59 protein-coding genes, 7 pseudogenes and 1 riboswitch (1 of these 67 cut by a window edge) are annotated in these 57,671 nt (G+C 36.8%); of the genes and pseudogenes, 51 read left to right on the top strand and 15 right to left on the bottom strand.

The window, feature by feature from the left end:
- The 3 genes in view from BN1243_RS09200 to BN1243_RS09190 are tightly spaced (at most 6 nt apart) and all read right to left on the bottom strand, a layout consistent with a single transcriptional unit that may run on beyond the window.
- A protein-coding gene (locus BN1243_RS09200) for a glycine betaine ABC transporter substrate-binding protein (protein ID WP_062110529.1) crosses the window boundary here: on the bottom strand, window positions 1–321 show its 5' end (the start). Its footprint begins 591 nt before the window's first position; only the first 321 of its 912 coding nucleotides appear in the window; its start codon is at window positions 319–321; its stop codon lies off the left edge, out of view.
- Between the two features lie 6 nt (window positions 322–327).
- Window positions 328–1,176: an ABC transporter permease gene (locus BN1243_RS09195; protein ID WP_062106143.1), complete on the bottom strand. Its 849-nt coding sequence runs from the start codon at window positions 1,174–1,176 to the stop codon at window positions 328–330.
- Window position 1,177: 1 nt separating this feature from the next.
- Window positions 1,178–2,431, bottom strand: coding sequence for a quaternary amine ABC transporter ATP-binding protein (locus BN1243_RS09190; RefSeq protein ID WP_062106141.1), 1,254 nt, complete (start codon window positions 2,429–2,431; stop codon window positions 1,178–1,180).
- A gap of 242 nt (window positions 2,432–2,673) precedes the next feature.
- On the opposite strand from BN1243_RS09190, the gene BN1243_RS09185 reads away from it, so the two are divergent.
- From BN1243_RS09185 to BN1243_RS22850, 11 genes and pseudogenes are all read left to right on the top strand, one after another.
- Window positions 2,674–3,210: a GbsR/MarR family transcriptional regulator gene (locus tag BN1243_RS09185; RefSeq protein ID WP_062106139.1), complete on the top strand. Its 537-nt coding sequence runs from the start codon at window positions 2,674–2,676 to the stop codon at window positions 3,208–3,210.
- An 18-nt stretch (window positions 3,211–3,228) separates the two neighbouring features.
- Window positions 3,229–4,260 carry an acyl-CoA dehydrogenase family protein gene (locus tag BN1243_RS09180; RefSeq protein ID WP_062106137.1) on the top strand — a complete coding sequence of 344 codons (1,032 nt, stop codon included), beginning with the start codon at window positions 3,229–3,231 and terminating at the stop codon, window positions 4,258–4,260.
- A gap of 79 nt (window positions 4,261–4,339) precedes the next feature.
- Window positions 4,340–5,329 (top strand): Gfo/Idh/MocA family protein, encoded by a 990-nt coding sequence (locus BN1243_RS09175; RefSeq protein WP_062106129.1) that lies wholly within the window; start codon window positions 4,340–4,342, stop codon window positions 5,327–5,329.
- Window positions 5,330–5,838: 509 nt separating this feature from the next.
- Window positions 5,839–7,461, top strand: coding sequence for a D-alanyl-D-alanine carboxypeptidase/D-alanyl-D-alanine endopeptidase (dacB, locus tag BN1243_RS09170; RefSeq protein ID WP_195892098.1), 1,623 nt, complete (start codon window positions 5,839–5,841; stop codon window positions 7,459–7,461).
- A 42-nt stretch (window positions 7,462–7,503) separates the two neighbouring features.
- Window positions 7,504–7,710, top strand: a complete 207-nt coding sequence (locus tag BN1243_RS09165; RefSeq protein WP_062106125.1) for a YdbC family protein — start codon at window positions 7,504–7,506, stop codon at window positions 7,708–7,710.
- A 103-nt stretch (window positions 7,711–7,813) separates the two neighbouring features.
- Window positions 7,814–9,190 carry a 23S rRNA (uracil(1939)-C(5))-methyltransferase RlmD gene (rlmD, locus tag BN1243_RS09160; protein ID WP_062106123.1) on the top strand — a complete coding sequence of 459 codons (1,377 nt, stop codon included), beginning with the start codon at window positions 7,814–7,816 and terminating at the stop codon, window positions 9,188–9,190.
- A gap of 897 nt (window positions 9,191–10,087) precedes the next feature.
- A complete protein-coding gene (locus tag BN1243_RS09155) occupies window positions 10,088–11,212 on the top strand; it encodes an IS4 family transposase (RefSeq protein WP_062106120.1) in 1,125 nt (374 codons plus the stop codon).
- 243 nt (window positions 11,213–11,455) lie between these two features.
- A pseudogene (locus BN1243_RS23040) lies at window positions 11,456–11,683 on the top strand (MmcQ/YjbR family DNA-binding protein); the annotation flags it as partial.
- A gap of 121 nt (window positions 11,684–11,804) precedes the next feature.
- The gene (locus BN1243_RS09145; protein ID WP_062106118.1) at window positions 11,805–12,770 is read left to right on the top strand and encodes an ABC transporter ATP-binding protein; all 966 of its coding nucleotides are present in this window, start codon (window positions 11,805–11,807) and stop codon (window positions 12,768–12,770) included.
- On the top strand, window positions 12,767–14,281 hold the full coding sequence (opuFB, locus tag BN1243_RS09140) for an osmoprotectant update ABC transporter permease/substrate-binding subunit OpuFB (RefSeq protein WP_062106116.1): 1,515 nt from the start codon (window positions 12,767–12,769) through the stop codon (window positions 14,279–14,281). The genes BN1243_RS09145 and opuFB overlap by 4 nt, the downstream gene beginning before the upstream one ends.
- A gap of 113 nt (window positions 14,282–14,394) precedes the next feature.
- Window positions 14,395–14,529 (top strand): hypothetical protein, encoded by a 135-nt coding sequence (locus BN1243_RS22850; RefSeq protein WP_268258067.1) that lies wholly within the window; start codon window positions 14,395–14,397, stop codon window positions 14,527–14,529.
- Window positions 14,530–15,211: 682 nt separating this feature from the next.
- Here the strand turns inward: BN1243_RS22850 and BN1243_RS21690 are convergent.
- Window positions 15,212–15,872: pseudogene (locus BN1243_RS21690) on the bottom strand (aldo/keto reductase); the annotation flags it as partial.
- 227 nt (window positions 15,873–16,099) lie between these two features.
- Between BN1243_RS21690 and BN1243_RS09130 the strand changes: the two are divergent.
- The 5 genes from BN1243_RS09130 to BN1243_RS09110 all read left to right on the top strand — a co-directional run bounded on the left by BN1243_RS09130 (window position 16,100) and on the right by BN1243_RS09110 (window position 19,769).
- The gene (locus BN1243_RS09130) at window positions 16,100–17,953 is read left to right on the top strand and encodes a heavy metal translocating P-type ATPase (RefSeq protein WP_062106113.1); all 1,854 of its coding nucleotides are present in this window, start codon (window positions 16,100–16,102) and stop codon (window positions 17,951–17,953) included.
- Between the two features lie 179 nt (window positions 17,954–18,132).
- Window positions 18,133–18,366 carry a heavy-metal-associated domain-containing protein gene (locus BN1243_RS09125; protein WP_062105636.1) on the top strand — a complete coding sequence of 78 codons (234 nt, stop codon included), beginning with the start codon at window positions 18,133–18,135 and terminating at the stop codon, window positions 18,364–18,366.
- A gap of 34 nt (window positions 18,367–18,400) precedes the next feature.
- Window positions 18,401–18,700 (top strand): hypothetical protein, encoded by a 300-nt coding sequence (locus BN1243_RS09120; RefSeq protein ID WP_062105634.1) that lies wholly within the window; start codon window positions 18,401–18,403, stop codon window positions 18,698–18,700.
- 63 nt (window positions 18,701–18,763) lie between these two features.
- On the top strand, window positions 18,764–18,997 hold the full coding sequence (locus BN1243_RS09115) for a heavy-metal-associated domain-containing protein (protein ID WP_062105632.1): 234 nt from the start codon (window positions 18,764–18,766) through the stop codon (window positions 18,995–18,997).
- 64 nt (window positions 18,998–19,061) lie between these two features.
- Window positions 19,062–19,769: a Crp/Fnr family transcriptional regulator gene (locus BN1243_RS09110; protein WP_062105630.1), complete on the top strand. Its 708-nt coding sequence runs from the start codon at window positions 19,062–19,064 to the stop codon at window positions 19,767–19,769.
- A 616-nt stretch (window positions 19,770–20,385) separates the two neighbouring features.
- Here the strand turns inward: BN1243_RS09110 and BN1243_RS09105 are convergent.
- Window positions 20,386–21,527 (bottom strand): IS3 family transposase gene (locus tag BN1243_RS09105; RefSeq protein WP_154669822.1). Its coding sequence is split into 2 segments (ribosomal slippage): window positions 20,386–21,281 and window positions 21,281–21,527, totalling 1,143 coding nucleotides; the frame shifts between segments, so codons are not numbered across the junction.
- A 173-nt stretch (window positions 21,528–21,700) separates the two neighbouring features.
- On the opposite strand from BN1243_RS09105, the gene BN1243_RS09095 reads away from it, so the two are divergent.
- The 6 genes from BN1243_RS09095 (at window position 21,701) to BN1243_RS09070 (ending at window position 24,095) form a co-directional block, all read left to right on the top strand.
- Complete coding sequence (locus BN1243_RS09095; RefSeq protein ID WP_062105637.1) at window positions 21,701–22,045, top strand: TIGR04076 family protein; 345 nt, start codon at window positions 21,701–21,703, stop codon at window positions 22,043–22,045.
- Entirely contained in the window at window positions 22,045–22,404 is a 360-nt protein-coding gene (locus BN1243_RS09090; RefSeq protein ID WP_062106111.1) for an aldo/keto reductase, read from the top strand. The genes BN1243_RS09095 and BN1243_RS09090 overlap by 1 nt, the downstream gene beginning before the upstream one ends.
- A 54-nt stretch (window positions 22,405–22,458) precedes the next feature.
- Window positions 22,459–22,692 (top strand): heavy-metal-associated domain-containing protein, encoded by a 234-nt coding sequence (locus tag BN1243_RS09085; protein ID WP_062105636.1) that lies wholly within the window; start codon window positions 22,459–22,461, stop codon window positions 22,690–22,692.
- A gap of 34 nt (window positions 22,693–22,726) precedes the next feature.
- Window positions 22,727–23,026: a hypothetical protein gene (locus tag BN1243_RS09080; RefSeq protein ID WP_062105634.1), complete on the top strand. Its 300-nt coding sequence runs from the start codon at window positions 22,727–22,729 to the stop codon at window positions 23,024–23,026.
- Window positions 23,027–23,089: 63 nt separating this feature from the next.
- Window positions 23,090–23,323, top strand: a complete 234-nt coding sequence (locus BN1243_RS09075; protein ID WP_062105632.1) for a heavy-metal-associated domain-containing protein — start codon at window positions 23,090–23,092, stop codon at window positions 23,321–23,323.
- Window positions 23,324–23,387: 64 nt separating this feature from the next.
- Complete coding sequence (locus BN1243_RS09070; RefSeq protein WP_062105630.1) at window positions 23,388–24,095, top strand: Crp/Fnr family transcriptional regulator; 708 nt, start codon at window positions 23,388–23,390, stop codon at window positions 24,093–24,095.
- A 616-nt stretch (window positions 24,096–24,711) separates the two neighbouring features.
- Here BN1243_RS09070 and BN1243_RS09065 read toward each other — a convergent pair.
- Window positions 24,712–25,853 (bottom strand): IS3 family transposase gene (locus BN1243_RS09065; RefSeq protein WP_154669822.1). Its coding sequence is split into 2 segments (ribosomal slippage): window positions 24,712–25,607 and window positions 25,607–25,853, totalling 1,143 coding nucleotides; the frame shifts between segments, so codons are not numbered across the junction.
- A 173-nt stretch (window positions 25,854–26,026) separates the two neighbouring features.
- On the opposite strand from BN1243_RS09065, the gene BN1243_RS09055 reads away from it, so the two are divergent.
- The 6 genes from BN1243_RS09055 to BN1243_RS09030 all read left to right on the top strand — a co-directional run bounded on the left by BN1243_RS09055 (window position 26,027) and on the right by BN1243_RS09030 (window position 28,540).
- Window positions 26,027–26,371 (top strand): TIGR04076 family protein, encoded by a 345-nt coding sequence (locus BN1243_RS09055; RefSeq protein ID WP_062105637.1) that lies wholly within the window; start codon window positions 26,027–26,029, stop codon window positions 26,369–26,371.
- Window positions 26,371–26,856: an aldo/keto reductase gene (locus BN1243_RS09050; RefSeq protein WP_230200154.1), complete on the top strand. Its 486-nt coding sequence runs from the start codon at window positions 26,371–26,373 to the stop codon at window positions 26,854–26,856. The genes BN1243_RS09055 and BN1243_RS09050 overlap by 1 nt, the downstream gene beginning before the upstream one ends.
- A 47-nt stretch (window positions 26,857–26,903) precedes the next feature.
- A complete protein-coding gene (locus tag BN1243_RS09045) occupies window positions 26,904–27,137 on the top strand; it encodes a heavy-metal-associated domain-containing protein (RefSeq protein ID WP_062105636.1) in 234 nt (77 codons plus the stop codon).
- 34 nt (window positions 27,138–27,171) lie between these two features.
- A complete protein-coding gene (locus BN1243_RS09040; RefSeq protein WP_062105634.1) occupies window positions 27,172–27,471 on the top strand; it encodes a hypothetical protein in 300 nt (99 codons plus the stop codon).
- A 63-nt stretch (window positions 27,472–27,534) separates the two neighbouring features.
- Window positions 27,535–27,768: a heavy-metal-associated domain-containing protein gene (locus tag BN1243_RS09035; protein WP_062105632.1), complete on the top strand. Its 234-nt coding sequence runs from the start codon at window positions 27,535–27,537 to the stop codon at window positions 27,766–27,768.
- Window positions 27,769–27,832: 64 nt separating this feature from the next.
- Complete coding sequence (locus BN1243_RS09030) at window positions 27,833–28,540, top strand: Crp/Fnr family transcriptional regulator (RefSeq protein ID WP_062105630.1); 708 nt, start codon at window positions 27,833–27,835, stop codon at window positions 28,538–28,540.
- A gap of 616 nt (window positions 28,541–29,156) precedes the next feature.
- Here the strand turns inward: BN1243_RS09030 and BN1243_RS09025 are convergent.
- Window positions 29,157–30,298 (bottom strand): IS3 family transposase gene (locus tag BN1243_RS09025; RefSeq protein WP_154669829.1). Its coding sequence is split into 2 segments (ribosomal slippage): window positions 29,157–30,052 and window positions 30,052–30,298, totalling 1,143 coding nucleotides; the frame shifts between segments, so codons are not numbered across the junction.
- A gap of 173 nt (window positions 30,299–30,471) precedes the next feature.
- On the opposite strand from BN1243_RS09025, the gene BN1243_RS09015 reads away from it, so the two are divergent.
- From BN1243_RS09015 to BN1243_RS08990, 6 genes are all read left to right on the top strand, one after another.
- Complete coding sequence (locus tag BN1243_RS09015; protein ID WP_062105637.1) at window positions 30,472–30,816, top strand: TIGR04076 family protein; 345 nt, start codon at window positions 30,472–30,474, stop codon at window positions 30,814–30,816.
- On the top strand, window positions 30,816–31,862 hold the full coding sequence (locus BN1243_RS09010; RefSeq protein WP_062106107.1) for an aldo/keto reductase: 1,047 nt from the start codon (window positions 30,816–30,818) through the stop codon (window positions 31,860–31,862). The genes BN1243_RS09015 and BN1243_RS09010 overlap by 1 nt, the downstream gene beginning before the upstream one ends.
- Before the next feature lie 56 nt (window positions 31,863–31,918).
- The gene (locus BN1243_RS09005) at window positions 31,919–33,373 is read left to right on the top strand and encodes a Na+/H+ antiporter NhaC family protein (RefSeq protein ID WP_062106105.1); all 1,455 of its coding nucleotides are present in this window, start codon (window positions 31,919–31,921) and stop codon (window positions 33,371–33,373) included.
- Between the two features lie 568 nt (window positions 33,374–33,941).
- Window positions 33,942–34,109, top strand: coding sequence for a hypothetical protein (locus BN1243_RS22615; RefSeq protein WP_230200153.1), 168 nt, complete (start codon window positions 33,942–33,944; stop codon window positions 34,107–34,109).
- A 701-nt stretch (window positions 34,110–34,810) separates the two neighbouring features.
- Entirely contained in the window at window positions 34,811–35,164 is a 354-nt protein-coding gene (locus BN1243_RS08995) for a PadR family transcriptional regulator (protein WP_062106103.1), read from the top strand.
- Window positions 35,145–35,648 carry a DUF2812 domain-containing protein gene (locus BN1243_RS08990; protein WP_062106101.1) on the top strand — a complete coding sequence of 168 codons (504 nt, stop codon included), beginning with the start codon at window positions 35,145–35,147 and terminating at the stop codon, window positions 35,646–35,648. Before BN1243_RS08995 ends, BN1243_RS08990 begins: the two co-directional genes overlap by 20 nt.
- Window positions 35,649–35,898: 250 nt before the next feature.
- Here BN1243_RS08990 and BN1243_RS22610 read toward each other — a convergent pair.
- Window positions 35,899–35,967: pseudogene (locus BN1243_RS22610) on the bottom strand (DUF3885 domain-containing protein); the annotation flags it as partial.
- Window positions 35,968–35,974: 7 nt separating this feature from the next.
- Complete coding sequence (locus tag BN1243_RS08985) at window positions 35,975–36,421, bottom strand: DUF3885 domain-containing protein (protein WP_230200152.1); 447 nt, start codon at window positions 36,419–36,421, stop codon at window positions 35,975–35,977.
- A 353-nt stretch (window positions 36,422–36,774) separates the two neighbouring features.
- Here BN1243_RS08985 and BN1243_RS08980 point away from each other — a divergent pair, with 353 nt between their 5' ends.
- The 3 genes and pseudogenes from BN1243_RS08980 (at window position 36,775) to BN1243_RS08970 (ending at window position 38,657) form a co-directional block, all read left to right on the top strand.
- Complete coding sequence (locus tag BN1243_RS08980; RefSeq protein ID WP_062110527.1) at window positions 36,775–37,215, top strand: DUF4275 family protein; 441 nt, start codon at window positions 36,775–36,777, stop codon at window positions 37,213–37,215.
- A 54-nt stretch (window positions 37,216–37,269) separates the two neighbouring features.
- Window positions 37,270–37,655: pseudogene (locus BN1243_RS08975) on the top strand (YxiJ family protein).
- Between the two features lie 285 nt (window positions 37,656–37,940).
- On the top strand, window positions 37,941–38,657 hold the full coding sequence (locus tag BN1243_RS08970) for a class I SAM-dependent methyltransferase (RefSeq protein WP_062106097.1): 717 nt from the start codon (window positions 37,941–37,943) through the stop codon (window positions 38,655–38,657).
- Window positions 38,658–38,799: 142 nt separating this feature from the next.
- Here the strand turns inward: BN1243_RS08970 and BN1243_RS08965 are convergent, their stop codons facing one another.
- Window positions 38,800–39,747, bottom strand: a complete 948-nt coding sequence (locus BN1243_RS08965) for a cation diffusion facilitator family transporter (protein ID WP_062106095.1) — start codon at window positions 39,745–39,747, stop codon at window positions 38,800–38,802.
- Window positions 39,748–40,045: 298 nt separating this feature from the next.
- Between BN1243_RS08965 and BN1243_RS08960 the strand changes: the two genes are divergently transcribed.
- The 3 genes from BN1243_RS08960 (at window position 40,046) to BN1243_RS22605 (ending at window position 41,802) form a co-directional block, all read left to right on the top strand.
- Window positions 40,046–40,990 (top strand): ring-cleaving dioxygenase, encoded by a 945-nt coding sequence (locus BN1243_RS08960; RefSeq protein WP_062106093.1) that lies wholly within the window; start codon window positions 40,046–40,048, stop codon window positions 40,988–40,990.
- An 87-nt stretch (window positions 40,991–41,077) separates the two neighbouring features.
- Window positions 41,078–41,629, top strand: coding sequence for an NADPH-dependent FMN reductase (locus tag BN1243_RS08955; RefSeq protein ID WP_062106091.1), 552 nt, complete (start codon window positions 41,078–41,080; stop codon window positions 41,627–41,629).
- A gap of 32 nt (window positions 41,630–41,661) precedes the next feature.
- Window positions 41,662–41,802 (top strand): hypothetical protein, encoded by a 141-nt coding sequence (locus BN1243_RS22605; RefSeq protein WP_230200151.1) that lies wholly within the window; start codon window positions 41,662–41,664, stop codon window positions 41,800–41,802.
- An 83-nt stretch (window positions 41,803–41,885) separates the two neighbouring features.
- On the opposite strand, the gene BN1243_RS08950 is transcribed toward BN1243_RS22605, so the two are convergent.
- A complete protein-coding gene (locus BN1243_RS08950; protein ID WP_062106089.1) occupies window positions 41,886–42,215 on the bottom strand; it encodes a winged helix-turn-helix transcriptional regulator in 330 nt (109 codons plus the stop codon).
- A 130-nt stretch (window positions 42,216–42,345) separates the two neighbouring features.
- On the opposite strand from BN1243_RS08950, the pseudogene BN1243_RS21680 reads away from it, so the two are divergent.
- From BN1243_RS21680 to BN1243_RS21670, 5 genes and pseudogenes are all read left to right on the top strand, one after another.
- A pseudogene (locus BN1243_RS21680) lies at window positions 42,346–42,459 on the top strand (alcohol dehydrogenase catalytic domain-containing protein); the annotation flags it as partial.
- A gap of 98 nt (window positions 42,460–42,557) precedes the next feature.
- Complete coding sequence (locus BN1243_RS08945) at window positions 42,558–43,649, top strand: PQQ-dependent sugar dehydrogenase (protein WP_062106087.1); 1,092 nt, start codon at window positions 42,558–42,560, stop codon at window positions 43,647–43,649.
- 58 nt (window positions 43,650–43,707) lie between these two features.
- Window positions 43,708–43,824: pseudogene (locus BN1243_RS21675) on the top strand (sugar O-acetyltransferase); the annotation flags it as partial.
- A gap of 223 nt (window positions 43,825–44,047) precedes the next feature.
- A complete protein-coding gene (locus BN1243_RS08940; RefSeq protein WP_195892096.1) occupies window positions 44,048–44,632 on the top strand; it encodes a GNAT family N-acetyltransferase in 585 nt (194 codons plus the stop codon).
- Window positions 44,633–44,732: 100 nt separating this feature from the next.
- Window positions 44,733–45,016 (top strand): annotated as a pseudogene (locus BN1243_RS21670) (class I SAM-dependent methyltransferase); the annotation flags it as partial.
- On the opposite strand, the gene BN1243_RS08935 reads toward BN1243_RS21670, so the two are convergent.
- Window positions 45,000–45,527, bottom strand: coding sequence for a hypothetical protein (locus BN1243_RS08935; protein ID WP_062106084.1), 528 nt, complete (start codon window positions 45,525–45,527; stop codon window positions 45,000–45,002). The pseudogene BN1243_RS21670 and the gene BN1243_RS08935 overlap by 17 nt on opposite strands.
- Before the next feature lie 275 nt (window positions 45,528–45,802).
- Between BN1243_RS08935 and BN1243_RS08930 the strand changes: the two genes are divergently transcribed.
- Window positions 45,803–46,672, top strand: coding sequence for an AraC family transcriptional regulator (locus tag BN1243_RS08930; protein ID WP_062106082.1), 870 nt, complete (start codon window positions 45,803–45,805; stop codon window positions 46,670–46,672).
- Between the two features lie 93 nt (window positions 46,673–46,765).
- Here the strand turns inward: BN1243_RS08930 and BN1243_RS08925 are convergent, their stop codons facing one another.
- Window positions 46,766–47,245 carry a hypothetical protein gene (locus BN1243_RS08925; protein WP_062106080.1) on the bottom strand — a complete coding sequence of 160 codons (480 nt, stop codon included), beginning with the start codon at window positions 47,243–47,245 and terminating at the stop codon, window positions 46,766–46,768.
- 349 nt (window positions 47,246–47,594) lie between these two features.
- Window positions 47,595–47,679, top strand: a riboswitch (cyclic di-GMP riboswitch).
- A 30-nt stretch (window positions 47,680–47,709) separates the two neighbouring features.
- Between BN1243_RS08925 and BN1243_RS08920 the strand changes: the two genes are divergently transcribed.
- Window positions 47,710–47,892 carry an aspartyl-phosphate phosphatase Spo0E family protein gene (locus BN1243_RS08920; protein WP_069201775.1) on the top strand — a complete coding sequence of 61 codons (183 nt, stop codon included), beginning with the start codon at window positions 47,710–47,712 and terminating at the stop codon, window positions 47,890–47,892.
- Window positions 47,893–48,567: 675 nt separating this feature from the next.
- On the opposite strand, the gene BN1243_RS22600 is transcribed toward BN1243_RS08920, so the two are convergent.
- Both BN1243_RS22600 and helD read right to left on the bottom strand, forming a co-directional pair.
- The gene (locus BN1243_RS22600) at window positions 48,568–49,164 is read right to left on the bottom strand and encodes a hypothetical protein (RefSeq protein WP_230200150.1); all 597 of its coding nucleotides are present in this window, start codon (window positions 49,162–49,164) and stop codon (window positions 48,568–48,570) included.
- A 163-nt stretch (window positions 49,165–49,327) separates the two neighbouring features.
- Window positions 49,328–51,670 carry an RNA polymerase recycling motor HelD gene (gene helD, locus BN1243_RS08910; RefSeq protein ID WP_062106075.1) on the bottom strand — a complete coding sequence of 781 codons (2,343 nt, stop codon included), beginning with the start codon at window positions 51,668–51,670 and terminating at the stop codon, window positions 49,328–49,330.
- Between the two features lie 470 nt (window positions 51,671–52,140).
- On the opposite strand from helD, the gene BN1243_RS08905 reads away from it, so the two are divergent.
- Genes BN1243_RS08905 through BN1243_RS08890 form a run of 4 tightly spaced genes read left to right on the top strand, consistent with a single transcriptional unit; the run spans window position 52,141 to window position 57,145 of the window.
- Window positions 52,141–54,705: a CFI-box-CTERM domain-containing protein gene (locus BN1243_RS08905; RefSeq protein ID WP_062106073.1), complete on the top strand. Its 2,565-nt coding sequence runs from the start codon at window positions 52,141–52,143 to the stop codon at window positions 54,703–54,705.
- A gap of 4 nt (window positions 54,706–54,709) precedes the next feature.
- Window positions 54,710–55,477 (top strand): vWA domain-containing protein, encoded by a 768-nt coding sequence (locus BN1243_RS08900; RefSeq protein WP_062106070.1) that lies wholly within the window; start codon window positions 54,710–54,712, stop codon window positions 55,475–55,477.
- Window positions 55,478–55,496: 19 nt separating this feature from the next.
- A complete protein-coding gene (locus tag BN1243_RS08895) occupies window positions 55,497–56,474 on the top strand; it encodes a PP2C family serine/threonine-protein phosphatase (protein ID WP_195892095.1) in 978 nt (325 codons plus the stop codon).
- Between the two features lie 11 nt (window positions 56,475–56,485).
- The gene (locus tag BN1243_RS08890; RefSeq protein ID WP_062106066.1) at window positions 56,486–57,145 is read left to right on the top strand and encodes a J domain-containing protein; all 660 of its coding nucleotides are present in this window, start codon (window positions 56,486–56,488) and stop codon (window positions 57,143–57,145) included.
- Window positions 57,146–57,671: the final 526 nt, after the last annotated feature.

Raw genomic sequence — 57,671 nt, 5'->3', positions numbered from 1 at the left:
ATGCGGATTCCAACCAGTAATAATAATTGGTTCTTCCTTATCGTACGCTTTTTTAAGTGCAGCAGTCATGGCAGCGCCAGATCCGGAAACTAGTTCCCAATCATCTAATTCATAGTCTTCAATCGCTCTTTCTGATGCCTGCATAATTCCAGCGCCAGGATCGATTCCTGTAATTTTATAATCGACACTTTCACCAACGGATTTGGAGCTTGTCTTTGTTCCGTTGTCACCATTACTTGACCCTGCATCATCACTTCCACAAGCAGCCAGCCCAAAAGCTAGAAATGCTGCTGCACTTAATCCTGTAATTTTCTTTGCAATATTCATTTACACAGTTCCCCCTTGTTTTTTCTTTCCTACATTTTGTGTAATTCTATCTAAAATGATCGCTACTATTACAATTGCAAGTCCGGCTTCAAATCCAACACCGGTTTTCAATTGCGTAACAGCTCGGTACACTTCTGTACCAAGGCCTGGTGCACCAACCATAGAAGCTATAACGACCATAGATAACGCGAGCATAATACTCTGATTAATCCCAGCCATAATTGTGGGCATGGCGAGTGGAATTTGAACTTTCATTAACCTTTGGCCAGTAGTTGAACCAAATGCTTCTGTTGCTTCTATTAGATCCTCTGGAACTTGGCGAATCCCGAGAATAGTTAAGCGAATCGTCGGTGGCATCGAGAAAATAACGGAAGCCACAATACCTGGTACAACGCCAATATTGAAAAAGAAGATGGCCGGCAATAAGTATACGAAAGCTGGCATCGTCTGCATGAAATCCAATATAGGTGTAACTATTTTCCTAACCGTATTTTTCTGTGATGCCCAAATCCCAATGGGAATTCCTAAAATAATAGAGATGATGACTGAAGTGATTACGAGGGCTAACATCTCTAACATCGGATTCCAAAATCCTAAATAATCAACAATCAAAAAACCAATCAAGGAAAAAATGGCTATTTTTCGAGTTGATACGAGCCAAGCAATGAGACCGAAGATAACGGCAAGCAGAATGGAGGGGATAAAACCAAGTACTGAAACAATTCCTTCTACGGCACCTTCCAGTAAAACTGTAATTCCGTCAAATACTGAGCCAAACTTATCAATCAGCCAATCTAATAGATTATCAATCCATGTGGCGAGCGGGATTCTCGGTAAAAGATTTTCCAAATTAATTCACCTCCCGCAATGTATCGACCACTGGATCTTGCAGTCCATTTTCATTAATAAAATGATCATCTCCAGAAAGTGCACCAATCAATGCTCCGCGAATGATGATTCCTTGCAATCTTCGTTCCTCATTGACAACAGCAACAGGAATCGGAGCGGTAGAGACCATATTAAAGAGATCAGTGAGCAAAGTATCCTCAGAAATAGTCGTTATATTTTCAATGAGCACTTCTTGAAGCGATTGATCTTTTTCAGCTGCTTCTTTTGCTTCTTGCGCAGTTACGGCTCCAAGTAGTCTGTTTTGTTTATCTACAATATAAATAGACGATATTCCGTGATGTTTCATAAGTCGTAGAGCGACTCTTGGTCCTCTATCAATCTGAACACTTTCTGCTTGTTTCATAATATGATTAGCAGTTAGCACTTTGGATAGATCTACATCTTCTACAAACCTTTCAACATATTCATTGGAAGGTCTCATTAATATTTCTTCAGGTGTACCAAGTTGGACGATTTCCCCATCTTTCATAAGCGCGATTCTATCTCCGATTCTTAGCGCCTCATCAAGATCGTGGGTAATAAAAATAATCGTTTTCCCCATTTCATCATGCAACTGAAGTAATTCGTTTTGCATGTCTTTTCGAATAAGAGGATCCAATGCACTAAACGCTTCATCCATTAATAAAATGTCCGGGTTATTTGCAAGTGCTCTCGCAAGACCTACCCGTTGTTGCATTCCCCCACTAAGTTGATTAGGGTACTGATTTTCATAACCTTCTAGACCAACAAGTTTTAATGCTTCGCGTGCTTTGGCATCACGAGTTTGGTTTGGAATTCCCTGTATTTCCAAACCATATTCTGTGTTTTCCAGTATCGTTCGGTGTGGGAAAAGTGCGAATTTCTGAAAGACCATTCCAATTTTTTTCCTTCTAACTTCACGAAGTTCATCCTTTTTTAAAGTGACGAGGTCAATTCCATCTAATAAAATTTGACCATCTGTCGGTTCAATTAAGCGATTAAGCATTCGAACAAGCGTAGATTTTCCACTACCTGATAAACCCATAATAACGAAGATTTCTCCGTCAAACACTTCAAATTGGGCGTTATTTACTCCAACTGTGGCATTGGTGGATTTTAAAATTTCTTGTTTATTTTTACCCTCTTGTAAGAGTTGCTTTGCTTTTTTGATGTTTTTACCGAAGATTTTCGTTACATTTTTTACTTCGATTTTTTTCTTTCTAGTCGTTACCTCCATGATTTCACCCCTTTTGATTACTTATTTAATGTTACGTAATCATGAATTAGATTACAATCCTCATAACCATCCATATACTGTACGATATGTACGTACAGAATAAACTGTACGAATGAAACGGATATTTTTCGTACAAATGCTCCAAAATGCTTTGATTTCCTCCATCGCATAATTCTTTATTTTTTTTGAAAGGTATAATAGAGTAGTTCATAAGGGTCATCATTATTGAGGATGTGAAATTGTTGAAGGACAAAGAGCAACTTGAAAAAGCCCGTGAACGGATCATAGAGACGATTGCTCAAAATATTCATTTATATGGACTTACCCCATCGGCTGGCAGATTATATGGAATGATGTTTTTTCACCATGAACCTTTAACACTCGATGAAATGAAGGAAGAACTGGGTATGAGTAAAACGAGTATGAGTACCTCAGTCAGGGCTTTATCGGATTTGAAAATGGTCGAAAGGGTTTGGAAAAAAGGGATAAGAAAAGATTTATACCAAGTCGAAGAAGACTGGTATCAAAGCTTTATAGATTTATTTTCAACTAAATGGAAAAGTGCGGTTTCGATGCATAAAATCTCCATTCGTAAATCTTTATCAGAATTAAGAGAATTAGCTTCTAATGAAGAAACGGACGAGGAGATCAAGGAGCTTGCGCAAGGGGATATAGATAAGCTTGAATATATATTGTCTTATTACGATTGGTTGGCGAGAGTAGTGGAGACATTTGAATCACACGAAATCTTCCAATTAGTGCCAAAAAAAACAAACTAAAAAGCTGCGGGGGAACCTATGTTTACTGAGGCGTGGAGAGAGAGAATTAGAGAACAGGCAAGAGAAATGGAATATACAAAGGCAATACCAAGTGATATTCTCACCTTTATGTACGAACAGAAATTATTTAAATTATTTGTTCCCGAGGAGTTAGGCGGGAAAATGTTGAGCCTTCCTGAGGCATTACGTGTTTTTCAGAAAGCGTCTGCTGTGGAAGGGAATTTTGGTTGGTTAACGACAATTGGATCAGGCGGAGGAATGTTCGTTCCATTCATGGATACTGAGTGGGCGGAAAAATTATTTAGCCCGAATCACGCTGTACTTGCTGGAAGTGGCCATCCTAATGGGGTGGCCGCGGAAGTGGATGGAGGCTATATCGTTAATGGGGAATGGAAATATTGCAGCGGATCCCCATTCGCCTCTTTTTTCACCGCAAATAATAAACTAAAAGATGGAGAAATTCTCAGTTTTATTTTAATGCCTGAGCAAGTAGAAATAGTAGAAGATTGGAATGCGTTTGGCTTAAAAGCAACTGGGAGCCATTCGATTAAGGTGAATAATGCCTTTGTTCCAAAAGAACGAACATTTTCTATATTTGGAGAGCAAAATCAATATGCAAATCCGATTTATACCTTTCCTTTTGTTCAGTTTTCGCAAAGCTCTTTTACAGCAGTATGCTTTGGTATTACAGAAAGTTTTTATGAGGAAACCAATCGAATCGTAGAAAAAAGAATGAGCAGTGCTGGCGAACGTTTTAAACTTGTAAGTGAAGCAGTAAAGAAGCATGAAGATTTGTTTTCTAAGTCAACTTCTGAATTTTATTCGGAAGTAGAAAAGTTATGGGGAGATCATCTTCTAGGGAAAACGCTGGATGTAACAGAGCTTGAGCATTTTAGTCAAATTTGCAAACGTTCAGTTAAGCTTGCGATTGATGGTACGAACAGTCTTATTCGTCAATTAGGTATGGAGGCCATTATGGAAGACTCCAAACTAAATAAGATTTGGCGCGATTTATATACTGCTGGGCAGCATAGTTTTATTAGTTCCTAATCTAATTATTGTTATATAAATGGATATTCTAGTAAAATGAAAGAATAGTAGTACAGATTGATAAAAGGGAGTGTCTATAGTGATAAATGTTGCATTGTTAAGTAGATGGCATGTTCATGCAGATGATTATGCAAATCAAGCTAAAGGAATTTCGGATCTTTCTATTAAAATGGTTTGGGATGAAGAAGCAGAACGTGGTAAAAAGTGGGCTGAACAACTTGGAGTTCCATTCGAGGAAAATTTAGAGCAAGTATTATCGAATCCAGAAATTGATGCAGTTATTTTGAGCACACCGACGAATCTACATAAAGAGATTATTATTGCAGCTGCTCAGCATAAAAAGCATATTTTTACTGAAAAAGTTTTAGCTTTTACAGTGGAAGACTGTGAAGAGATTTATGCAGCAGTAGAAGCAAACAATGTTCAACTTACGCTTTCACTTCCTAGATTGACTGAAAATTATTATTTATATGCCCAAGAAGCATTAGACTCAGGAAAATTAGGAAAGTTAACAACTATTCGCTGTCGTTTAGCTCATAATGGTGGTGTCGGCCAAAACGGGGCAAAAACAGGCTGGCTTCCAGAGCGATTCTTCAGTAAAGAACAAGCTGGCGGCGGTGCATTAATGGACCTTGGTGCTCATCCAATTTACTTAACGAATCGTTTGGCAGGTCCCGCAAAATCAGTTCAAACTCAGTTCCAACAAGCAGATGGCTTTGAAGTAGAGGGCAATGCAGCTGTTTTAGTCGAATATCAATCTGGTGCTATAGGAATTATCGAATCTGGTTTTCAATCTTATGGCAGCCCTTTCCAATTGGAATTGTATGGAACTGAAGGCGTGCTTATGATCGAGGAAGGTTCGGTTCGCATCCAAAGCAGTCACCTTGAACAAGGCTGGCAAAGACCAGAACTACCTAGCGCTCTACCAATGCCGATGGATCAATGGGTAGCCGCAATTAAAACTGAAAAAGCACCTTCTATCACGAAAGACGACGCTATTCGCCTTACAGAAATTAACGAAAAAGCGATTCAATCTTTTACAGAAGGAAAAAGGATTAATATAGGATAAAAATAAAGGGAATTGTCCGTGTGATTGGGCAATTCCTTTATTGTTTGTTCGAAAATTTAGTAATTTAAAAACAAGTAGTGGTGGTCTAATATCCAAGCTGGCAATGGATCGTTCCCGAAAAACATTGTACACGTGAGCCATGGTAACGATAGGTAGTGAATCATTACGGTTTAGCATTGTGTTTATGAGAAACGGTAACGATGGCATAGGAATCGAGCACTTTCGATTTTCGAAAACACTCTGCATTATCGATAGGTATTCCATTTGCCATTATGCTAAAATTAATCCTAATAAGTGGTTGAGGAGAAGTGATACATGAAATTAGTGACTTGAAAACTTTAACCGATCTTAAAATCTACTCAAAAAATATTCTCAACACGATAGAGAATCAAATGTGGATTTAGCTATTATGGAGAAGTGTAAAGGGAGAGGCTGTTTCATTTAAACGAATGTTAAATGAAGATCGGCTCCCATACTTTTCTGATATTTAGAAGAGCAAACTACTTCCTTTGAGAAAGAAATATATCGTAGGTGAACATATGATTCATAAAAGCAAAATTATTTTTTTAAGTCTATTCGTTGGTGTTGCTACTATTTTTACAATCATTAATCTGAAAGTTTCTAACGCCGATATTTCCTCAGTTGCTCAGCTAGAAAAGAAATTTCCCCATTTAAGGACTATTATGATGGAAAAAGCGATCGTAGCTCCAGTATCTATTGAGGTAGTTGATTCTAAGCAGAAATCGCAACAACTCGCCGATGAAATTGATGAAATTTTACAGAATCCAAGCTTAAATGGAGTGATTACTGGAATCAGTGTTCGAAATGCCAATAATGGGGACCTGATCTATTCTCATGATGGGAATGTGCTCTTACGCCCTGCCTCAAACATGAAATTATTAACAGCTGCTGCCGCCATGGAAACGCTTGGACCGAAGTATCAATTCACAACAGAAGTATGGACAGATGGTCAAATTAAAGATGGGGTTCTTGATGGTGATCTTTATTTAACAGGCAAAGGAGATCCAACTTTATTAAAGAAAGATTTGGATGCGCTTTCTCGGGGGATAAGGGAAAAGGGGATTCAGCAAATTAACGGTGATTTGATCGGAGATGATCATTGGTATGATGATGTCCGCTATTCACAAGATTTAATTTGGTCGGATGAGTCCTATTATTACGGGGGACAGATTTCGGCATTAACGCTATCTCCAAATGAGGATTTTGATGCTGGATCTGTTTTTATTGATGTTATTCCTGCGGAAAAAGTAGGGGATGCTCCAGTAATTAAAGTTACACCAGAAACTGAATACGTAGAAATTATCAATAATGCCGAAACGGTTGCAGATCAGGAAATTGCTGATTTATCGGTCGAGCGAAAACATGGAACAAATCAAATTTTGATTAAAGGTAAGGTCCCGATTGGCACGGCTAAAACAAGAGTATGGATTGCTGTTTGGGAGCCAACAGGCTACGCATTAGATATTTTTAAAAAGTCTCTGGAAGAACATGAAGTGACATTTGCTCCATCCTCGAAGCTGAAAACTGGTGAAACACCTGAAAAAGCCAAATTATTAGTTGCGAAAAAATCGATACCTTTGGAAGATCTGCTTATCCCATTCATGAAATTAAGCAATAATATTCATGCAGAAACACTTGTTAAAGAAATGGGAAAGGTCATACATGATGAGGGTAGCTGGGAAAAGGGATTAGAAGTCATGACGGAAAGGCTCGAGGAATTTGGTTTAGACCTGAGCAGTGTGCTCGTGCGAGATGGTTCGGGTATATCTGATAAAGACTTGATCACGCCTAATCAATTGACTAAACTATTGTTTGAAGTCCGCAAGAAAAGTTGGTATTCTGCTTTTGAACAATCTCAACCTATCTCAGGTGAACCGGGAAAAATGGTAGGCGGGACATTGCGCTATCGTATGACAGATGAGGCAACTAAAGGTAAAATTAAGGCAAAAACTGGATCTATTACTGGAGTCAGTACTCTTTCTGGATATGTTACAACTGCGAGCGGGGAAGAACTCGTTTTTTCAATTATGATGAATAATTTCATCCGAGGATCCATGACCGCAATTCAAGATGAAATTTGTGCAATTTTAGTAAATTATAGTTTAGATTAATATTAGGAATCCAGAAAAGATAGAAAAGGAAGGGAAACACATATGGCAGACATAAAATTCGAAATTACAAAACACATTGCTGTTCTATCGGAATCAGCAAAAGGTTGGACACGAGAGCTTAACTTAGTTAGTTGGAATGGGCGAGACCCAAAATATGATATTCGCGATTGGGCACCAGATCATGAAAAAATGGGAAAAGGAATTACGTTGACCGAAGAGGAAATACAAAAATTGAAAGAAATATTATGAGAGAAGATCCATCCCAAATTTGGAGGGATGGATTTTTTTAGGGATTCCGTGCTATTGTGGTACAATCATATTATTGAAAAATTGTACGAAAAGGAAGACAACAATGGGCAAAATGCAACTACCAGTTCAAAAAAATCAAATAATTGATTGTACTTTCGAAGACCTGACTCATGATGGGAACGGTGTAGCCAAAATTGATGGCTATCCTCTTTTTATTCCAAATGGACTTCCAGGTGAAAAAGCTAAAGTGAAAGTGACGAAATTAAATAAAGGCTATGGTTTCGGAAAGATCATTGAGTTATATGAGGAAAGTCAATATCGCGTTCTTCCTGAATGTCCTATTTATGAAGAGTGCGGGGGATGCCAGCTTCAGCATCTGAGCTATGAAGGGCAGCTAAGAGCGAAGGAAAAACAAGTCAGGGATGTTATTCAACGAATTGGTAAATTAGATAATGTGACTATTCACTCTGTTCTTGGCATGGAAAATCCTTGGCGTTATCGCAATAAATCTCAAGTTCCGATTGGCGAGCGGGAAGGCGGCCTGATCGGCGGGTTTTATCGTCAGCGCACACATGACATTATTGATATGAAAGAATGTTTAATCCAAGTGGAACAAAACGATCAAGTTCTTTTGAAAGTGAAGGAAGTCTGTGGGAAATATGGCGTAAAATCATATGACGAAAAGTCACATAAAGGTACGCTCAGACATGTCATGGCTCGTTATGGGAAAGCAACCGGAGAAATCATGATTGTTCTTATTACGAAAACGGATGAATTACCTAATCGCAAAAAAATCATAGAAGATCTAGTTAACGTGATTCCAAACGTAAAGTCGATTGTGCAAAATATTAACTCGAAGCGAACGAATGTCATTTTCGGGGATCAGACAAGAGTGCTATGGGGAGCCGAAACAATTTCTGATTATATTGGAGACATTCAATTTGCGATTTCAGCACGTTCTTTCTATCAAGTGAACCCAGAGCAAACGAAGGTTTTATATGAAAAAGCTCTTGAGTATGCCGAGTTGACCGGTGAAGAAACTGTTATTGACGCTTACTGTGGAATCGGAACGATATCCCTGTTTCTCGCGCAAAAAGCGAAAAAAGTATTTGGCGTCGAAATCGTTCCCGAAGCGATCGAGGATGCCAGACAAAATGCGGAATTAAATAAAATCGAAAACGTTGAATTCGCAGTTGGTGAAGCCGAAGTTGTCATTCCTAATTGGTATAAACAAGGCATCGAAGCCGATGTCCTCGTTGTCGACCCACCACGCAAAGGCTGTGACCAAGCGCTATTAGATACAATCATTGAAATGAAACCGAAAAAAGTCGTATATGTGTCTTGTAACCCAGCCACATTGGCAAGGGATTTGCGCATTTTGGAAGATGGGGGCTATCAAACTTTAGAAGTTCAACCTGTAGATATGTTTCCGCAGACGATGCATGTTGAGGTAGTATCGCAGATGATTTTAAAAGTGTAAAACAACAATAAATACTTCCGAACTAAAATAGAAATTTCCGATTCGGAACCAATTTTCGTTAAAATAAACATTTCCGATATCCGCTTCTGATTCAATATTATCCCGGTTTTTCCTCATTAGGAACCTGGGATTTTTTCTGGTATAATTCAATATAAAATCAATATATTTTCAATAGTTTTATCAATGATAATCCTGCTCAATCCCTTGCCAATTAAGGCTTTATCAATATTTTTTCAGACAGTAATTCAATAAGAAACCGAAGATCTTTCAGGGGTGATTCTTTCTTTTTTTAAGGCTTTTTTCTCTTCTTTCCACTATTCTTTTCTCGGTTTTTTTCCTTCCATTCTCGGAGATTTCTATTTTAACTCCCGACGTGAAAAAATGCCGAAAAACAGGCGGAAAAAGGGGCTATTTTTAAACTGAAAAGTTAAAAAGTCAGGGGTCCGTCGGAAAACTTTATTTTATCGACAACGGTGGAATGCGGGTTTGAGGTGGGGGATTTCGGAAGGGTTTATTTTTGTTGTACATAGGAGAGGAAAGAAATGAAGTTGAGTTTGTAATATTTCATCCATAATGTGGTAATGGAGTTAAGAGGAAAGAATTAATGTGTAACTCGAAAATGAATCTGGTTATAAATATTTGAGTATATGGTAAAGTAGGCATGGGTTATAGAGATTGTAAAATAACGTCTTAAAACTAAAGATGCAGGTTTGTGAAAGAACATTGTCACAAATAGGAGAAATTGTTGAAATATAATTAGAATCACTAGTGTCGCATTAAAATAATTCTCCAAGACAATTAATTTTAATTTTCAGTTAGTAAACTTTTCCATAAAAAAATCCTTTATAATGGTTTGGTGGTAGTAAACTATCCAAATCCAATATAAAGGACATCCGTATGGATAAGTTTACACGAAAAACATCATTTGAACAATGGCTTTCACCTGTTTCTAAGCATTTATTTGAGGAACAAGTGAAAAATCATCAATTAAATTACTATACAAAGAAGCTTCACATGGAGTCCTTTTGGAGACTATTGCTATACGCTCAACTTCACGAAACAGAAAGTCTACGTGCCTTGAGCGACTGTGTTTTCTCCGAAGAATTACAGAGTGCAACTAGTCTCGAATCTATAAGTTTCTTACAGTTAGGTAGACGTTTGAATCAGATTCCTACGGAATTCTTTCAGAAGCTTTTTCTTGACTTGGTGATGCAAATTCACACAAAGACTAATTTTGAAAGTAGGAGAAAAACAACAACACCGCTTAAGATCATTGATTCGAGCACCTTGCCATTGAACTTGAACAACCATAGGTGGGCTAAGTTTCGCAAAACAAAATCTGGCGTCAAGCTTCATTTACGACTTGTGTTTATGGAAAAAGGTTGCTCGTATCCAGATCAAGCCGTGCTTACGAATGCCATCGAACATGATCGCGGCCAACTTGAAGTGTTGGTTGACGACCGAGAATGCATGTATGTATTTGACCGTGGTTATTTGGATTATGAGCGCTTCGATCGCATGACAGACGATGGTTTTTTCTTCGTTTCCCGTTTACGGAAAAATGCGGTTGTACGTCAACTGGATATCTTTAAGTTACGGGAAAATTCATCGATCTTGTCGGATAAAATGGTCGTGATCGGTACCACGCAAAATCGTTCTGAAAATGCGTTTCGCCTGATAAATGTTCTGGATTCAAAAGGTAACGAACTACATCTACTTACGAATCGATTTGATTTAAGCGCAGATGAAATCGCCGATCTGTACAAATCACGCTGCGCCATTGAACTATTCTTTAAATGGATGAAACAACATCTGAACATCAAAAAATTCTATGGTCAAAGTGAACAGGCAGTTCATAACCAAGTGTATGTGGCAATGATTGTCTATTGTTTAAATGTACTTGCCCAGCTAAACACAAAAAGCCAGCGCACTTACTTGCAAATCAGTCGGTATTTGAAGGCATCCCTGTGGAAATCTGCTCATATCTGGCTACGTAAAATCCAAGGGAACACCGTTCCCTAAACTATTTTGTTTCTGTATCCCCGGCCCAAAGCTATAGTAAAAAAAGTGGATGTTTACTACCTTTGTTTACATGTTTTAATTTTTTTATTAAAAATCGAGAATTATATAACTGAAAATTCAGTTATAATTTATGCGACACTAGTGATTTATGGTTAAAATAAGACTTTTTTTGAACCAACTAAAGTTGCAAGGAGTTAATTATAAGAAAGGATTGCATACTTCGATGTTGAAGGAGTGGAGAAAATGCAAACGAGAGAGGAAACTATTAATTACTGTTTGAAATTGGAAAATACTTATAAGGATTTTCCATTTAAAGATAAGAATTGGACATTAATTCGACATAAAGAAAACAAGAAAGTCTTTGCTTGGATTTTTAATAGAGATGACCATATTTGGATTAATCTGAAGTGTGAAGCCGGTTGGTTGGATTTCTATCGTCAGAATTACCCTTCTATTGTTCCTGCCTTCCATCATATGTTGCAGCTAGTCTAAATCTAATGGACGAGACAACAAATGATGTTCAGGTGATTACTGGTGAGGTGCCCGAGGATTTGCTATCGTTTATGAAGCGAAAAATGAGGAGTAACATTTTATGATTAAATTTGAAAATGTATCAAAAAGTTACGAAGATGGTACTATTGCTGTTGATTCCCTAAACATGGAGATAAAAAAAGGAGAATTTTTTGTCCTCATTGGGCCAAGTGGATGTGGAAAAACAACAACACTAAAAATGATAAATCGATTGATTCCTCTATCCGAAGGGACTATATTTTTCGATGGAAATAATATAAATGAGTATGATATCCATGAATTAAGATGGAATATTGGATATGTACTTCAACAAATTGCACTTTTTCCACATATGTCAATTGAGGAAAATATTACGGTTGTTCCAGAAATGAAAAAATGGACAAAAGAGAAGATGAAAGAACGGGCATTTGAGCTTATGAAAATGGTAGGCTTAGACCCACAAAAGTATGCAAGCAGGAAACCAATTGAATTATCAGGAGGTGAGCAGCAACGGGTAGGCGTTATTCGAGCTCTTGCGGCAGACCCTGAAATCATTTTAATGGATGAGCCGTTTAGTGCATTGGATCCAATAAGTCGGGATAAACTCCAAGATGATATGTTAGATTTAAAGAAAAGTCTCAAAAAGACGACTGTTTTTGTGACTCATGATATGCAAGAGGCTTTAAAATTGGCAGACCGAATTTGTATCATGAAGAATGGAAGAATCGTTCAAATCGGAACACCTCATGAACTTCTTTCCAAACCTGCTAATAAATTTGTGAAAGAATTTGTTGGGAATAAATCAGGAAATTGGATCGATGATGTTGACTGGGAAGTAATCATTCAGCCAATGGTGCAAAGTGATATTTCACAAAACTCTACTGAAGTGATACCAATAGCGACCCCATTGAAGAAGGTATTGGATATTTTGGCTAACCATGAACAACTTGTTGTTGAAAAAGATGGTGAACGTATTGGTGTTATTAACAGAAAAGCCATTATCCAATTTCTGTCTTCTAAAATGCCAGAAAGGGGGTCTAATAAATGACGGAGTTTACGCAAGTTTTTCAGGAAAGAAGAGATGAATTATTAGAAGCATTACTAGAGCACATCCAGATTTCTCTTATCGCACTCATTTTTGCAGTCATTATTGCAATCCCTTTAGGTATTTATCTGACAAGACATAAAAAAATAGCTGAGGTCATTATAGGCATAACATCTGTCATTCAAACCATTCCTTCGTTAGCCCTATTAGGTATATTAATCCCCTTATTTGGGATTGGTAGAGTACCAGCCATAATTGCTTTAGTTGCATACGCATTACTCCCAATTTTAAGAAATACGTATACAGGAATAAAAGAGGTTAATCCATCATTAATTGAGGCAGCTAGAGCAATGGGGATGAACTCCATAGAGAGATTAATTAAGGTGGAAATTCCACTTGCCATGCCAGTCATTATGGCCGGTATCCGAACAGCAACTGTATTAATTATAGGTACGGCAACTCTTGCTGCACTAATTGGAGCTGGTGGATTAGGGGATATTATTCTTCTAGGAATTGATAGAAATAATACAAGTTTAATTCTACTTGGAGCAATTCCTGCTGCACTCCTTGCTATTCTATTTGATTTTTTACTTAAAACATTTGAAAACCTATCGTATAAGAATGCCTTCGTTTCAATGGGGGGAATTGGTATATTGGCTTTAGCAATTATAGTGGCTCCACTAATTGGACATCAAAATGAAAAAATTGTGATTGCCGGAAAGCTGGGCTCAGAACCAGAAATCTTAATTAATATGTATAAATTATTAATTGAAGATGAAACAGACTTGCAAGTTGAACTGAAACCAGGCCTAGGTAAAACCTCGTTTGTGTTCAATGCACTCAAAACGGAGACCGTTGATATTTATCCAGAGTTTACCGGAACTGCCATTTCGGAGTTTTTAAAAGAAACGGCAGAAAGTACCAATCGTGAGGAGGTCTACAACCAAGCAAAGGATGGATTGTTAAAACAGTTCAATATGGTGATGCTGAAACCAATGCAGTATAACAATACCTATGCATTGGCAGTACCAATTGACTTTGCGAATCAATATGGGGTAAAAGCTATTTCCGATTTAAATGGTATAGAGAATAAAGTTAAAGCTGGATTTACATTAGAATTTTCTGATAGGGAAGATGGATATAAAGGAATTCAAGCCTTATACGGTATTCATTTTCCCACCCTCGTTACAATGGAACCGAAATTACGCTATACTGCAGTCAAATCTGGTGAGATTAATTTAGTTGATGCATATTCTACCGATAGTGAATTACGACAATATAATCTAAAAGTGTTGGAAGATGATCAACATTTATTCCCACCTTATCAGGGAGCACCTTTATTAAAAGAAGAAACCGCCAAGAAGTATCCTGAAATTGTTGATTCGTTAAATAAACTAGCTGGAAAAATAACAGATGATGAAATGCGGGAAATGAACTATCAAGTGAATGTAGAAGGAGAAAATGCATTTGAAGTTGCTAAGGAATATTTACAAGAAGAAGGGTTAATAAACTAAGAACTCTGGGACATCAATTGAATAAATCGGTTTTTATTAATAAAAAATAGGGGCGGATCCAGTAGGGCTTCGTCCCTTTTCTATTTGTTCAATATCATTCAATCCCTTGTCCAATGGAAAAAGCATCAGTATGGGATGAAAACCATATTATTGATAGGATTATAGGAGATGACAAATGCAAAGAGACCATTGAGTTATTCGAAAAGGGTGCTTTTTTTAGTAAGAAGGCGTACCTTTTTATGTTCTAAAACAAAGGATTGTGAATATTATCACTTAAACTATAGGGTGCGTTAGTTGTATAAGAAATACATTGGGATCACCATATTAGACATATCTAAAATGTATGTTCCTTTTATTATCAACTATTTTACCTAATTAACCTAAATATAACATTGGTTTATCTATATATGGACGATCGTGATGGGGACGGCATGGTAGGTGAGTAAGCACATAGAACTTTGATGAAAAATAAATGAGCGAAAGAATATTCTTTTTGTTGGTTGGACGGTTTATTAAAAATTGAAAATGGTTGTCTGAGTAGGAACAACTTTAGCTAAACGGGTGCTTTAATTAAGTTCAAAATAATATAGACCCATAACTAAAATAACGGGTTTGCTTTAGAGGTGCAAAACGTTAAAGCACAGTCCTAATCGCACAGTAAATAACAAAAATTTCACAACACAAATCACAGTATATTTCACAGGCAAAAAGGCTTAGAGTTGTTTTCGCCCCTAAGCCATTTTTGTAATATTTTATCTAACTATCGCACCCTTTAGTTTAAGTGTAATCTTTCACAATCTCTATGCTCGAATTTTTCTTTGGACGAAAAAAGCTGAGAAAAATCTCAGTTTTTTTCATGTTCCCTTAGTCATGTACTTTTAAGTTATTTAGCATTTCTGCTGATGCAGCTTGTAAATAGTAAATTAATTAACTGTTTCCTAAATCTAACGCAGTAATTTTTTCCATATCTTCATTAGTTAATTCAAAATCAAAAACATCCAAGTTTTGTTTCATACGATCTGAATTTGTTGATTTTGGAATCACAACGACACCTCTTTGAATATGCCAACGTAAGACAACTTGACCTACTAATTTTCCATGAGCTTCTGCAATTTCTATTAATGTTGAATTCGTGAAAATATTTTTACTACCTTGGGCAAATGGTCCCCATGATTCAATTTGAACACCATATTTTTTCATGGTTTCAATAGCAATTTTTTGTTGGAAGAATGGGTGAGTTTCCACTTGATTCAAAGCCGGAGTGACTTTATTAATTGATAATTAAGTCAGCTAAGCGAGCATCGTCAAAGTTACTTAGGCCAATCGCACGAACTTTTCCGTCTTCATATAATTCTTCCATAGCAGGCCATGCACCATAATAGTGACCAAATGGTTGATGTATTAAGTAAAGGTCTAAATAATCCAAACCCAATCTATATAATGAAGCATGGTAAGCACCTTTCGCATCTTCGTAACTGGCATCTTGAATCCATAATTTTGTGGTGATAAAAAACTCTTCACGAGGCACACCACTTTTAGCGATTGCTCGTCCAACAGCTTCTTCGTTAAAGTAAGCAGCTTGCTTTTCTAAAGCCTGCTGAATAAAGAATGTACAATATAATGAATTTTTGCGAATGTATGTTCGATAATATATAAGAGTTATTCCGTAAAACAGTTGGTTTTGTTTTGCTGTTCTTTTATAATTCTTCACTTTTACAATAGAACTTGATCCTAATCAATCTTTATTTCATATAAACATCCTATACTAGAGTCATCAACAAGGAATACAAATGAAAATGAAATTGGAGGGGAATCAACATGCAAAGATATATATTAAGTAAAAAGAATTCCATTACACTGATCAGTGCAATTTTGATTGCACTTGCATTCTTAGGACGATTTTCCTTAGACAACATGGCCATTTTCAATTGGTCGCTCATCATTGCATCTATTCTTGGTGTAGCACCAATTGCGATTCAAGCCTATCAGGCATTAAAAGTAAAAGTTGTCAGTATTGATGTTTTAGTTACCATTGCAGTAGTTGGAGCAGTATTGATTCAAAATTATGAGGAATCAGCCATCGTTACTTTCTTATTCTTATTTGGTTCTTACTTGGAGCAACGTACTTTGAACAGAACACGTTCTGCCATTAAAGAATTAACAGAGCTGGCACCAGAAAGTGCTTTAAAGCAAATGGAAAATGGAGAATTTGAAGAAGTTGATGTCGATGATGTAGATGAAGGTGATATTTTATTAGTCAAAACGGGTGCAAAAGTCCCTGTAGATGGAACCGTGTTAACAGGAGAAGGCCACATCAATGAAGCAAGTATTACCGGAGAGTCTGTTCCAGTAAGCAAAAAGGTCGATTCTGAAGTATTTGCAGGTTCTATCTTAGAAAATGGAACGATTCAAATTCGAGCTGACCGTGTTGGAGAGGATACAACATTTGGTAGAATTATTGAATTAGTTGAAGAGGCACAAGATTCCAAATCAGAAGCGGAACGTTTTATTGATCGATTCTCAAAATACTATACACCAGCTGTTTTAGTTCTTGGTATTATTGTTTGGATATTTTCAGGAAGTACCGAACTGGCAATCACGATTCTCGTTTTAGGGTGTCCTGGAGCATTAGTGATCGGGGTACCTGTATCGAACGTTGCTGGAATCGGAAACGGTGCACGTAATGGTGTACTCTTAAAAGGTAGTGAAGTGATCAATGATTTTAGCAGAGTAGATACGATCGTATTTGATAAAACAGGAACATTGACAGTAGGAAACCCTGAAGTTGCCGAAAAAGAATTTTACGGAAGGAATACTGAGGAAGCTCTAGGATACTTAGCTAGTGTGGAGCGTGAATCGGACCACCCACTAGCAAAAGCTGTCCTACAGGATATTGGCGAGACAACTTTCTCTACTGTTGAAGAAACCGAAGTCGTTAAAGGTGGCGGAATTGTAGCAAAAATAGGTGTTCATCATATAGCCGTTGGTAATGTAGCTTTAATGGAAAAAGAAAATGTGAAATTAAGCGAAAAAGCTAAAAAAGACGTCGAACGCTTTGAGAAAAACGGGAATTCTCTTGTGTTAACTGCGGTCGATGGAGAATTAAAAGTTCTGATGGGTATTCGGGATCAAATTCGTCCAGGTGTTAAAAAAGATCTTCAAAACCTAAAAAAACTTGGAGTCAAAAACCTAGTCGTTCTTTCAGGGGACAACCAAGGAACCGTAGATTTAGTTGCTCGAGAACTTGGATTGACAGAAGCACACGGTCATATGCTTCCAGAAGGAAAATCCGCATATATTGAAAAAATGCAAGCAAAAGGCCAAATCATTGCCTTTGTCGGTGACGGAGTGAATGATAGTCCTTCATTAGCCTTAGCGGATATCGGAATCGCCATGGGAAGTGGAACAGATGTTGCAATTGAAACATCGGATGTCGTTTTAATGAATTCTGACCTTAGTCGTTTACCACACGCATTAGGATTAACAAAATCAACTTCAAGAAACATGAAACAGAACATCACCATAGCAGTTGGTGTGGTATTAGTCTTACTTGCCAGCCTACTATTTAGTGCATGGATGAATATGTCAATCGGGATGTTGGTTCACGAAGCAAGTATCTTAGTAGTCATCTTGAATGGTATGAGATTATTGAGATATCGTTTGAGAGGCTAAATGAAAAAGGTATACTCTCTACAAAACAGTAACGGGAAGTATTCTTTCTTAAAAAAATGCTTCCCATATCTAAACAAAACTTGATATACGTCAATTTAAATACATTGAACCTAAGCTATACTTGAATTGTAAGGAGGAAGAGATGAAACCAACCTTCAAAAAGGGAAGGAGAATAATTCATGCGAAAAGCAGTGATTCAATTAGAAACCTTATCTTGTCCATCATGTATGCAAAAAATTGAGAATGCCGTCAAAGGATTAAATGGGATCGATCAAGATAGCGTAAAAATACTATTTAACGCAAGCAAAGTTAGATTTGATTTTGATTCAGATTCAGTCGCTATTACCGATATCGAAAAGGCCATTGAAGACTTAGGATATCCAGTCGTCAAATCAAAAGTAAAATCTTCCTAAGAATCAAAAAGTCACAAGAAAGAGGGGACGAATAATGTCTGAACAAACATTTTACGAAGTAGTAAACAACCATTTTGAAAAACTGGATTTATACACCACTGCAATAACACGGGCCCATGGTAAGAATCACCCAGAAGCCTTTGAAGTACGTGAATTGTTTAAAACAATTAGTGGAAAAGTAAAAGACGCTGGTACGAACAAACCTGACTTAGATGCTGAATTTGCTCAATTACGAAAAATCACAGACAACTACACCATTCCTGGAGATGTATGTGAAACGTATGCAGGCACATTCGAGATGCTATCAGAAGTAGATAAAGCATATCAGGATTAAAGTAACTCAAAACAAAAGAATAAATTGGTTACGGTCGTTAAAAAATGAAGGGGGAAATGATTTATGCAAAAAGCAACGATTCAATTAGAAACCTTATCTTGCCCATCTTGTCTCCAAAAGATTGAAAATGCGGTGAAAGGAATAAACGGTGTGAATCAAGATAGCTTGAAAGTAATGTTCAATGCTAGTAAAGTAAAAGTAGATTTTGATTCAGAAGCAGTTGCTATTAACGATATCGAAAAGACAATTGAAGACTTAGGATATCCTGTTGTCAAATCAAAGGTAAAACCTGCTTAATCGAGTGAATAGAAAGGAAGCCTAAGATGCCCTCTTAGGCTTTTTATAAAAAGGAGAGGTTATTTTGGAACAAAACCAATGTTGTCATCACCAACATGGACATGCAGAATGTATTCGTATCGTTCCCATCTTCAACCATCTGGAAGACTCACAAATGGATTTGATTGCGGAATCTGCCAAGACACTTCATCTGCAAAAAGGGGAAATGTTATTCCGTGCAGATGAGGAAGATGATACCTTATATATTATCAATTCAGGTAAGGCTCGGATTTACCGCTTATCGGATTCTGGAAAAGAACAACTTGTTCGCATTTTAAATCCCGGTGATTTTACAGGTGAAGTTGCCATTTTCCAACCTGGAAGTATTCATGAAAATTATGCGGAAGCATTACAAAATACATCCATTTGTTTAATTAAACGAGAGGAATTACAGAAGTATTTGGTGGAATATCCGCAGATCTCATTAAAAATACTATCAGAAGTAACGATACGATTGAAGGATTCTGAAAAACAAACCACACAAGTAGCGATTGAAAATGTAGAAACCCGCATTATATCCTTTTTAGCTGAGAATGTTGAAAAGGGAAGTGGCAATAGTCCAACGATTATCTTACCAATGTCCAAAAAGGATTTAGCCTCGTATCTTGGTACCACACCAGAAACAATCAGCCGTAAATTTACTACTCTAGAAGAACTTGGATTGATTAAACAGTTACCGAAAAAGAAAATTAAAATAATGGATTTAGATCAATTGTTACTTCATACTGAATAAATATAAGCAAGAGTAGCGTGCCATCATACTAACGGGTTAAGTTTAATAGTACAAAACATAAAATAACAAACCTTTTAGCAATCCAATTAGCATAAAAAATGATTGCTAATTTTTGTTGGTTTAACAATGTTTATCTACAAAAAAGAAAGAAAAATGGCTCCTTATTTGGCACTTATTTTGCCAAGAAGATATAAAATTGTGTCAACTGCATTATTTAGCAAAACACTCCCTAATAACTTAGCTAATTCCTCTGATAAATAGCTAAGGGATTGACAATTTATGTTAAAATTATAATTTGGATTGTGAATTAGTGTATTTAAAGTAACGGGTGCTTTCGTATTATAAGGTTAACCAGTTTTTACTGGTTGACCTTTTTTAAATAGAATCTATTATATCAGTAGCCAGGGTAGGACGTACGGGTGCTTGGGGCATTGATCCCGTCAACTAAACTGTCCGCCCCCTACTTGTAGAAACATGTTTGGGGCTGGTTGGGACCTAGATCTCGTATAACAAGCGAAGCTATGATACTTCAAGATGGAATAGGGGTTACTGGTAAGTAATTTGAGAGAGGAAGAGATAAATAATGAATCCAGTAGTTTGGTATGTCAACACTAAATCAAACAACTTTTTTAAGGGACGAAATTCTATACTCTACTGGACTTAAATAGCCAAGTGAACTGTGCATACGGATATTGTTGTACCAATTTACATAATCGAAAAGTTCAAGAGCTAGTTGTTCAAGGGTTTGAAAATGCCTTCCGTTAATTAATTCAGTTTTTAATATCTTAAATGTAGCTTCTGCCACCGCATTGTCATAGGGATTTCCTTTATCACTTAGAGATCGTTTAATCTGAAATTTACTTAATAACTCATCGATTCCAACGTTCTTAAACTCAGATCCTCGATCGGTATGAAACATTTTTATTTTCCCTAATGGTTGCTTGATAGATTCGAAGGCACGTTGAACTAGAGCTGCGTCTTTACGCTTTCCAGCGCTATAACCAACTATTTCTCGATTATATAAATCTAGTAAAAAACAAACGTAATTCCATTCGCTTCCTACTTTCACATACGTTAAATCACTAACTAAAACGGTCATTTCTTTATCGACTTGAAATTCACGATTTAGCACGATTCGAACAGCCTCTTCATTTGGCGGTGATGTCATTGGCTTATATGATGGTTGTGCATATTTAGACTGGATTCCAAGCTCATCCATTAATCGGCCAATTCGGCGTCTAGAGACTGTTAAACCCGATTTAGCCAGGCCCTTTTTAATTTTTCGAGTACCATATACCTGACGGTTGTTGTTAAAAATCTCTAGGATTTTCTCTTTTAATTCTTGTTCTTCTGCAATTCTTTCTTGTTCCTTTTGAGCTGCTATTTTTGTATCGTAGTAAAAGGTACTACGAGAGATTTGTAGGACTTTGCACATTGCTGATACCGAATATTTGTGACTGTTTCTTTTTATCACTTCTATTTTCGTCCCATGATCAGCGCGGCTTGCTTTAAAATATCGACTTCCATTTCTAACTGCTTATTTCTCTTTCTTAATTCAATTAATTCTTGTTCCTCTGGAGTTCGATTATCTTTTGCTTGAAAAGATCCGGACTGTTGGAATTGAGCAATCCATCTGTCTAATGCTGAGGCAGTCAACTCATATTCACTTACAATTGATTGGCGGCTTTTTCCACTTTCATACAATGCCACCACTTGTTTTTTAAACTCGGTTGAAAAGGTACGTCTTTTTTTAGGCACGGTAGATTCTCCTCACTTATTGTTACTATTCTACTCGCCCTTATTTTTATTGTCCAACTAAGTGTAACCTATCCATACTAAGATAATCAATAAAAAGGTGGTATAATTAAGAAAGGACAGGCTTTTTTTTTTAGGAACCTAAACTTCTGCAAGTGAGGAAAGGAGGACGTGCCGTGGATGATAAATTTACACTGTATAACTTAAAGGTAGAGGTTGTTGCTACAGATCAACCAATGGTATGCAGGCATAAGGAAGGTGACTATTTTCTAGTTGTTGGAGAAGACCTTATCTTCCCAGAAGCTAATTCATTTTCCATGTATGCTTTAAGTGCTATTTTGCCATTGTTGCCTGCCAAGCAGCGGCCATTACACGCTAATGACTGGATGTTGTCTGATAGCCTAATTGCCTGCCCGGATCCAAACTGTGGAGCCAAGTTTAAAATAACCCGTACTGGGACTCAAGAATTTAGTCATGCTGAATGCACAATAGAACTCATACATAAAGGAGATCAACAATAATGGCGGAACGATTCGAATTAGCAAAAGATTATACGATCAGTAGAGTGATCAACGGGTGTTGGCAGCTATCAGAAGGCCATAGCATAAAAACAAAATTAGACATGAAAGATGTCAAGAATGCTTTCTATATGCTTGCAGAAAGGGGATTTACGACATTTGATTGTGCAGATATTTATACAGGAACTGAAGAATTACTCGGTGAATTTTTAACGGAACTGAAGCACGGAAGCACCCTTTCGCCACACGATATTCAAGTTCATACTAAGTATGTACCGGATATCAATTTGCTTAGTGAGGTTGATTACAACTATACAGAAAAAATAATCGACAGAAGCCTTAAACGTCNAAGCTATACTTGAATTGTAAGGAGGAAGAGATGAAACCAACCTTCAAAAAGGGAAGGAGAATAATTCATGCGAAAAGCAGTGATTCAATTAGAAACCTTATCTTGTCCATCATGTATGCAAAAAATTGAGAATGCCGTCAAAGGATTAAATGGGATCGATCAAGATAGCGTAAAAATACTATTTAACGCAAGCAAAGTTAGATTTGATTTTGATTCAGATTCAGTCGCTATTACCGATATCGAAAAGGCCATTGAAGACTTAGGATATCCAGTCGTCAAATCAAAAGTAAAATCTTCCTAAGAATCAAAAAGTCACAAGAAAGAGGGGACGAATAATGTCTGAACAAACATTTTACGAAGTAGTAAACAACCATTTTGAAAAACTGGATTTATACACCACTGCAATAACACGGGCCCATGGTAAGAATCACCCAGAAGCCTTTGAAGTACGTGAATTGTTTAAAACAATTAGTGGAAAAGTAAAAGACGCTGGTACGAACAAACCTGACTTAGATGCTGAATTTGCTCAATTACGAAAAATCACAGACAACTACACCATTCCTGGAGATGTATGTGAAACGTATGCAGGCACATTCGAGATGCTATCAGAAGTAGATAAAGCATATCAGGATTAAAGTAACTCAAAACAAAAGAATAAATTGGTTACGGTCGTTAAAAAATGAAGGGGGAAATGATTTATGCAAAAAGCAACGATTCAATTAGAAACCTTATCTTGCCCATCTTGTCTCCAAAAGATTGAAAATGCGGTGAAAGGAATAAACGGTGTGAATCAAGATAGCTTGAAAGTAATGTTCAATGCTAGTAAAGTAAAAGTAGATTTTGATTCAGAAGCAGTTGCTATTAACGATATCGAAAAGACAATTGAAGACTTAGGATATCCTGTTGTCAAATCAAAGGTAAAACCTGCTTAATCGAGTGAATAGAAAGGAAGCCTAAGATGCCCTCTTAGGCTTTTTATAAAAAGGAGAGGTTATTTTGGAACAAAACCAATGTTGTCATCACCAACATGGACATGCAGAATGTATTCGTATCGTTCCCATCTTCAACCATCTGGAAGACTCACAAATGGATTTGATTGCGGAATCTGCCAAGACACTTCATCTGCAAAAAGGGGAAATGTTATTCCGTGCAGATGAGGAAGATGATACCTTATATATTATCAATTCAGGTAAGGCTCGGATTTACCGCTTATCGGATTCTGGAAAAGAACAACTTGTTCGCATTTTAAATCCCGGTGATTTTACAGGTGAAGTTGCCATTTTCCAACCTGGAAGTATTCATGAAAATTATGCGGAAGCATTACAAAATACATCCATTTGTTTAATTAAACGAGAGGAATTACAGAAGTATTTGGTGGAATATCCGCAGATCTCATTAAAAATACTATCAGAAGTAACGATACGATTGAAGGATTCTGAAAAACAAACCACACAAGTAGCGATTGAAAATGTAGAAACCCGCATTATATCCTTTTTAGCTGAGAATGTTGAAAAGGGAAGTGGCAATAGTCCAACGATTATCTTACCAATGTCCAAAAAGGATTTAGCCTCGTATCTTGGTACCACACCAGAAACAATCAGCCGTAAATTTACTACTCTAGAAGAACTTGGATTGATTAAACAGTTACCGAAAAAGAAAATTAAAATAATGGATTTAGATCAATTGTTACTTCATACTGAATAAATATAAGCAAGAGTAGCGTGCCATCATACTAACGGGTTAAGTTTAATAGTACAAAACATAAAATAACAAACCTTTTAGCAATCCAATTAGCATAAAAAATGATTGCTAATTTTTGTTGGTTTAACAATGTTTATCTACAAAAAAGAAAGAAAAATGGCTCCTTATTTGGCACTTATTTTGCCAAGAAGATATAAAATTGTGTCAACTGCATTATTTAGCAAAACACTCCCTAATAACTTAGCTAATTCCTCTGATAAATAGCTAAGGGATTGACAATTTATGTTAAAATTATAATTTGGATTGTGAATTAGTGTATTTAAAGTAACGGGTGCTTTCGTATTATAAGGTTAACCAGTTTTTACTGGTTGACCTTTTTTAAATAGAATCTATTATATCAGTAGCCAGGGTAGGACGTACGGGTGCTTGGGGCATTGATCCCGTCAACTAAACTGTCCGCCCCCTACTTGTAGAAACATGTTTGGGGCTGGTTGGGACCTAGATCTCGTATAACAAGCGAAGCTATGATACTTCAAGATGGAATAGGGGTTACTGGTAAGTAATTTGAGAGAGGAAGAGATAAATAATGAATCCAGTAGTTTGGTATGTCAACACTAAATCAAACAACTTTTTTAAGGGACGAAATTCTATACTCTACTGGACTTAAATAGCCAAGTGAACTGTGCATACGGATATTGTTGTACCAATTTACATAATCGAAAAGTTCAAGAGCTAGTTGTTCAAGGGTTTGAAAATGCCTTCCGTTAATTAATTCAGTTTTTAATATCTTAAATGTAGCTTCTGCCACCGCATTGTCATAGGGATTTCCTTTATCACTTAGAGATCGTTTAATCTGAAATTTACTTAATAACTCATCGATTCCAACGTTCTTAAACTCAGATCCTCGATCGGTATGAAACATTTTTATTTTCCCTAATGGTTGCTTGATAGATTCGAAGGCACGTTGAACTAGAGCTGCGTCTTTACGCTTTCCAGCGCTATAACCAACTATTTCTCGATTATATAAATCTAGTAAAAAACAAACGTAATTCCATTCGCTTCCTACTTTCACATACGTTAAATCACTAACTAAAACGGTCATTTCTTTATCGACTTGAAATTCACGATTTAGCACGATTCGAACAGCCTCTTCATTTGGCGGTGATGTCATTGGCTTATATGATGGTTGTGCATATTTAGACTGGATTCCAAGCTCATCCATTAATCGGCCAATTCGGCGTCTAGAGACTGTTAAACCCGATTTAGCCAGGCCCTTTTTAATTTTTCGAGTACCATATACCTGACGGTTGTTGTTAAAAATCTCTAGGATTTTCTCTTTTAATTCTTGTTCTTCTGCAATTCTTTCTTGTTCCTTTTGAGCTGCTATTTTTGTATCGTAGTAAAAGGTACTACGAGAGATTTGTAGGACTTTGCACATTGCTGATACCGAATATTTGTGACTGTTTCTTTTTATCACTTCTATTTTCGTCCCATGATCAGCGCGGCTTGCTTTAAAATATCGACTTCCATTTCTAACTGCTTATTTCTCTTTCTTAATTCAATTAATTCTTGTTCCTCTGGAGTTCGATTATCTTTTGCTTGAAAAGATCCGGACTGTTGGAATTGAGCAATCCATCTGTCTAATGCTGAGGCAGTCAACTCATATTCACTTACAATTGATTGGCGGCTTTTTCCACTTTCATACAATGCCACCACTTGTTTTTTAAACTCGGTTGAAAAGGTACGTCTTTTTTTAGGCACGGTAGATTCTCCTCACTTATTGTTACTATTCTACTCGCCCTTATTTTTATTGTCCAACTAAGTGTAACCTATCCATACTAAGATAATCAATAAAAAGGTGGTATAATTAAGAAAGGACAGGCTTTTTTTTTTAGGAACCTAAACTTCTGCAAGTGAGGAAAGGAGGACGTGCCGTGGATGATAAATTTACACTGTATAACTTAAAGGTAGAGGTTGTTGCTACAGATCAACCAATGGTATGCAGGCATAAGGAAGGTGACTATTTTCTAGTTGTTGGAGAAGACCTTATCTTCCCAGAAGCTAATTCATTTTCCATGTATGCTTTAAGTGCTATTTTGCCATTGTTGCCTGCCAAGCAGCGGCCATTACACGCTAATGACTGGATGTTGTCTGATAGCCTAATTGCCTGCCCGGATCCAAACTGTGGAGCCAAGTTTAAAATAACCCGTACTGGGACTCAAGAATTTAGTCATGCTGAATGCACAATAGAACTCATACATAAAGGAGATCAACAATAATGGCGGAACGATTCGAATTAGCAAAAGATTATACGATCAGTAGAGTGATCAACGGGTGTTGGCAGCTATCAGAAGGCCATAGCATAAAAACAAAATTAGACATGAAAGATGTCAAGAATGCTTTCTATATGCTTGCAGAAAGGGGATTTACGACATTTGATTGTGCAGATATTTATACAGGAACTGAAGAATTACTCGGTGAATTTTTAACGGAACTGAAGCACGGAAGCACCCTTTCGCCACACGATATTCAAGTTCATACTAAGTATGTACCGGATATCAATTTGCTTAGTGAGGTTGATTACAACTATACAGAAAAAATAATCGACAGAAGCCTTAAACGTCAAAAACGAGATGTATTAGATCTTGTGCAGTTTCATTGGTGGGATTACAATGTGCCCGGCTATGTTGAGACGGCGGGAGACCTGCTGAAACTTAAAGAAAAAGGAAAAATCCGTAATATCNAAGCTATACTTGAATTGTAAGGAGGAAGAGATGAAACCAACCTTCAAAAAGGGAAGGAGAATAATTCATGCGAAAAGCAGTGATTCAATTAGAAACCTTATCTTGTCCATCATGTATGCAAAAAATTGAGAATGCCGTCAAAGGATTAAATGGGATCGATCAAGATAGCGTAAAAATACTATTTAACGCAAGCAAAGTTAGATTTGATTTTGATTCAGATTCAGTCGCTATTACCGATATCGAAAAGGCCATTGAAGACTTAGGATATCCAGTCGTCAAATCAAAAGTAAAATCTTCCTAAGAATCAAAAAGTCACAAGAAAGAGGGGACGAATAATGTCTGAACAAACATTTTACGAAGTAGTAAACAACCATTTTGAAAAACTGGATTTATACACCACTGCAATAACACGGGCCCATGGTAAGAATCACCCAGAAGCCTTTGAAGTACGTGAATTGTTTAAAACAATTAGTGGAAAAGTAAAAGACGCTGGTACGAACAAACCTGACTTAGATGCTGAATTTGCTCAATTACGAAAAATCACAGACAACTACACCATTCCTGGAGATGTATGTGAAACGTATGCAGGCACATTCGAGATGCTATCAGAAGTAGATAAAGCATATCAGGATTAAAGTAACTCAAAACAAAAGAATAAATTGGTTACGGTCGTTAAAAAATGAAGGGGGAAATGATTTATGCAAAAAGCAACGATTCAATTAGAAACCTTATCTTGCCCATCTTGTCTCCAAAAGATTGAAAATGCGGTGAAAGGAATAAACGGTGTGAATCAAGATAGCTTGAAAGTAATGTTCAATGCTAGTAAAGTAAAAGTAGATTTTGATTCAGAAGCAGTTGCTATTAACGATATCGAAAAGACAATTGAAGACTTAGGATATCCTGTTGTCAAATCAAAGGTAAAACCTGCTTAATCGAGTGAATAGAAAGGAAGCCTAAGATGCCCTCTTAGGCTTTTTATAAAAAGGAGAGGTTATTTTGGAACAAAACCAATGTTGTCATCACCAACATGGACATGCAGAATGTATTCGTATCGTTCCCATCTTCAACCATCTGGAAGACTCACAAATGGATTTGATTGCGGAATCTGCCAAGACACTTCATCTGCAAAAAGGGGAAATGTTATTCCGTGCAGATGAGGAAGATGATACCTTATATATTATCAATTCAGGTAAGGCTCGGATTTACCGCTTATCGGATTCTGGAAAAGAACAACTTGTTCGCATTTTAAATCCCGGTGATTTTACAGGTGAAGTTGCCATTTTCCAACCTGGAAGTATTCATGAAAATTATGCGGAAGCATTACAAAATACATCCATTTGTTTAATTAAACGAGAGGAATTACAGAAGTATTTGGTGGAATATCCGCAGATCTCATTAAAAATACTATCAGAAGTAACGATACGATTGAAGGATTCTGAAAAACAAACCACACAAGTAGCGATTGAAAATGTAGAAACCCGCATTATATCCTTTTTAGCTGAGAATGTTGAAAAGGGAAGTGGCAATAGTCCAACGATTATCTTACCAATGTCCAAAAAGGATTTAGCCTCGTATCTTGGTACCACACCAGAAACAATCAGCCGTAAATTTACTACTCTAGAAGAACTTGGATTGATTAAACAGTTACCGAAAAAGAAAATTAAAATAATGGATTTAGATCAATTGTTACTTCATACTGAATAAATATAAGCAAGAGTAGCGTGCCATCATACTAACGGGTTAAGTTTAATAGTACAAAACATAAAATAACAAACCTTTTAGCAATCCAATTAGCATAAAAAATGATTGCTAATTTTTGTTGGTTTAACAATGTTTATCTACAAAAAAGAAAGAAAAATGGCTCCTTATTTGGCACTTATTTTGCCAAGAAGATATAAAATTGTGTCAACTGCATTATTTAGCAAAACACTCCCTAATAACTTAGCTAATTCCTCTGATAAATAGCTAAGGGATTGACAATTTATGTTAAAATTATAATTTGGATTGTGAATTAGTGTATTTAAAGTAACGGGTGCTTTCGTATTATAAGGTTAACCAGTTTTTACTGGTTGACCTTTTTTAAATAGAATCTATTATATCAGTAGCCAGGGTAGGACGTACGGGTGCTTGGGGCATTGATCCCGTCAACTAAACTGTCCGCCCCCTACTTGTAGAAACATGTTTGGGGCTGGTTGGGACCTAGATCTCGTATAACAAGCGAAGCTATGATACTTCAAGATGGAATAGGGGTTACTGGTAAGTAATTTGAGAGAGGAAGAGATAAATAATGAATCCAGTAGTTTGGTATGTCAACACTAAATCAAACAACTTTTTTAAGGGACGAAATTCTATACTCTACTGGACTTAAATAGCCAAGTGAACTGTGCATACGGATATTGTTGTACCAATTTACATAATCGAAAAGTTCAAGAGCTAGTTGTTCAAGGGTTTGAAAATGCCTTCCGTTAATTAATTCAGTTTTTAATATCTTAAATGTAGCTTCTGCCACCGCATTGTCATAGGGATTTCCTTTATCACTTAGAGATCGTTTAATCTGAAATTTACTTAATAACTCATCGATTCCAACGTTCTTAAACTCAGATCCTCGATCGGTATGAAACATTTTTATTTTCCCTAATGGTTGCTTGATAGATTCGAAGGCACGTTGAACTAGAGCTGCGTCTTTACGCTTTCCAGCGCTATAACCAACTATTTCTCGATTATATAAATCTAGTAAAAAACAAACGTAATTCCATTCGCTTCCTACTTTCACATACGTTAAATCACTAACTAAAACGGTCATTTCTTTATCGACTTGAAATTCACGATTTAGCACGTTTCGAACAGCCTCTTCATTTGGCGGTGATGTCATTGGCTTATATGATGGTTGTGCATATTTAGACTGGATTCCAAGCTCATCCATTAATCGGCCAATTCGGCGTCTAGAGACTGTTAAACCCGATTTAGCCAGGCCCTTTTTAATTTTTCGAGTACCATATACCTGACGGTTGTTGTTAAAAATCTCTAGGATTTTCTCTTTTAATTCTTGTTCTTCTGCAATTCTTTCTTGTTCCTTTTGAGCTGCTATTTTTGTATCGTAGTAAAAGGTACTACGAGAGATTTGTAGGACTTTGCACATTGCTGATACCGAATATTTGTGACTGTTTCTTTTTATCACTTCTATTTTCGTCCCATGATCAGCGCGGCTTGCTTTAAAATATCGACTTCCATTTCTAACTGCTTATTTCTCTTTCTTAATTCAATTAATTCTTGTTCCTCTGGAGTTCGATTATCTTTTGCTTGAAAAGATCCGGACTGTTGGAATTGAGCAATCCATCTGTCTAATGCTGAGGCAGTCAACTCATATTCACTTACAATTGATTGGCGGCTTTTTCCACTTTCATACAATGCCACCACTTGTTTTTTAAACTCGGTTGAAAAGGTACGTCTTTTTTTAGGCACGGTAGATTCTCCTCACTTATTGTTACTATTCTACTCGCCCTTATTTTTATTGTCCAACTAAGTGTAACCTATCCATACTAAGATAATCAATAAAAAGGTGGTATAATTAAGAAAGGACAGGCTTTTTTTTTTAGGAACCTAAACTTCTGCAAGTGAGGAAAGGAGGACGTGCCGTGGATGATAAATTTACACTGTATAACTTAAAGGTAGAGGTTGTTGCTACAGATCAACCAATGGTATGCAGGCATAAGGAAGGTGACTATTTTCTAGTTGTTGGAGAAGACCTTATCTTCCCAGAAGCTAATTCATTTTCCATGTATGCTTTAAGTGCTATTTTGCCATTGTTGCCTGCCAAGCAGCGGCCATTACACGCTAATGACTGGATGTTGTCTGATAGCCTAATTGCCTGCCCGGATCCAAACTGTGGAGCCAAGTTTAAAATAACCCGTACTGGGACTCAAGAATTTAGTCATGCTGAATGCACAATAGAACTCATACATAAAGGAGATCAACAATAATGGCGGAACGATTCGAATTAGCAAAAGATTATACGATCAGTAGAGTGATCAACGGGTGTTGGCAGCTATCAGAAGGCCATAGCATAAAAACAAAATTAGACATGAAAGATGTCAAGAATGCTTTCTATATGCTTGCAGAAAGGGGATTTACGACATTTGATTGTGCAGATATTTATACAGGAACTGAAGAATTACTCGGTGAATTTTTAACGGAACTGAAGCACGGAAGCACCCTTTCGCCACACGATATTCAAGTTCATACTAAGTATGTACCGGATATCAATTTGCTTAGTGAGGTTGATTACAACTATACAGAAAAAATAATCGACAGAAGCCTTAAACGTCAAAAACGAGATGTATTAGATCTTGTGCAGTTTCATTGGTGGGATTACAATGTGCCCGGCTATGTTGAGACGGCGGGAGACCTGCTGAAACTTAAAGAAAAAGGAAAAATCCGTAATATCGCCGTTACAAACTTTGATACGAAGCATTTGAGCGAGCTCGTTGATGCCGGTATCCCTATTGTATCTTGTCAAAATCAATATTCGGTTTTTGATCGACGCCCAGAAAAGAAATTAATCGATTATTGTACAAGCAAAGGAATTTCCCTGCTGTGCTATGGTACATTATCGGGAGGTTTGATAGCGGAAAAATGGAATGGTCAACCATCGATACAACCTGAAACACGCTCACATGTTAAATATCTCCAAGTGATTGAGGATACCTTGGGTTGGGATGGCTATCAGGAATTATTGTTAATCCTGCAAAGAATTGGTAAAAAGTATTCTGTCAAGGCTTCTCAGATTGCGACAAAATATATATTGAGTCAACAAGGAGTCGGGGCAACTATTATTGGAGTTAGAAATAGTAGGCATGTTGAGTCCAACGCGCAAATATTTACTTTTGAACTCGATCGATCCGATACCGAAGAAATCAAACAATTCTTGGACAACTATCCAATATTAAACGGTGAACCTTTTGAATTAGAGCGTACTGTTGGTTCGAAGTATCGCAATATTATGAAGATGAATTTAAATGAAGAATAAGTGATTGTTTATTTAGTCTAGATTAGAGAGTTTAGTAGAGGAGAGGGAGTTTCAATATGAATCAAAGACTTGAATTTAGAGGTGGCTGGGGAGCTGCGTTTATTCCAGTCGTTATTTTTCTATTTTTCTGCATACTGTATTTTATTGTCTTTAAAGCGTTTGAAATGTATGCTCTGGCAATGGGAGCTTTCGTCGCACTTATGGTAGGTGCCATTTTTGTGAAAAAGGGTAACTACAATCGTTTCTGGGATTCAGTCTATGATGGAGTAAAGGAAGCTGTACCAATTACCATCCTTCTGTTCGTCATCGGGATGTTCTCGGAACTGATCAAAACTACTAATATTTCGGAAGGTTTTGTATGGCTAGCGGACTTGTTGGGTGTTGATGGGGGATTATTCACGGCGTTTACTTTCTTAGCAGTTTGTGTCATTTCTACTGCTACTGGGTCATCCATCGGAACCATGTTTACCTGCTTCCCTATTTTCTACCCGGCGGGAGTATTGTTGGGATGCGATCCTACGGTCCTTGCAGGCGCGATCGTCAGTGCCTCTATTTTTGGTGATAATTTAGCACCAATATCAGATACCACCATCATCTCCGCAGGAACTCAAGAGTATACAAGAAAAGAAGGGTTCGCTGAAGTGGGCGGCTGTGTTGCCAGCCGATTGAAGTACGCCTTGGTCGCTGGGGCCGTCTCTTTTGTTCTATTTTGGATCTTCGGAGGCGGCGGCACGGTCGGTGTGGGAGCTTCGGATATTCTTGGAAATAACATGAATCCTACCACACTGGTCATGTTGATTCCGGTAGCCGTCATGCTAATTGTAGCGATCAATACCCGCAATATCTATATAGCCATTACTATAGGTATTATTTTAGGGACAATAACGGGTCTGGCATTTAACCTTATAAATTTCAATAATATAATCTCTGTTGTGGATGGGGCTCCAATAGGATTCCTGACGGGCGGAATCAGCAGCATGATGGCAATAGTCACGTTGGTTATTTCAGTCTACGGTATAATGGGTGTGCTCAACGGTGCGGGAGTGCTTGAAAAAGTCACAAATGGCATACTTAACAGTAAAATGGGCAAGACCGTTCGCGGTGCCGAAATGGCTATGATGTTAGGTATTTCGTTTACAACGTTGATCTTCGGTGGTGTGACCAGTGCATCGATGACGACATTTGGAAAAGTACAGAATGAGATTGGCAAACGTGTTGGTTTGCATCCATACCGTCGTGCCTACCTTCTGGATGGTTTTGCTAATGCGATCGTTCTCGTCATACCTTTTTTAAGTGTTTTTGTATTCCTTGGTGCTTTGCTGACAAAAGGTTATGATTTTGTTCCACCTCTTTTATTAACACAAGTAAGCAGCGGTATGATTTATTGCATGGTCCTGTTCCTAGTTCTATTGTTCTCTATCATAACAGGATGGGGTCGGGAATATGAAGGTTCTAGAGGGGAAGTGGTTAGAAATCCTCAAGAATATACAAACAAAAGTGTTTCACTGTAGAGGGAAATCACCAACATCTCTTGTGATACCGCATTCACTCTACACACATTGAGTCCGTCGCGAAATTAGAACTGAAAAAATACTAGCAAAATTTATACAAAAAGGGTTCCATGGTGAACTCTTTTTGTGTTTAGAAATAGAATTAAATGATTATTCATAATAGGATATCAGGACTTTCTAGCAAAACTTTCGAAGATGTACGGTATTGGAGGTACCGAAATCTGGATTGAACAAAAGGTAGGCGTTATGAATATTGATGAGTTTCAACTTAAAAACTTCACCATACAGCTTGGCGACGTCAGAGAATAGCATGGATTTGACGGGATCATCGGCAGTGACTTTTTTCTGGCAAATAAATTAATCATCGACTTCGAGAATATGGATGTTAGAAAAAACTAAGTTTAGGTTAACACTACTACATCAATGTGAATCTGCCATCACCATCCAAGTCGCGTAGAATGTGTTTGTGTTTGCATGGACAAAGTATATAGCGTTTTTTGGTCGTAAACTGAGTTAAACGAATTGTGTAATATTCGAGCATACCTCGGATGTAAAGGAAAGAATATATTTGGATTCGTTTAAACGTGTATCCTATTCGCCTACTATTACGGCGAAGAAAATAGCCAATGGGATGTTGGAAGGATATTGGGTGAGGCTCGGACTTTATCAGGTTATGCTAGTATTTGAAGTTGATGAAAAGGAATCTGTAGTTTGGATTGACGGTATAAAAACATAAGCGGGAAAATGTTTATTGGAGAAATAAATAATATTGGTAAAATAGATGGCATCTACATAAAGTTGTAGATGCTTTTTTGCAGGAATAGAGTAGATTGGATTAAAGGGAGAGGAGGGATCTAATATGAAGTTGCAGTAAGTTAGAGAATTATTTTCTGCATCAGTTTGTTTTGGTTTCGATCCTTGCTTATCATGAGGAAGATGACAAAAAAATTATTGATGAAGTCGCACTTATACGTCCAATTCCAGATGAAAATGCTAATAAAGAGTTTTTTTAAGTAGAACCGAGAAACATTGTTTACCATAAATCGAAGGAGAAATGTATCGTTCATATTCGTGTTGATGAGAGTGCAACGAATTTAATGAAAGGATTCGGTATAACGATTGGAACAATCCAATATTAAAAATCCCAATATCTCATTATCACAAAAATGAGATATTGGGATTTTTTTAATGCATCTGCCCCCTTGGACCTTTGCGAACCCTTAATATTTATTCTATTGTACAAGGGGATTCACAATAGCAGCTGTAACTGATATTTAGGCATAGGAAATTGAAGGCTTTTTTTTATAGCTTCAATTTTCAAGGCCTATTTTTTTAAAAAATCTATTGCCAATAAAAGATGGATTTGCTATTATATCGGTAGTTGATATATCGAGATTGGATATATTGAATGTCGATATTCAAGGGTGGTGAAATTAAATGAAACGAATTGAAGATTATTTACCGTTATCGCAAGCAACGTATTACATTTTATTGTCGCTTAGGGAAGTTCGACATGGGTATGCGATTATGCAGGATGTAGAGGAAATTAGTCATGGGGAAGTTTCGATGGGGCCTGGAACGTTGTATGGGGCGCTTGGAAAGTTGGAGCAACAAAAAATTATTGCGAAAGCAGATGCAGATGAAGGGGATCGGCGTAAATATTATCTGCTGACTCCACTTGGTAAAGAGGTTCTTCAGATGGAGTATAAACGTCTTGAATCACTTGTAAGAAATGCAAGCAGTATAATAAATGAACTGGAAGGTGAGTTTGATGACAGTCAAGAAGCTTAAGTTATTTTCACCCTCGAATGTTGAAAAAGAGGAACAATGGTTAACGGAAATGTCAAAAAAAGGCTTGCATTTTACTAAATACAGATTAGGCACGTATTATTTTGAACAGGATCCTAACCATTCCTATGTTTATCAAATTGATTTTCGTGATGCGGATGACGATTATTTTCAATTATACAAGGATTCAGGTTGGGAGCATATTGAATCATTTATAGAAAAATTTCATTATTTCCGAACGCCCGCTAATCAGGAAAATATGAAAAAAATATACTCAGACCGGGAGTCAGTGAAGGAAACATATCAAAGAATGATTCGATTTTATTTAACTATGTTTGTTGCCTTATTTGCCTGTCAGGCTGGATTGATCGCTACTTGGAAAGGTTATGTCTTTCAAATCGTTGCAACTTGTATAGTAGCGTTGGTTGTTATTTTATATTTGTATGTATTTTTCACACTCAATCGAAAAATAAGTTATTATAAATAGATACTCTTGTTTCAATCGCTTTGCACTCGTGCTCAATCTTTTTTGGATTGGGCTTTTCTTGAACAAAAATAGGTGTTAGGAGAGATATTGCTTAGTCTGCAAAGTCCCCAAAGGAAAATTAGATCATTTGCAGGCAGAGCCTGATGGCAAGAAATGTGGTGAGAAGGTCCCAGTTAATCACCTTTTGTTGATGTTTTTCTTAAATTATGGATTAATGGAATAACTTATCAATTTGTTCTCGTTCATGGTCTTAAATCCAATCATTTAGCTCTTCATAAAGTGAATGTAAATCTTCCTTTTTTGAGGCGATAACGTCACAGCCACGGTCAGCATTGGTAAATCATTTTCTTTGTAACATTTACAAAATAAATGTCAATGCCAGGGCGGCAGAACCCTTTTAAAATTTTGGAAGGATGTGGAAAATCCTCATAACTAATAGCTGTTAAGAGCGGTTTAAACCGAATGTCGTGCTTTTTACAGGACAGAGCAAATCGGTGCGTGACCATTTCTTCATAATCCCCACAGTCTTCATCTTCTGAGAAAACACTTGGTAACACCATATGTTGCAGTTTTCGCCTTAATTGTTTGTCTTTTATATATTTTTGATAGACTTTTGTTGGTCTCTTTTGTAAAAAGATATCGTTCTTCTCACAATGAATGTCTGTGACCAGTAATATTTCATCGTTATCATGAAAAACTTTATTAAATATCCCATTAATTCTTTCTTCTATTTGCTGAAGATTGCCCTTATCTTCATGTTGTACCAAGGGCATGGAAATTTCAAAACGGATACCGTATTTCCATGAATAAAGTAGGGGCGGTCCAGGGGGAGATGATCAAAATGCTCTTTCATGAATTGGGATAGAATCTTTATCATATTGTTCCTCCAAATAGCAAATAATTATGTAATTTGTAAAAATAGGATTTAAGGTAAAATTAGTTTAGAAGGTTGTCTATAAATGTCAGATGTAAATTGTCCACAACTAATTGTAGTCGAGAAACACCGTTTGTAATAGGGGATTAAAGCCTAAAGTACAAAGTAAATGAAAAAATAGCGGATACTCTTATGAAATATACGATTAGCAATTAAATTAAATAAAAAGGGGGTGTCATCTTGGAGAAAATCATGGATTTAGCATCTTTACTAAGAATTAAAAAAGTAAAAGTGATAGAAATACCAAAGTGGGGGACATATCTTCGAAAGCAATGGGAAGATAACTTTGTTAATCATCTTAGTGATAAAGAAAAGAAATCTATTTATCTTTATGATGAAGATGGTTTTTGTGGCTACCTATGGCATGTATTTAGTTATGATAGAAGGAAGTATTTAAAGGAAAAACAAGCTGATATAACATTTAACGAACTATCAAAACAATTTTGTTATGTTTTTTATCAGCATACTGATGATGCTTTTATCCTTGAAAACGCATCAGCTCTAAAAGCCGAGGATTTTGTAAATGAAGAAGATGTTTACGTTGTTGATAAAGAGTTTAATTGGACTTATGTAAGAACGCATGAAACAGATTGGTGCGGTCCATATTTTAGTCTAAAAGACAAAACAAACTAATTTTTATGCATTATCGCTTAACAGAAATAAAGCATAAACATTGGAGAAGATGAAATGGATATAAAAGTCTTTGAAAGACAACTCGTATTAATAAATGAGAAATTGCTGAAACCGTTCCCCTATAGAGATACTGATAAAATTCAAGAAGATTACGGTAATATTTTTGCCGCGTTATCTGATGATGATAACTGGTTGACATTAGATTTTAATACTTATTGCATGAACATTGCTGGGACATTAAGTTATGTTTTAATTGGTAAATCAAATGAAATTCCAAAAGATCAAATAGAAATGTTGAGGTTTTATTCTTTGAGTTCTTTAAACAATATAGATTTTTTGAAGATAATATAACTCAATATGAGGGATTTTACCAAGAATATATGGATTTTAAAAAGGCGAGAAAAATGCTGTTGCAATATTTATCTACATTTATGAAATGATTTGTGAGAATAAAATACTCTATACTCCCGAAACCCTTGTCAGAATCAAATCAAAGCTCTGATATGCCTATGAATAACGTGTAGTCAAAGGCGGGAAAAAATTCTTTTCCTTAAGTTTAAATCTTGTTCCTTATCCCACGAAAATAAAGTTGTGGCAGGGAAATAATTGAGAACGAAGGAATGTGGAGGAAGAAAGTATTTGAGAATTTATGGTCCAAGTATCAGTAAAGGTACATCGCTAAATATACATGCATAAATAAGTATGATATAGAAAGTAGGTAAAAAATGATTCCGCTAGTATACGATCAAATTAATCGCTGGAGCAAAGACGATGAATTCTTTTTAGCACTTTTAAAAAAGCTAAATATTAAAAAATTAGCTGATTTGGGTTGCGGAACGGGAAGGCTGACATCTCATTTTGCGAAAGTAGGCTATCATATTACAGCTGTTGATCCAAATGAAGAAGCGATTGAATATGCAAAAAGTAAAGAGTATCCAAGTGAGGTGTCTTGGATTGTTGGTGATAGCTCAAATTTAAAATCAAATGCATTTGATGCTGTTATCATGACAGCTAATGTTGCACAAGTATTTCTTACAGATAAAAGTTGGCAACTTGCCATTTCAGATGTATATCGAGCCTTAAAACCTGGCGGCCATTTTATTTTTGATACTCGCAATCCATTAGCAAAGACATGGGAACAATGGGAAAAAGATTTGACTCCTGATGTAGCAATGGATCCTATAAGTGGTGAGCAACTTGAAATTTGGACGGAGTATGAGGGGTTTGTTGAAGATGTTTATACGTTTTATGAAACGGTGAAAAATGCACGTACTAATGAAGTACTAATTCATGAAAAAATGGAATTGAAATTTCGAACTCAAGAAGAAATCGATGACTCATTGCAACGAGCAGGGTTTTCACAAATCCAAGTGTATGGAGATTGGGAGTTTAAGCAAGCAACTGCAAAAACAAACTCCTTTATTTTTCACAGTGTAAAATAAGGGGTTTCTTTGAAAACTAGAGACTTGATTGTTTCATAGGGCCTTCTATTTCATCTTTTGTTAGCTTTTAAAAAAATCCTCTCGACTGATACAATCATTGAGAGGATTTTGAGTTTTTTCATTGATTCAATTACTATTGCACTCAGTGATGATGGTGGTGTCCAGACGGTGTTGCTTTCGCCTTACACAAAATTGAATTATCATGCAGATGTGCTGATGTTTCAAATTGGATCGTACTATGGTGAATGTTTTGATGTTCAAGATCATGTTCGATTTGACGAAGCAGTTGTTCACTTTCCGCTATGGACATTTGATCATCAACTACGGCGTGGCAGGATAGCGCATTTAACCCGCTTGTGATCGACCAAATATGCAAGTCATGTACACTTAGTATACCTTTTGTATTTTGAATGGCCTGAATCACATCATCTACATTTACATTTTGTGGTGTCCCTTCCATCAGAACATGTAGCCCAGATTTTGTTACATAGTAGCCACTGCGTAATACAAGGACAGCTACGATTACACTTGCCAGTGGATCTGCCCAACCCCAACCGAAAAATATGATGAGTAGCGCAGCGATAATAGCACCAATGGAACCAAGCATATCGCTTATGACATGCAAGTAAGCTCCACGCAGATTTAAATTCTCTTCTACATCCCCGCCACGCAACATAATCCACGCAACCACTATATTGACTAGTAATCCAATGGAAGCGATCGTTAACATTCCAGTAGAAGCAACTTCAGGCGGATTTTGAAAACGCTGAATCGCTTCATAGAAAATATAAACAGCGATCAATACAAGTGTTACCCCATTTAGAACAGCAGCCAATATTTCAAAGCGTTTATAGCCGTATGTTTTATTATAGTTAGCAGCTTTTTCACCAAAGGTAAACGCCAATAAGGCAACCCCAAGAGATATAGCGTCACTTAACATATGCCCAGCATCGGATAGTAATGCTAAGCTGTTCGTCATAAATCCGCCAATTGCTTCGACAAACATATAACCTGTAATAATCAGAAAACTAATCAGTAACGTTTTTTTATTGGTGCCGTGTGAATGATCATGGCCATGCTCGTGTCCCATTTTAACTCCTCCTTAAGGCTTTAGTATGTATATATGAATATATGTTCATATATATGGTATTGCTTCCTTCATTAGATGTCAATCAAAAAGTTTCCCAGTTCTTTTAGTTCCCTTTAACAATTCAGTTGCATTAGACCTCTACAATTGACAATACTTAAATAAAGTCAATAAAAGGAAAAAGAAAAGTTTGAATTAATATATGTACAACCTGAGCATAATCATTTTAGAATGTATAAATAAATACCGTATTATTTACTAAGTTTTCACTTGATTAGTCAATTGAATGGAGGAATTATCAATGTATAACATTCCAGGACATCATCACATTTCAATGATCACTAAAAATGCAAGTCGAAATAATCATTTTTACCGGCATATACTTGGTTTACGTCGTGTGAAAGTAACGGTAAACCAAGATGATCCGTCGATGTATCACTTATTTTATGGAGATAAAACAGGTAGCCCAGGTACGGAACTATCATTTTTCGAAATTCCACAAGTAGGAAAAACTTATCGGGGCACAAATGCAATTACTAGAATTGGATTACTAGTTCCTTCAGAAGATAGTCTCCATTATTGGAAATTACGATTTGAGGAGTATGGTGTGTATCATGGTGAAATCACAACATATGCTAATCATTCTGCTTTGAAATTTGAGGATCCTGAAGGGCTTCGTTTGATACTGCTCGTTTCCAATGGGGAAAAGGTAAAACACTGGGAAACATGGGGAAAATCAGAGGTCCCTGCGGAGCATCAAATTCAAGGGATGGGATCTGTGGAAATGACGGTTCGAAGACTTGAAAAACTAGCAAAAACACTCACAGATATGTTTGGTTATATAGAGATAAACAGGACAGAAGATGAAGCGGTTTTTCAATCAATTAAAGGAGAGGTTTTTGGAGAAATTGTTGTGAGATATTTAGACGGTCCTTCTGAAAAACCAGGTCGTGGCAGTATTCATCATTTAGCAATCCGTGTAAAAAACGATGGAGAGCTGGCCTATTGGGAAGATCAAGTGAAACAAAGAGGTTACCAATCTTCAGGAATTGTCGATCGTTTCTACTTTAAAAGTTTGTATTTTCGTGAATCAAACGGAATTCTATTTGAAATTGCTACCGATGGACCGGGGTTTACCATTGATGGCGATGTGGAATATTTAGGAGAGAAACTTGATTTGCCACCATTCTTGGAGGAACGCCGAGCTGAGATTGAAGCAAAACTATCGCCTATTGAAGAAATATAATAATGGGAAATCGTCATGTATAGAGTGAAGAGCACGAGATATATTAAGTATGGCACACTAAAAATCTAAAAAAGATGGTGATTAATGATGGTAAAGGTTGCACTAATCAGCGGTAGTTTACGGAAAGAATCGTTTTCAACAAAAATTGCCAAAAGTGTTGAGGGATTATTCCCGGAAGGATATGAAACACAATTCGTAGAAATCGGTAATCTGCCTCTGTACAATGAGGATATTGATACTGAAAGCAATGTTCCTGCAGAATATACTTCGTTCCGAAACGCAATTAAAGAGAGTGATGCTGTACTGTTTGTGACGCCAGAGTATAATCGTTCTATATCTGGTGCCTTAAAAAATGCGTTAGATGTTGGTTCACGCCCTTATGGACAAAGTGTATGGGATGGTAAACCTGCAGCGATTATTAGTCAATCGATTGGAAACTTAAGCGGGTTTGGTGCGAACCATCATTTACGTCAAAGCCTCGTATTTTTAAATATGCCAACCGTTCAACAACCTGAGGTTTACTTAGCAAATTCATCAAAATTATTTGATGGAAACGGCAAGATGAACGAAGACACTGCTCAATTCTTACAAACGTATGTCGATGTCTTTATTGATCTAATTAAGAAACATCGAGCGTAAAAAAACAAGTTGGTTTGCTTTTTCGATACTCTTTGCTATATCGGAAAAAAGTAGGCAAGCGTTATATCCCCTATGTATTTTCATTAAATGATGCCGCCAATACGATTCTTAAGCAAGTGATATCCGTTTATTTAACAGCATTAAACGTAATAAACTGTATTCAAAATACATAATAAAATCCAATGTAAAAGGTTGCCCTCCAAAAATCAGTGTAAACGATTTTTAGTGGCCAACCTTTTTTCGTACGTACTGTCAACTAATCTGAAGATAACTCAGATTCTTTCCCCCAATCCTGAGACCATGTCTCGATAGTTCTTAAAATTGGTTCTATCGAACGACCTTTTTCTGTTAAAGAGTATTCAATAATGACTGGTGTTTCGGGTATAACCTCACGTTTCACTATATCTTGGTGTTCTAATTCTTTTAATCGATCCGATAAAACTTTTCCACTTATACCTATAGCTGATTGAATTTCACTAAAACGCTGTGTACCTAATAATAATTGATAAATAACTAATGCCGTCCATCTTTGACTAAGTAGGGAGATAGCTTTTTCAAACTTTGGGCAGATTGTAGGTTGTGTCAATTACATTCACCTCTCCTATTTATATTATATCACAAATAGTTAATAGATTATAAAAGGCAAATTAGTTACTAATAGACATATAATTGTCTATAAGAACTGTATTATATAAAGTAACTAAGTAATGAGAAAACATGATGTTCTAATTGAAATTAAATATGCAGGTATATGTCATTCTGATATCCATACTGCTCATGGTGAATGGGGTCCGGTGAACTATCCGCTCGTACCTGGACATGAGATTGCCACTTAAATTTACTTTGTGTACTGCCGATGATGTTCATTAACCTGTATATCTAAGTTAAAATGGAAGTGGCTATTAACAAAATAAAAAAGGTGATTACGTTGAAAAAAATGATAAGTATATTTCTGGTGTTTATTCTTTTACTAGTCGGATGTTCCGCTAATAATCAACAAGATGCAGGACATAACAATAATGGGCAAAACATACCATCAAGTCAGCTGGAAAACGAAGCATTAGAAGTAGTTGCCGAAGATCTCGAAGCTCCTTGGTCAATTGAAAAGATCAATGATATTTTCTATCTGACAGAAAGAGCTGGATCGATCGTGAAAATTGAAAATGGAGAACTAGGAAGACAGCGTGTAGAACTTGAGAAGGAGCTTGCAACAGCTGCAGAGGCAGGGCTATTAGGATTCGTACTTGCTCCAGACTTTCAGGAATCGAATGTAGCATATGCTTACTATACGTATGTAGACAATTCTGGCCAATTTAACCGGATTATCACGCTCCATTTGGAAGATCATGTTTGGAGGGAAGAGAGTGTGTTGCTCGATAAAATTCCAAGTGGATCTTATCATCATGGAGGAAGACTTAAAATGGGGCCTGATGATAAACTTTATGCAACAACTGGGGACGCCTCTGAACGGGAAATCGCGCAAGACCTCCATTCATTAGGCGGGAAAATTTTGAGATTGAATTTAGATGGGTCGATTCCAAATGATAACCCTTTTTCAGATTCATATGTCTATAGTTATGGTCATCGTAATCCTCAAGGAATGACCTGGTTACCCGATGGTACGCTATATGCTAGTGAACACGGAAATAGTGCAAATGATGAAATAAATAGAATAGAAGCCGGTCAAAATTACGGATGGCCAAGTATTGAAGGGTATGATGAACAGGATGGGATGGTTTCACCGCTATTTACTTCTGGAAAAGAATTAACTTGGGCACCATCAGGAATGGACTATTATAATGGGAAATTATACGTTGCTGCATTAAGAGGATCTGCAGTTTTAGAATTTGACCTTGAAAAAGGTGGATATCGTGAAGTTATAACGGATCTGGGCAGAATTAGAGATGTGTTAATTGAGGATAAGCACCTTTATTTCATTAGTAATAATTCGGATGGACGTGGTAATCCACAAGAAAACGACGATAGGTTATACCGCATCTCAATTTCAGATCTAAATTGATGGGAAACATTATAACGAGAAAGAAAGGTGATTGAATAAAATGGACATGAAAGAGTCGACAATTGGCGATAACTCTGTCATTGCCTCAGGGGCAGTTGTTACAAAGGATGTTCTGGAAAATACGGTTGTGGCAGGAGTACCAGCAAGAGCAATTAAAAAAGTTGACCATAGTTAGAATGATTAGGCTTTAGAAAATAAAAAGCGATCATGTATAGGAATTTACTAATGTAGAATGCGACTCCTGCGAGAGCTTGTAAGCAATGTTTTAAGTGACGGTAGGTACGTTAATTACCAATGTAAATATTTTTTATTCTTCTAAAAAGGATAGCTTAGTAAGGCGAAAGAAAATATACTTAAAGTAACGAAGTAGGATTTTAAAAAAATGGAGAGAAGTTACTATGACCATAGATATTGATACATTTCCTGTGCTTGAGACTAAAAGATTAGTATTAAGAAAAATAACAAACGAAGATGCGAAAAGCGTTTTAGATTATCTGTCTGATGAAGAGGTAATGAAGTATTACGGATTAGAACCTTTTAAATCAATAAACGATGCCTTGGAGGAGATCTCATGGTATCAGTCCATACAAGATAATAAAACTGGTATTAGATGGGGGATTACTTTAAAAGAGAAAGGGATTGTTATTGGTAGTTGTGGTTTTCATAACCATGTTTCTCGACATCTCCGTACGGAAATTGGCTTTGAGTTGAGTAGAGAACATTGGGGAAAAGGCATAGCTGCAGAGGCAGTTGAAGCGATAATCACGTATGGGTATGAACATCTGAATTTTCAACGGATAGAAGCATTGATAGAGCCACCTAATCTATCCTCACAAAATTTAGTAGAGAAGTTGGGGTTTATCAGAGAAGGTTTATTAAGAAGTTATGAGCTTACAGGTGGTGAATTTGATGATTTATATATGTATTCTTTGTTAAAGCAGGACTTTGATAAAATTAAAATACTGGGTACAACAAATTTTTAGTAAGGTGGTTGCAGGAGAATGCAACCAAATGTGACAACCTGTAATTTGAACCCGAAAAGACCAATATAAGGTGATTTATAAAATTGGAGATGTTATAACGATGAAACAAAATAAATATGATCAAGATGTATTTTTTTTCGAATATGAAAAAATGCAAGATCAGTCAAAGGGCTTGAAGCGGCCGGAGAATGGCCAGTTTTAAAAGGGTTATTACCAGAGTTGAAAAATAAAAATGTACTTGATTTGGGATGCGGTTTTGGTTGGCATTGCCGATACGCACAAGAACAGCAAGCAAGCTCAGTGATCGGGGTAGACATATCTAAAAAAATGCTTGGAGCAGCCCGTGAAAAAACAGATGATCCTTATATTAATCAAATCGGGATGGATTATCGTCTGTTTCAATTTCCATATGCTTTTTGCGGAATTCCCTAATTTTCTCTACAATATTTTGAAATCCATATAAAATCAAAGAGTCAATAAACAATAGAAGTGATAATTGAAGTTTTTTCATACGTACCAAAGATGCAATTCCCCATTTTGTCAGCCACTTATCTATTAAAATGAAGACAAAAATTGAATCAACAATCAAATTTAAAATAAGGTAACGGGGAAATTTTCCATAAGTCATTTTAAGAATCCACATTGAACCAACCATAAATGGGCCCCATATAAAAGGGAAGGAGCCAGATAATCTTGGATGGAGTTTTTCATACCACCACCACCAAGTTCGTTTCTTAGCAATAGAATTTTCCCACCTTGTTACTAAAGCAATAAAGATACCAGCAGGCAAAAATCGCTTAACTGCCTTTTTCCCCATAAAGGGTAGTGTGAGCCATAAAAAACCCATCATCAAAATTAATATTAATTTGTTATATTTCATTAACTTTTTCCCCATTTCAACCCCTCCAATGTATCCACCAAATAATATTCCCTGGAAAGAAAATAATATGACAGTCATTGGGTAAAAAACTTCGATAGGCTTATAAAGTCGGATGTTTAAATAGGGTCTTTCTCCATATTAGGATTTAAAGATAAGGTGTTTTTTTACAAAGTGATAAGTCTTGAAATCAGATTTTCAATAAAAATATAATCCGGCAAAATACGTTTCTTTTTCGTCGGGTATTATTTTATGACCTTAAATATAATGAACGCAGGAGGAGGGAATAACAAGTGTTAAAAAGTATGAACGAGGCGTTGGAATATATTGAATCACGGTTGCATGACGAGATTGATGAAAGCGAGTTGGAAAGAATGACGGGAACATCTATTTACCATTTTAGAAGAATGTTTTCCTTTCTTTCCGGTATGTCATTAGGTGAGTATGTGCGTAATAGAAAATTATCTAATGCTACTTTTGACTTGCTTCATGAAGGAATGAGTGTGACCGAAACAGCATTCAAATATGGTTACGTATCTGTTGATGGTTTTTCACGTGCTTTTCGAGAATGGGCGGGAATCAGTCCTTCAGAGGTCAAAAAGAAAAACATGCTAAAAGCATTTCCTAAGCTCTCCTTCCAATTAACAATTCAAGGAGGAATAAATATGGATTATAGAATTGAGAAAAAAGAGTCGTTTAAGATTGTCGGTGTGAAAAAAAGAGTTCCTATTCAATTTGAAGGAGAAAACCAAGAAATTATTAAGTTGGCTAAAAGTATTACACACGAACAACGAGAAATACTGTACAGTTATGCAAATATGGAGCCAAACCAAATAGTGAGTGCATCTTATAGTTTTGATGATGTACGAATGGAAGAAAAGGGCGGACTTGATCATATGATTGGCGTTTTAACTACAAGAGAGTTAGATTCTAAGAAGTTTGATACAGTCGAAGTCCCTGCTCTAACTTGGGCAGTCTTTTCATCTAAAGGTGAATTTCCGAAAGTTATGCAGGATACATGGGGGAAAATAGTTTCAGAATGGCTTCCTTCTTCAGATTATGAATTAGTGGAAGCACCGGAGATTTCATTTACAGGGGACTTGTCTGATAGAAGTAATGTTCATAGTGAAATTTGGATCGCAATAAAGAAAAGGGAAATGTAAGAATATATGCGAGCTACTTTTGTAGAGGAGAACTAAGGTCTTTGAGAATACCAGATTATTCCGCTTGCACTCTACGAATGAGTACCAAAGCTCTCATTTGAGAGCTTTGGACAATCGCAACCATCTTGGTAAAGGCCTCTCAAGAAAAGATTGGAATCCATATATGATTAAGGCAAATGACATGGATGCAATGAGATGATGTATTCGTGTGAATTTAACATACTTTATGAAGTTTATCTTGTCTAGTAGGGTCAAAATGGGGAAGGCGTAAATTAGATTTTGCAATAAGTTAATTAATAAATATAACCAAAATCTCCCGTAAGTTAAACGGAAAATCCATAATGTTCCTACTGAGAAAGGACCTAAAATAACACTTAATATATTATAAATCCTTGTTTTTGTACTGCCTTTCACTTCCCAAGAGTTATAATGAGAGCCAATAAAAACCGTGGTCATAACTAATAATGCAGACATTGTAGAAGCAGGCAGAAATCTTTTAACTGTTTTTTGGGGAATAAAACAAGCAGTTAGCCAAGATAAAATGAAACCAATTCGAACTAAAGGTACAATCATTTAATTTATCTCCTTTCTGTTTAATTAGATTTCACAATATCAAAAAAAATATTCCAAAGTAGGAAGTGCTTCGATACGTTAAAAACGAAATTACAAATGGCGAAGAAGGTTGTTGAGTTTTTATTAGTTAAATTTTTGCTATAAGTAATTGCTCTATTTGAGATACTTTACTAGTTTATTTCTTAGATAATAAGCGATTAATCAATAATGTTGGAGAAAAATAATGGAGGGGAAAATCAGAATTAGCCTTTACCTATTGGATGAATTCGAAAAAAATTCGATTTTGTGATCTTTTTGTCATTAGCGACATAATGTGACAAATTTCAAATCTTAATTAATATAATATAGAAATAAGAAAGGGCAAACTTATTGAAAAATAAGGACGCAAAACTACAGGTCTAAGGTTTTTTAACTATGATGGCTGAGTTGCCTAAAATATAGTACATATTTTAGGAGGATTGCTAGTGCTGACAGAAATCAATATTTTAGAACGCAGGATCAATCAACTTAAAAGAGAATTGGTTCAAACGGTTCGACTAACTGGGTTAAATAGTAATGCCACTCTTTATTGCAGTCAAAAATTGGATGAACTGATCGCGATCTATCAAAAATGCTTGCAAAGTAATAATTTACCTAAATTGGCATAAAGTTTTTCCTTTTTAGGGGCATTAACATAGGTATTTAATATTAAATGGGTTGGTATATCGCATTTGCTTAAATGTTTGACTACTTCAGATGAACGGAGCCACATGTTTGGATTTTAAGTCAGTAAGTGGAAAAAAAGAGTCGCCATTTGCGGAATTGCGAGCGACTAACAGAATACCCTCTTATAAATTAAATAGACTCTTGGCATTCGCCGAGTCAGATGGTACAAGGTTTTCTAGTACCAATATTTTATTTCTCCTCCTACATTTAATAGGGGGGATTTCATTTTTTATTAATGATCGACCCTTCTACATTGAACGGGATAATGATCTACAAACGGAACGTCTGCTAGTTACCATTGATTTCCGTTCCAGGCGGGCGCTTTCCGGGGGCATGCGGTGAGCTTCCTCGTCGCTACGCTCCTGCGGGATCTCACCTGTCATGCTATATCCCCCAGGAGTCGCCGCCTTCCACTCCAATCAACTGAGGTATTCTTTTGCTCATGGAAAGCCATCTGATAATTCCCCGTTCTAAACGAGACACTGAAAAAGTATATTGTAGCCTAATGGTTTATTAAATACAAAGAAGGGATTTTCTGTTCAAAATCGAACAGAAAGTCCCTTCTTTGTCTATTTCTTACTGTTCCTCGTTCAGGAGCTACAATATTCACTTGAGGTTTACAGCGAATATGGTTGTGGCTCCTGAATCTCCATGCCAAGGAAACGAATATGTGGTTTATCAAGTCCCGTCCGAGAGAACAGAGGATGCCCACGGACTTTGAGAGGCTTTATCATGAATCGTGCCCGTAATGCACTGATCTTCTGTGAAATGGTAACGATTGACGCTGAATCGTGCCCGTAATGCACTGATCTTCTGTGAAATGGTAACGATTGACGCTGAATCGTGCCCGTAATGCACTGATCTTCTATGAAACGGTAACGATTGATGCTGAATCGTGCCCGCAATGCACTGATCTTCTGTGAAATGGTAACGATTGACGCTGAATCGTGCCCGTAATGCACTGATCTTCTGTGAAACGGTAACGATTGATGCTGAATCGTGCCCGCAATGCACTGATCTTCTGTGAAATGGTAACGATTGACGCTGAATCGTGCCCGCAATGCACTGATCTTCTGTGAAATGGTAACGATTGACGCTGAATCGTGCCCGTAATGCACTGATCTTCTGTGAAACGGTAACGATTGATGCTGAATCGTGCCCGTAATGAGCTGATCTTCTGTGAAATGGTAATTAAGTGCTATGCGCAAAAGCATAACTAGTTCTGTAGGAGGAGATTTTATGACTTGTTATTGTAAGATCTTGGAAATTCATTTTAAATAGAACAGTCAAAGAAAAATTAGTATCTAACACTGATCATTCAAGGGATACAGCCTTCGGGAGCCGAAGTCGGTCTGGACTTTCATGACTATTGTTCGCCTATTGGGATACTTGAATAAAACCTTCACGCAAAGTATTTTGTAAAAATGGACTTGGTTCACCTATACTGTAAAGTTGTAAATAATGCATAGCCCTAGTGCAAGCAGTGTAGAAAACTCTTCGCAGGCTTTCATCACCATATACATCCTCCGCTGCATTATAAATTATGACGGCATCAAATTCGATTCCTTTGGATAAATAGGACGGTACGACAACGACACCTTGTTCATATTCAATCGAATTGCTCTTTAAAAGTTTAATATCCCCGATATCGGAAAGAGCTTCATATGCTCTTAAACTTTCCTCTGCAGATTTACAGATGATCGCAATACTATTAAATCCTTGTCCTTGCAAATCAGAGACTTTGGAAATAATGGAGCTGTGCAGCTCTGCTTGATCGGCCACCTTTTTTAAAATAGGTTGCTCACCATCGCGTTCAAATGGGATTATCTTATCGCCACTTGGAACAAGTCTGCGTGTAAATTCAATGATCGGTTTTGTGGATCGATAACTCCTTGCTATATTGATAACCTCTGTTTTATCCGGACCGTATAAGTTGGTTAGGGTGTTAAAATCAATCGTTTTACTAGCATGGGCGAATATCGCCTGATTAAAGTCGCCGAGCACTGTCATACTTGCTGATGGAAACAAACGCTTCAAAAACTCAAATTGAAAAGGAGAATAATCCTGCGCCTCATCAACAACAAGATGTCTAATAGAACTGTTCGTCTGAAAGCCTTGAATCAGTTCTTTCAAAAGTAAAAATGGGGTGGCATCCTCATAAAATAGCTTACCTTTATCTAGCATTTCCAGTGTTGTATGACAAATATCTGCCCATTCTTCCGGTGTCTCACCTTCTAGCCACTCATTGATTTGCAAGAGATCCGTAAAAAGCTGCTTATATATCCCATTTATATCAACAAAATGAAATGCTCGGACTCGTTTTCGTAATGGATTCATTTTTTGGTGAACGATCAATCTGGCGAGTGCTTCCGGTTCCATTTCATAGTCAACAATCGCTTCTCTTTTATAGCCACGTTTATTGGCTAAGTAGCGATGCGCTTTATGATATTCGTCGTTGCTTAGCAGTTCGATTGCATCCTGTACCCATTGCTTTGTCCATTCGATCTTTTGGGTTTCCTTAATTTTTATAAGTAGCCAATCCTTCAATTTTTCGAGTCTGTTATGGAAACGAAGAGTAGTGTCGTGACTGTAAAACCTGTCTGCTATTTGTTGTGCTGTAACGATTGGCTTCCCTCTGAAGAGTATGTCCTTAAAAAGCATTCCTGATATTTCTAATGACTGTTTATATGATTGGAGTGCCTCGAAAAAACGGGTCGATGCTTTGAACCGAATACTTGCAACCCTTGACCTGTATGAGGTGGTATTCATAGCTGTTAAAACATATTCCAATTGATCAAATGGATTTTCGACTTGAAATTCTTTACTTAGACGATGGTCCAAATATTCCTGGAATGTAACCTGTTGCATATTTTCTTCACCAAGTTCTGGCAGCACATTGGAAACATAACTATTAAACATTGTATTAGGAGAAAAAAGAATGATTTGATCAGCGTTCAGTCGATCTCGATATTTATAGAGCAAATAAGCGATTCGTTGCATGGCAGCTGATGTTTTACCACTTCCAGCTGCACCGTGAACAATGAGCAGCCTTCCGCGATCATGACGAATAATTCGGTTTTGCTCCTGTTGTATCGTTGCTACTATATTGTGCATTTTTTTGTCGGTCCCTTTGCCTAGAACCTGCTGTAAAATTTCATCTCCAATCGTGAGACTTGTATCGAACATAGACTCAAGAACACCGTCACGGATAAGATATTGCCATTTTTTCTCCAACAGACCTTTAATCGTACCGCTAGGTGTCGCATACTTTGCTGAACCAGGCTGATAATCATAGTAGACGCTCGAGATAGGAGCTCTCCAATCGTAGATCATAAAATTTTCGCCACTAGGATCCCTAAGCGTGGAGATACCAATATAAAATTGTTCCGCAGTTATATTCCCTTCTTCGATAAAATCAATCCGACCAAAATAAGGAATTTCCTCCATTCGGCGCAGAGTAGATAAACGCTTAGATGCATGTCTATGGGTGCTTTGGCTTACGGATAAAGCTTGTGCTTCTTGCCGCAAGCCGATGATGGTCTCAAGGTAATCATCAAAGGTATCCGTATTCACTTTGACTTCGTCCCAAAAGTGCTTACGTATCTGAACTACTTCGTTTCGACGCTTGGAGGTTTCCTCTTCCAATCTGTTTATTTCCTCCATAATGGTCTCCATTACAGTGTCTAATCGTTTTTGTTCCTGCTGAAGTCGCAAATTCATAGCAAACACTCCTTAAAAAAAAGTTTATAAAGGGGTTGACGAACAGATTGATCACATTGTATAATTATAGTAGGGATAATTTGCAGAAAAGTACATAACGATGTATATCTATATAAATTTACCATATAAAAGTGCTTTTTTCAATGTTTTTAACATTAATTTTATCATTGACGGTCTATAAGTGATTCTCGATATACCTTCTGTACGGAAACCATTTCCAATCGTTCTTTAAATGATTAAATAACTTTAAAACCCATCTATTTTTCATTATGTGAAAATAGATGGGTTTTTTTGTTTTTAGAAATTCAGATATGAAGTTAACAAATGGGGATGAATATCCTCCTAAAAATGCCCATTTCATCCATATACAGGTATCCCTTTTTATAGTAAAATTAAAAGTACTAGTGGTATTACTTTATACCTATTTCAAAAGTTGTTAAAGACCAGATGTTAAAAAGGGGATGCATCCAATGAGCCTTACGGTACAGTACCTTGCGAAACAACTTAACCTTCCCCTGAATCAATTAATTCTCCAGCTTAACCGAACCGGTATCCAGAGGAAACTAAATCCAGATACGGAATTAACTGAAGAGGAATTAATGCAATTATATAAAGAATTGCAATCGGCGAAAACAGAGGGAACGAAACCATCGCATCGAGAAAAAGATACAACTGAACCACTTAATGAAAATGCTATGGATAAAAGGTCGTTGCAGTATATGGACTATATGATCAGTCAAAGCGAAGCTATTTTTATCGATACGAGCTCTTTACTACAACCGATAAGTGAAGAGTTCTTAAAACGGCTAGCATTTCATTTAGAGAAACATGGAAAAAAATTAATTTTGCCATTTAAGGTATATGAGGAATTGAAGAAGCATCAAAATAATGAGAATAATTCTGAGTTAGCTAAGATGGCTACGCAAACTCTTCGTCGTTTGGCACTGCTTCAGCAAAAAGGACACCTTGATATTTACGGTGATCAATCATTGGATAATTTTGCAGATAACGTATTCAATACCCAAATAACCCGTTTAAGAGTAACCCATGCCATTCTTTTAATCACGAATGATATCAAGCTTGGTCAGGATATTCTGTTGCTGAATCAATCACAGTCTGTCCGAGGAAAAAAAGTTCACGTTCAAAAAGTAGACCGTTTCGGCTTTTTGCAGAGAGTAAGAGCAGATGGTGAAACCGTTCAGAAGCCTCACGTTCAGTCTGAAAAGGCGGGAGTTACAGAAAAGGAAAAATTTAAATTAGCAACTAAGATTACTCCAGTCTCAGACCAAACAATGCATATAAACAAGTTGCCGGAGGCAGGAGATTATGTCCAAACCGATAAGAAGCGTCGTGTACACCTTCGCAAACAACTTGGGAGTGGCGGAGAAGGAACAGTTTATGCAACAGATGATAAAAATGTTGTTGCGAAAATTTATAAAAGAGAAAAGGTAACGGTAGAAAAGCATGAAAAATTGAAATTGATGGTTAGCAAACCTATTCAAAAAGAAGGAATTTGCTATCCCATTGATATTTTGTATAACGAATATAATGAATTTATCGGTTATACAATGCCTAAAGCGGAAGGAAAGGAATTAAAGCATTTCTTATTTATTCCGAAAAAGGTATTTGAAAACCGTCATCCAAATTGGACAAGAAAAGATTTAGTGAAACTGAGCTTAACCATTTTGGAGAAAATCGATTACTTGCAAAAAAGAAATATTATTCTAGGAGACATTAATCCTTTTAATATATTAGTTGTCTCACCAGAAGAAGTGTATTTAGTAGATGTGGATAGTAATCAGGTGGAAGGATTTCCATGTCCGGTAGGAACAGATAATTATACAGCTCCAGAAATTCAAGGGAAAAACTTTAAAGATTTTCTACGGACCTTTGGAAACGAATATTTTGCTGTTGCCACCCTTGTCTTCAGCATTCTTTTTCTTGGAAAATCCCCATACAGCCAAACAGGCGGAGATACAAATGCGGAAAATATAAAATCCATGGATTTCCCATATACTTACGGTCAAGAAGAACGAGCAGAAAACACTCCAAAAGGCCAATGGCGTTATATTTGGAGTAATCTTCCTTATCGGGTAAAAAAGGCTTTTTATCAAACATTTCAAAAGGGTCAGCCACATGCCAATGAATCTGATCGATTGAAAACGGAAGATTGGATTCAGATTATGAAAAAGTACTTCAGCGATCTTGATTCTGGGAGACTAGTACAACAAGATGAGATTGCGAACGATGTTTTTCCTAGTCGTTTCAAAATGATTGGTGATTCGAAACAGAATTTACAAAACTGTATTCTTTGTGACCAAAGCTATCAAAAATGGCAACTAACTAAAAATATTTGCCGCGGCTGTCTCAATAAAGGCGAAGAATACGGGTGTGCCCGCTGTGGCAAAGAGATGATTTTTACTAACTTTGAAAAGCATGTGAAGCACATGAAAAAGGGATTTGAACATTGTAAAGATTGTAACGCTCATTATAATAGTGAGTTCAAAAGTATTCAATGTTCCGATTGCCGAACCTATTTTTCTCTAACATATAGAGATAAAGAGTTTTATGATCAACGCGGATATAATTATCCTAAGCGTTGTCTAGATTGCAGACGTTCAAATAAAACGACATCTCATATACATAAAGATTATTCTCAGCCGGAGACAGAATCACGATCAAGTCAATCAACAAGGAGCAGTCGTCGCTGGTGCTTCTTAACAACGGTTGCCTGTGAATATTACGATTTAGCGGATAACTGCTATGAGTTAGAAACATTGCGAAGTTATCGTGACAATTGGCTGAATGCACAGACAGATGGACCGAGCATAATAAAGCAATATTATGAAGATGCACCTACAATTGTGAAATACATTAAACAAAGCGAGCAATATGAAGAACTTTGCATAATGATCATGCGACAATATATTCAGCCGTGTATACAACTCATTGAAAATAGTCAATATCAAGAATGCAAAAACCTATATATAGAAATGTTTAACCATTTAAAACAACGTACAACACAGGGGGAATAACATAATGGAAAAAAATCAGCTTATGCGCATGGAGGATTTATTAGATAACCCAACACCAAGAATTCCAATTTGTTTATGCCTTGATACAAGCTCATCTATGCTACGAATCGTTGGTGGAGAAACTAGAAACACTGGACGTACCGTCTTTCAGGATGGTCAGGAGTGGAACATCGTTGAAGGCGGAATTACGGCATTGCAAGAGCTCCAGGACGGCATAAACCATTTTTATAATGCTATTTCAGAAGATGAAGTAGCTCGATATGGCGCGGAAATTTGTGTCGTGACCTTTGATAGTAAAGCTCAAACGTTGGTTGATTATTCTACCATTGATATTCAGCCGGATCCGCCAGAACTGAAGGCAGACGGTACAACTTCTATGGGTGAAGGCGTTAATTTAGCATTAGATCTTTTAGAAGAACGAAAAAATGAGTACAGAGAAGCTGGTGTTGACTATTACCAGCCTTGGCTCGTATTAATGACAGACGGTGAGCCAAACGGAACAGAAAGTGAATTACGCCGTGCAATCGAGCGTACAAACAAACTTATTAATAATAGAAAACTTACTATTTTCCCAATCGGAATTGGTCCAGAAGCAGATATGAGTGTACTGGCAAAGTTTTCACCGAAACGGACACCATTACGCCTAAAAGGAATGAACTTTAAAGAGTTCTTCGAATGGTTAAGCCAGTCAGTAAGTACGGTATCGGACTCGATGCCAGGTGACTCTATCAAACTTAATGTAGATGGAATTAAAAGTTGGGGCGAAATTTAAGAGCAGGAGCATAACAGATATGTGGAGCATAATTGGTACAGCAGTCCAAGGAAGAGGACATGCAAAGAAAAATATTCCTGTACAAGACAAGATTTATTATAAACGAGGAGAGGTAACGGTCATGGCACTTGCTGACGGTGCTGGCAGTGCCTCTCTCTCTCATTACGGTGCAGAGCGTGTGACCGAAACAATTTGTGCATTGCTATACGATTGCTTTGATGACATTTTCGAAATGAATGAAGTGGAAGAAGCACAGCATATGGTCATGGATACCGTCTTAAATGAACTTCATCAGCTGGCGGAATCTCATCAGGAGCCTGTAAAAGCATTCGCATCGACTTTGCTAGCTGTTGCCGTAAAGGGAAACAATGTGCTAATCCTCCATTTAGGTGATGGAGAAATCGGTACAATTAAGCATGGAAAAAGGATGAATTTATCCTCTGCAGAAAATGGTGAATATGCAAATGCGACAATCTTCACGACATCACAGCATGCGTGGCGCCATTTGAGGTTATTTAAAAGTAGGGATGTCTCGTCCTTTTCTTCCTTCTTTCTAATGTCTGATGGAACGGCAGCAAGCTTGTATTCGAAAGAACGTAATTATTTTTCTCCTTTTATTAGCAAACTAGCTGAACAATCATCGATTCATAAGGAACAAGTATTGAATGGATTATTGGAAGAAAGCTTTGAAAATCTTGTGAAACAGAAAACTCAGGACGATTGTGCTTTGGTGATGATGACAATGGTGAATGAATCACCCTCCTACGCAAAATTGACAAGAAGTGATAAGGAGTTGCTCGTTCACTATTTGAACAATCCAAAACATTGCTCAATTAAAAAGTGGGATAAAATGACTGAACTCCTACAACAGCCTTTAACATTAAAACAACTTGCGAAAGCAATGCTTGTGAAAAGGTCTTATGTAAAAGCGAATGTCAATGCATTAATGAAGGCTGGAATGATCACCTATCAAAAAGGTAAATATTATTTAAACTAGGTGATTATTCTATGAAGATGATTAGAAAAAAATTAGTGAATCCGATCTTTGGTAGATTACAGATAAAAGGCAAGCTAATAAAGCTAAATGTGCATGGAAGCACCGAATCTACCTTTATTGTCCAAAGCTCCCATTTAGTAATGGAATCGGGAAATAACAGGATTCAGTTGGAGAAAACCGAAGAGGGTTCGATCGATCGAGTCATATTCCAACTAGATGGAGAGGAAGTGACTTTTGGCAGGCAAACTTCTTTTTCGGAACTGTTTGCCTGCATGGAATATCTATCTTTAAAAGATTACTGGAAAAATGACCAAACCATTTTCCTTTTCTACACTTTCATTCGAATCAGTGTATCTATTTTAGCTACTTCTCTATTGAAAGATACGAATACGGTTGATGAAGTCGTTAAGCATTTTGAAAAGGAACGAGAAATGACAACATTACTAGTTCAGTTATTGGAATCTGCGCAAATCGAGTATTCTAGCTATGTTGTGAATCAACGTGCAAAGTATTTATTACGATTGGGTCTTAATCCGAAAGAGAAATATGAGGGTAAGGAAATTCGTGAAGCAGGCAAAAAATGGATGCGTTTAACCCACCCTGATACGGAATTTGGAGATCCGGAATTATTTAAACAAATTAATGAAGCAACAACTTATTTATCTAAATGAAGCTATTTTCTTCGCCACAGAAGTGTCACTCTGTGGTTTTTTTCATTTTAATATAGAATATATTGATTTGAAGATACTAGAGTCTCATTGAAAAAATTTTTAACACCACAATATGTATTTTTTAGAGGAAGAAATATAGGTTAAGCTATCAAAATAAGAAGGGGTTTTCTTTAAACTTTATTTTTATATGATTGACGAGACACTCTTTGGTGTCGTATAATTTAGACACCAAAAAGTGTCTTATATAGACTCTCGGAATATAGAGGCGTAAATTTGCTGAGTTTCCAAAAGATTACTGGGAAATGAGCATTATTGAAGATTTGGTATTTGTTTTCAAAACCTTTTCAAAAAAAGACATGCCAAAGAAGCGTCACATATTTATTTATTTTTTTAATAGGTTGTTTTTGTAAACATTGTTGCTTACCAGGACAGTGCTTGGTTGATTTCCGCTACAGTTGCTCGCTTTCCGCGGGGCGGGCGGTGAGCCTCCTCGGCGTAAACGCCTGTGGGGTCTCACCTGTCCCGC

It is taken from the genome of Bacillus niameyensis (assembly GCF_001375535.1).
Taxonomy (GTDB): domain Bacteria; phylum Bacillota; class Bacilli; order Bacillales; family Bacillaceae_C; genus Lederbergia; species Lederbergia niameyensis.
This window is presented reverse-complemented; position numbering and strand designations above follow the sequence as displayed.

What these genes read in the sequence shown, in the direction of transcription:
- BN1243_RS09005 (WP_062106105.1), top strand. Translation starts at nt 31,919, where the DNA reads ATGAATCAAAGACTTGAATTTAGAGGTGGCTGGGGAGCTGCGTTTATT.
- BN1243_RS08995 (WP_062106103.1), top strand. Translation starts at nt 34,811, where the DNA reads ATGAAACGAATTGAAGATTATTTACCGTTATCGCAAGCAACGTATTAC.
- helD (WP_062106075.1), bottom strand. Translation starts at nt 51,670, where the DNA reads ATGAATTTGCGACTTCAGCAGGAACAAAAACGATTAGACACTGTAATG.
- BN1243_RS09115 (WP_062105632.1), top strand. Translation starts at nt 18,764, where the DNA reads ATGCAAAAAGCAACGATTCAATTAGAAACCTTATCTTGCCCATCTTGT.
- BN1243_RS08970 (WP_062106097.1), top strand. Translation starts at nt 37,941, where the DNA reads ATGATTCCGCTAGTATACGATCAAATTAATCGCTGGAGCAAAGACGAT.
- BN1243_RS09180 (WP_062106137.1), top strand. Translation starts at nt 3,229, where the DNA reads ATGTTTACTGAGGCGTGGAGAGAGAGAATTAGAGAACAGGCAAGAGAA.
- BN1243_RS09045 (WP_062105636.1), top strand. Translation starts at nt 26,904, where the DNA reads ATGCGAAAAGCAGTGATTCAATTAGAAACCTTATCTTGTCCATCATGT.
- BN1243_RS08985 (WP_230200152.1), bottom strand. Translation starts at nt 36,421, where the DNA reads ATGCCCTTGGTACAACATGAAGATAAGGGCAATCTTCAGCAAATAGAA.
- BN1243_RS09120 (WP_062105634.1), top strand. Translation starts at nt 18,401, where the DNA reads ATGTCTGAACAAACATTTTACGAAGTAGTAAACAACCATTTTGAAAAA.
- BN1243_RS09040 (WP_062105634.1), top strand. Translation starts at nt 27,172, where the DNA reads ATGTCTGAACAAACATTTTACGAAGTAGTAAACAACCATTTTGAAAAA.
- BN1243_RS22600 (WP_230200150.1), bottom strand. Translation starts at nt 49,164, where the DNA reads ATGCTTTTGCGCATAGCACTTAATTACCATTTCACAGAAGATCAGCTC.
- BN1243_RS08960 (WP_062106093.1), top strand. Translation starts at nt 40,046, where the DNA reads ATGTATAACATTCCAGGACATCATCACATTTCAATGATCACTAAAAAT.
- BN1243_RS09035 (WP_062105632.1), top strand. Translation starts at nt 27,535, where the DNA reads ATGCAAAAAGCAACGATTCAATTAGAAACCTTATCTTGCCCATCTTGT.
- BN1243_RS09155 (WP_062106120.1), top strand. Translation starts at nt 10,088, where the DNA reads ATGGATAAGTTTACACGAAAAACATCATTTGAACAATGGCTTTCACCT.
- BN1243_RS09010 (WP_062106107.1), top strand. Translation starts at nt 30,816, where the DNA reads ATGGCGGAACGATTCGAATTAGCAAAAGATTATACGATCAGTAGAGTG.
- BN1243_RS08905 (WP_062106073.1), top strand. Translation starts at nt 52,141, where the DNA reads ATGAGCCTTACGGTACAGTACCTTGCGAAACAACTTAACCTTCCCCTG.
- BN1243_RS08965 (WP_062106095.1), bottom strand. Translation starts at nt 39,747, where the DNA reads ATGGGACACGAGCATGGCCATGATCATTCACACGGCACCAATAAAAAA.
- BN1243_RS08925 (WP_062106080.1), bottom strand. Translation starts at nt 47,245, where the DNA reads ATGATTGTACCTTTAGTTCGAATTGGTTTCATTTTATCTTGGCTAACT.
- BN1243_RS09085 (WP_062105636.1), top strand. Translation starts at nt 22,459, where the DNA reads ATGCGAAAAGCAGTGATTCAATTAGAAACCTTATCTTGTCCATCATGT.
- BN1243_RS09080 (WP_062105634.1), top strand. Translation starts at nt 22,727, where the DNA reads ATGTCTGAACAAACATTTTACGAAGTAGTAAACAACCATTTTGAAAAA.
- BN1243_RS09075 (WP_062105632.1), top strand. Translation starts at nt 23,090, where the DNA reads ATGCAAAAAGCAACGATTCAATTAGAAACCTTATCTTGCCCATCTTGT.
- BN1243_RS22850 (WP_268258067.1), top strand. Translation starts at nt 14,395, where the DNA reads ATGGAAAAAGCATCAGTATGGGATGAAAACCATATTATTGATAGGATT.
- BN1243_RS08895 (WP_195892095.1), top strand. Translation starts at nt 55,497, where the DNA reads ATGTGGAGCATAATTGGTACAGCAGTCCAAGGAAGAGGACATGCAAAG.
- BN1243_RS08955 (WP_062106091.1), top strand. Translation starts at nt 41,078, where the DNA reads ATGGTAAAGGTTGCACTAATCAGCGGTAGTTTACGGAAAGAATCGTTT.
- BN1243_RS08900 (WP_062106070.1), top strand. Translation starts at nt 54,710, where the DNA reads ATGGAAAAAAATCAGCTTATGCGCATGGAGGATTTATTAGATAACCCA.
- BN1243_RS08980 (WP_062110527.1), top strand. Translation starts at nt 36,775, where the DNA reads ATGGATTTAGCATCTTTACTAAGAATTAAAAAAGTAAAAGTGATAGAA.
- BN1243_RS08935 (WP_062106084.1), bottom strand. Translation starts at nt 45,527, where the DNA reads ATGGGGAAAAAGTTAATGAAATATAACAAATTAATATTAATTTTGATG.
- BN1243_RS08890 (WP_062106066.1), top strand. Translation starts at nt 56,486, where the DNA reads ATGAAGATGATTAGAAAAAAATTAGTGAATCCGATCTTTGGTAGATTA.
- BN1243_RS09145 (WP_062106118.1), top strand. Translation starts at nt 11,805, where the DNA reads ATGATTAAATTTGAAAATGTATCAAAAAGTTACGAAGATGGTACTATT.
- BN1243_RS09125 (WP_062105636.1), top strand. Translation starts at nt 18,133, where the DNA reads ATGCGAAAAGCAGTGATTCAATTAGAAACCTTATCTTGTCCATCATGT.
- BN1243_RS09190 (WP_062106141.1), bottom strand. Translation starts at nt 2,431, where the DNA reads ATGGAGGTAACGACTAGAAAGAAAAAAATCGAAGTAAAAAATGTAACG.
- BN1243_RS09165 (WP_062106125.1), top strand. Translation starts at nt 7,504, where the DNA reads ATGGCAGACATAAAATTCGAAATTACAAAACACATTGCTGTTCTATCG.
- BN1243_RS09130 (WP_062106113.1), top strand. Translation starts at nt 16,100, where the DNA reads ATGCAAAGATATATATTAAGTAAAAAGAATTCCATTACACTGATCAGT.
- opuFB (WP_062106116.1), top strand. Translation starts at nt 12,767, where the DNA reads ATGACGGAGTTTACGCAAGTTTTTCAGGAAAGAAGAGATGAATTATTA.
- rlmD (WP_062106123.1), top strand. Translation starts at nt 7,814, where the DNA reads ATGGGCAAAATGCAACTACCAGTTCAAAAAAATCAAATAATTGATTGT.
- BN1243_RS08940 (WP_195892096.1), top strand. Translation starts at nt 44,048, where the DNA reads ATGACCATAGATATTGATACATTTCCTGTGCTTGAGACTAAAAGATTA.
- BN1243_RS08990 (WP_062106101.1), top strand. Translation starts at nt 35,145, where the DNA reads ATGACAGTCAAGAAGCTTAAGTTATTTTCACCCTCGAATGTTGAAAAA.